General features: G+C 70.2%; 54 protein-coding genes and 2 rRNA genes (1 of these 56 running past the window's edge). 24 read left to right on the top strand and 32 right to left on the bottom strand.

All coding sequences use genetic code 11. The features are described 5' to 3' along the window. Positions 1–65, bottom strand: the 5' end (the start) of a protein-coding gene (gene proC, locus J4H91_RS06640) for a pyrroline-5-carboxylate reductase (protein ID WP_243752723.1). 802 nt of this gene lie to the left of the window's left edge; 65 of the gene's 867 nt are visible here — the first part of the coding sequence; the start codon lies at positions 63–65; its stop codon lies off the left edge, out of view. A gap of 103 nt (positions 66–168) precedes the next feature. On the opposite strand from proC, the gene J4H91_RS06635 reads away from it, so the two are divergent. The 5 genes from J4H91_RS06635 to J4H91_RS06615 all read left to right on the top strand — a co-directional run bounded on the left by J4H91_RS06635 (position 169) and on the right by J4H91_RS06615 (position 4,667). Continuing rightward, entirely contained in the window at positions 169–471 is a 303-nt protein-coding gene (locus J4H91_RS06635; protein ID WP_208045475.1) for a hypothetical protein, read from the top strand. Between the two features lie 224 nt (positions 472–695). Beyond that, the gene (locus J4H91_RS06630) at positions 696–1,829 is read left to right on the top strand and encodes an extracellular solute-binding protein (protein ID WP_208045474.1); all 1,134 of its coding nucleotides are present in this window, start codon (positions 696–698) and stop codon (positions 1,827–1,829) included. 69 nt (positions 1,830–1,898) lie between these two features. Beyond that, positions 1,899–2,744 carry an ABC transporter permease gene (locus J4H91_RS06625; protein WP_208045473.1) on the top strand — a complete coding sequence of 282 codons (846 nt, stop codon included), beginning with the start codon at positions 1,899–1,901 and terminating at the stop codon, positions 2,742–2,744. Beyond that, positions 2,741–3,577, top strand: a complete 837-nt coding sequence (locus tag J4H91_RS06620) for an ABC transporter permease (RefSeq protein ID WP_208045472.1) — start codon at positions 2,741–2,743, stop codon at positions 3,575–3,577. The genes J4H91_RS06625 and J4H91_RS06620 overlap by 4 nt, the downstream gene beginning before the upstream one ends. A gap of 1 nt (position 3,578) precedes the next feature. Next, a complete protein-coding gene (locus J4H91_RS06615) occupies positions 3,579–4,667 on the top strand; it encodes an ATP-binding cassette domain-containing protein (protein ID WP_208045471.1) in 1,089 nt (362 codons plus the stop codon). A gap of 147 nt (positions 4,668–4,814) precedes the next feature. Here the strand turns inward: J4H91_RS06615 and J4H91_RS06610 are convergent, their stop codons facing one another. After that, the gene (locus J4H91_RS06610; protein WP_208045533.1) at positions 4,815–5,249 is read right to left on the bottom strand and encodes a nucleoside deaminase; all 435 of its coding nucleotides are present in this window, start codon (positions 5,247–5,249) and stop codon (positions 4,815–4,817) included. A 56-nt stretch (positions 5,250–5,305) separates the two neighbouring features. Here J4H91_RS06610 and upp point away from each other — a divergent pair, with 56 nt between their 5' ends. From upp to J4H91_RS06595, 3 genes are all read left to right on the top strand, one after another. After that, positions 5,306–5,944 (top strand): uracil phosphoribosyltransferase, encoded by a 639-nt coding sequence (gene upp / locus J4H91_RS06605; protein WP_208045470.1) that lies wholly within the window; start codon positions 5,306–5,308, stop codon positions 5,942–5,944. A 379-nt stretch (positions 5,945–6,323) separates the two neighbouring features. After that, positions 6,324–7,013, top strand: a complete 690-nt coding sequence (locus J4H91_RS06600; protein ID WP_208045469.1) for a winged helix-turn-helix domain-containing protein — start codon at positions 6,324–6,326, stop codon at positions 7,011–7,013. Positions 7,014–7,132: 119 nt separating this feature from the next. Next, positions 7,133–7,735: a DUF4870 domain-containing protein gene (locus J4H91_RS06595; protein WP_208045468.1), complete on the top strand. Its 603-nt coding sequence runs from the start codon at positions 7,133–7,135 to the stop codon at positions 7,733–7,735. A gap of 109 nt (positions 7,736–7,844) precedes the next feature. Here J4H91_RS06595 and J4H91_RS06590 read toward each other — a convergent pair whose 3' ends face one another. From J4H91_RS06590 to J4H91_RS06580, 3 genes are read right to left on the bottom strand one after another with little or no spacing between them, the layout of a single operon-like run. Continuing rightward, positions 7,845–9,362, bottom strand: a complete 1,518-nt coding sequence (locus J4H91_RS06590; RefSeq protein ID WP_208045467.1) for a tripartite tricarboxylate transporter permease — start codon at positions 9,360–9,362, stop codon at positions 7,845–7,847. Position 9,363: 1 nt separating this feature from the next. Further along, positions 9,364–10,005: a tripartite tricarboxylate transporter TctB family protein gene (locus tag J4H91_RS06585; protein ID WP_208045466.1), complete on the bottom strand. Its 642-nt coding sequence runs from the start codon at positions 10,003–10,005 to the stop codon at positions 9,364–9,366. Then, positions 10,002–11,027: a tripartite tricarboxylate transporter substrate binding protein gene (locus tag J4H91_RS06580; protein WP_208045465.1), complete on the bottom strand. Its 1,026-nt coding sequence runs from the start codon at positions 11,025–11,027 to the stop codon at positions 10,002–10,004. The genes J4H91_RS06585 and J4H91_RS06580 overlap by 4 nt, the downstream gene beginning before the upstream one ends. Positions 11,028–11,162: 135 nt before the next feature. Between J4H91_RS06580 and J4H91_RS06575 the strand changes: the two genes are divergently transcribed. Continuing rightward, positions 11,163–12,401, top strand: a complete 1,239-nt coding sequence (locus J4H91_RS06575) for a sensor histidine kinase (protein WP_208045464.1) — start codon at positions 11,163–11,165, stop codon at positions 12,399–12,401. Next, complete coding sequence (locus J4H91_RS06570) at positions 12,398–13,153, top strand: response regulator (protein ID WP_208045463.1); 756 nt, start codon at positions 12,398–12,400, stop codon at positions 13,151–13,153. Before J4H91_RS06575 ends, J4H91_RS06570 begins: the two co-directional genes overlap by 4 nt. Positions 13,154–13,171: 18 nt before the next feature. Here J4H91_RS06570 and lysE read toward each other — a convergent pair whose 3' ends face one another. Then, a complete protein-coding gene (gene lysE, locus J4H91_RS06565) occupies positions 13,172–13,786 on the bottom strand; it encodes an L-lysine exporter (protein WP_208045462.1) in 615 nt (204 codons plus the stop codon). Positions 13,787–13,880: 94 nt separating this feature from the next. Here lysE and J4H91_RS06560 point away from each other — a divergent pair, with 94 nt between their 5' ends. After that, on the top strand, positions 13,881–14,807 hold the full coding sequence (locus J4H91_RS06560; protein WP_208045461.1) for a LysR family transcriptional regulator ArgP: 927 nt from the start codon (positions 13,881–13,883) through the stop codon (positions 14,805–14,807). Positions 14,808–14,823: 16 nt separating this feature from the next. Here the strand turns inward: J4H91_RS06560 and J4H91_RS06555 are convergent, their stop codons facing one another. From J4H91_RS06555 to fae, 3 genes are read right to left on the bottom strand one after another with little or no spacing between them, the layout of a single operon-like run. After that, entirely contained in the window at positions 14,824–16,284 is a 1,461-nt protein-coding gene (locus J4H91_RS06555; protein ID WP_208045460.1) for an NAD-dependent succinate-semialdehyde dehydrogenase, read from the bottom strand. Further along, positions 16,281–17,258, bottom strand: a complete 978-nt coding sequence (locus tag J4H91_RS06550; protein ID WP_208045459.1) for an NAD(P)-dependent oxidoreductase — start codon at positions 17,256–17,258, stop codon at positions 16,281–16,283. The genes J4H91_RS06555 and J4H91_RS06550 overlap by 4 nt, the downstream gene beginning before the upstream one ends. Beyond that, on the bottom strand, positions 17,245–17,778 hold the full coding sequence (gene fae, locus J4H91_RS06545; RefSeq protein ID WP_208045458.1) for a formaldehyde-activating enzyme: 534 nt from the start codon (positions 17,776–17,778) through the stop codon (positions 17,245–17,247). The genes J4H91_RS06550 and fae overlap by 14 nt, the downstream gene beginning before the upstream one ends. 164 nt (positions 17,779–17,942) lie before the next feature. On the opposite strand from fae, the gene J4H91_RS06540 reads away from it, so the two are divergent. The 5 genes from J4H91_RS06540 to J4H91_RS06520 all read left to right on the top strand — a co-directional run bounded on the left by J4H91_RS06540 (position 17,943) and on the right by J4H91_RS06520 (position 23,001). Beyond that, a complete protein-coding gene (locus J4H91_RS06540) occupies positions 17,943–18,842 on the top strand; it encodes an IclR family transcriptional regulator (RefSeq protein WP_208045457.1) in 900 nt (299 codons plus the stop codon). A gap of 109 nt (positions 18,843–18,951) precedes the next feature. Continuing rightward, positions 18,952–19,725 carry a cyclase family protein gene (locus tag J4H91_RS06535; protein WP_208045456.1) on the top strand — a complete coding sequence of 258 codons (774 nt, stop codon included), beginning with the start codon at positions 18,952–18,954 and terminating at the stop codon, positions 19,723–19,725. 4 nt (positions 19,726–19,729) lie between these two features. Next, a complete protein-coding gene (locus tag J4H91_RS06530) occupies positions 19,730–21,418 on the top strand; it encodes a thiamine pyrophosphate-binding protein (protein WP_208045455.1) in 1,689 nt (562 codons plus the stop codon). Positions 21,419–21,427: 9 nt separating this feature from the next. Beyond that, complete coding sequence (locus tag J4H91_RS06525) at positions 21,428–22,345, top strand: AEC family transporter (RefSeq protein ID WP_208045454.1); 918 nt, start codon at positions 21,428–21,430, stop codon at positions 22,343–22,345. Between the two features lie 80 nt (positions 22,346–22,425). After that, the gene (locus J4H91_RS06520; protein WP_208045453.1) at positions 22,426–23,001 is read left to right on the top strand and encodes a nitroreductase family protein; all 576 of its coding nucleotides are present in this window, start codon (positions 22,426–22,428) and stop codon (positions 22,999–23,001) included. Positions 23,002–23,088: 87 nt separating this feature from the next. Here J4H91_RS06520 and J4H91_RS06515 read toward each other — a convergent pair whose 3' ends face one another. The 9 genes from J4H91_RS06515 to J4H91_RS06475 all read right to left on the bottom strand — a co-directional run bounded on the left by J4H91_RS06515 (position 23,089) and on the right by J4H91_RS06475 (position 31,756). After that, complete coding sequence (locus tag J4H91_RS06515; protein WP_208045452.1) at positions 23,089–23,499, bottom strand: hypothetical protein; 411 nt, start codon at positions 23,497–23,499, stop codon at positions 23,089–23,091. Positions 23,500–23,508: 9 nt separating this feature from the next. Next, on the bottom strand, positions 23,509–24,267 hold the full coding sequence (locus tag J4H91_RS06510) for a uroporphyrinogen-III synthase (RefSeq protein WP_341783463.1): 759 nt from the start codon (positions 24,265–24,267) through the stop codon (positions 23,509–23,511). A gap of 206 nt (positions 24,268–24,473) precedes the next feature. After that, positions 24,474–24,734 carry a DUF3618 domain-containing protein gene (locus J4H91_RS06505; RefSeq protein WP_208045450.1) on the bottom strand — a complete coding sequence of 87 codons (261 nt, stop codon included), beginning with the start codon at positions 24,732–24,734 and terminating at the stop codon, positions 24,474–24,476. After that, positions 24,731–25,183: a phage holin family protein gene (locus J4H91_RS06500; RefSeq protein ID WP_208045449.1), complete on the bottom strand. Its 453-nt coding sequence runs from the start codon at positions 25,181–25,183 to the stop codon at positions 24,731–24,733. The genes J4H91_RS06505 and J4H91_RS06500 overlap by 4 nt, the downstream gene beginning before the upstream one ends. Continuing rightward, positions 25,180–25,671 carry a YtxH domain-containing protein gene (locus J4H91_RS15515; protein ID WP_243752722.1) on the bottom strand — a complete coding sequence of 164 codons (492 nt, stop codon included), beginning with the start codon at positions 25,669–25,671 and terminating at the stop codon, positions 25,180–25,182. The genes J4H91_RS06500 and J4H91_RS15515 overlap by 4 nt, the downstream gene beginning before the upstream one ends. 183 nt (positions 25,672–25,854) lie before the next feature. Next, a complete protein-coding gene (locus J4H91_RS06490) occupies positions 25,855–27,270 on the bottom strand; it encodes a hypothetical protein (protein ID WP_208045448.1) in 1,416 nt (471 codons plus the stop codon). Beyond that, positions 27,267–28,766, bottom strand: a complete 1,500-nt coding sequence (locus tag J4H91_RS06485) for a CPBP family intramembrane glutamic endopeptidase (RefSeq protein WP_208045447.1) — start codon at positions 28,764–28,766, stop codon at positions 27,267–27,269. The genes J4H91_RS06490 and J4H91_RS06485 overlap by 4 nt, the downstream gene beginning before the upstream one ends. Positions 28,767–28,946: 180 nt before the next feature. Further along, positions 28,947–30,332 (bottom strand): glycine--tRNA ligase, encoded by a 1,386-nt coding sequence (locus tag J4H91_RS06480; protein WP_208045446.1) that lies wholly within the window; start codon positions 30,330–30,332, stop codon positions 28,947–28,949. 488 nt (positions 30,333–30,820) lie between these two features. Then, entirely contained in the window at positions 30,821–31,756 is a 936-nt protein-coding gene (locus tag J4H91_RS06475; protein WP_208045445.1) for a 2-hydroxyacid dehydrogenase, read from the bottom strand. A gap of 213 nt (positions 31,757–31,969) precedes the next feature. On the opposite strand from J4H91_RS06475, the gene J4H91_RS06470 reads away from it, so the two are divergent. Next, a complete protein-coding gene (locus J4H91_RS06470) occupies positions 31,970–33,247 on the top strand; it encodes an MFS transporter (RefSeq protein ID WP_208045444.1) in 1,278 nt (425 codons plus the stop codon). Between the two features lie 181 nt (positions 33,248–33,428). Here J4H91_RS06470 and J4H91_RS06465 read toward each other — a convergent pair whose 3' ends face one another. From J4H91_RS06465 to J4H91_RS06455, 3 genes are read right to left on the bottom strand one after another with little or no spacing between them, the layout of a single operon-like run. Next, positions 33,429–33,749 carry a DMT family transporter gene (locus tag J4H91_RS06465; RefSeq protein WP_208045443.1) on the bottom strand — a complete coding sequence of 107 codons (321 nt, stop codon included), beginning with the start codon at positions 33,747–33,749 and terminating at the stop codon, positions 33,429–33,431. Continuing rightward, a complete protein-coding gene (locus tag J4H91_RS06460) occupies positions 33,746–34,147 on the bottom strand; it encodes a DMT family transporter (RefSeq protein ID WP_341783462.1) in 402 nt (133 codons plus the stop codon). The genes J4H91_RS06465 and J4H91_RS06460 overlap by 4 nt, the downstream gene beginning before the upstream one ends. After that, entirely contained in the window at positions 34,144–35,592 is a 1,449-nt protein-coding gene (locus tag J4H91_RS06455; protein WP_208045442.1) for an NAD(P)/FAD-dependent oxidoreductase, read from the bottom strand. The genes J4H91_RS06460 and J4H91_RS06455 overlap by 4 nt, the downstream gene beginning before the upstream one ends. Before the next feature lie 266 nt (positions 35,593–35,858). On the opposite strand from J4H91_RS06455, the gene J4H91_RS06450 reads away from it, so the two are divergent. The 5 genes from J4H91_RS06450 (at position 35,859) to lplAB (ending at position 41,686) form a co-directional block, all read left to right on the top strand. Beyond that, positions 35,859–37,322 (top strand): aldehyde dehydrogenase family protein, encoded by a 1,464-nt coding sequence (locus tag J4H91_RS06450; RefSeq protein WP_208045441.1) that lies wholly within the window; start codon positions 35,859–35,861, stop codon positions 37,320–37,322. Between the two features lie 94 nt (positions 37,323–37,416). Beyond that, the gene (locus J4H91_RS06445; RefSeq protein ID WP_208045440.1) at positions 37,417–37,908 is read left to right on the top strand and encodes an Lrp/AsnC family transcriptional regulator; all 492 of its coding nucleotides are present in this window, start codon (positions 37,417–37,419) and stop codon (positions 37,906–37,908) included. Positions 37,909–37,976: 68 nt separating this feature from the next. Continuing rightward, positions 37,977–39,620 (top strand): amidohydrolase, encoded by a 1,644-nt coding sequence (locus tag J4H91_RS06440; protein ID WP_208045439.1) that lies wholly within the window; start codon positions 37,977–37,979, stop codon positions 39,618–39,620. Between the two features lie 57 nt (positions 39,621–39,677). After that, positions 39,678–40,550, top strand: coding sequence for an alpha/beta fold hydrolase (locus tag J4H91_RS06435; RefSeq protein WP_208045438.1), 873 nt, complete (start codon positions 39,678–39,680; stop codon positions 40,548–40,550). A gap of 86 nt (positions 40,551–40,636) precedes the next feature. Beyond that, on the top strand, positions 40,637–41,686 hold the full coding sequence (gene lplAB / locus J4H91_RS06430) for a lipoate-protein ligase LplAB (RefSeq protein WP_208045531.1): 1,050 nt from the start codon (positions 40,637–40,639) through the stop codon (positions 41,684–41,686). A gap of 12 nt (positions 41,687–41,698) precedes the next feature. Here lplAB and J4H91_RS06425 read toward each other — a convergent pair whose 3' ends face one another. From J4H91_RS06425 to J4H91_RS06415, 3 genes are all read right to left on the bottom strand, one after another. After that, positions 41,699–42,661: a quinone oxidoreductase family protein gene (locus tag J4H91_RS06425; RefSeq protein WP_208045530.1), complete on the bottom strand. Its 963-nt coding sequence runs from the start codon at positions 42,659–42,661 to the stop codon at positions 41,699–41,701. 102 nt (positions 42,662–42,763) lie between these two features. Continuing rightward, positions 42,764–44,767: a YhgE/Pip family protein gene (locus tag J4H91_RS06420; protein ID WP_208045437.1), complete on the bottom strand. Its 2,004-nt coding sequence runs from the start codon at positions 44,765–44,767 to the stop codon at positions 42,764–42,766. Further along, a complete protein-coding gene (locus tag J4H91_RS06415) occupies positions 44,764–47,577 on the bottom strand; it encodes an MMPL family transporter (RefSeq protein WP_208045436.1) in 2,814 nt (937 codons plus the stop codon). Before J4H91_RS06415 ends, J4H91_RS06420 begins: the two co-directional genes overlap by 4 nt. Before the next feature lie 110 nt (positions 47,578–47,687). Between J4H91_RS06415 and J4H91_RS06410 the strand changes: the two genes are divergently transcribed. Further along, on the top strand, positions 47,688–48,506 hold the full coding sequence (locus tag J4H91_RS06410; RefSeq protein ID WP_208045435.1) for a TetR/AcrR family transcriptional regulator: 819 nt from the start codon (positions 47,688–47,690) through the stop codon (positions 48,504–48,506). 59 nt (positions 48,507–48,565) lie between these two features. Further along, positions 48,566–49,171: a dCTP deaminase gene (dcd, locus tag J4H91_RS06405; RefSeq protein WP_208045434.1), complete on the top strand. Its 606-nt coding sequence runs from the start codon at positions 48,566–48,568 to the stop codon at positions 49,169–49,171. Positions 49,172–49,178: 7 nt separating this feature from the next. On the opposite strand, the gene J4H91_RS06400 is transcribed toward dcd, so the two are convergent. The 8 genes from J4H91_RS06400 to J4H91_RS06365 form a co-directional block, all read right to left on the bottom strand. Further along, positions 49,179–50,405 carry an amidohydrolase gene (locus J4H91_RS06400; RefSeq protein WP_208045433.1) on the bottom strand — a complete coding sequence of 409 codons (1,227 nt, stop codon included), beginning with the start codon at positions 50,403–50,405 and terminating at the stop codon, positions 49,179–49,181. Further along, on the bottom strand, positions 50,405–51,412 hold the full coding sequence (locus J4H91_RS06395; RefSeq protein WP_208045432.1) for an aldo/keto reductase: 1,008 nt from the start codon (positions 51,410–51,412) through the stop codon (positions 50,405–50,407). Before J4H91_RS06395 ends, J4H91_RS06400 begins: the two co-directional genes overlap by 1 nt. Positions 51,413–51,470: 58 nt before the next feature. Further along, entirely contained in the window at positions 51,471–51,845 is a 375-nt protein-coding gene (locus tag J4H91_RS06390; protein WP_208045431.1) for a tautomerase family protein, read from the bottom strand. A gap of 26 nt (positions 51,846–51,871) precedes the next feature. Continuing rightward, on the bottom strand, positions 51,872–52,714 hold the full coding sequence (locus tag J4H91_RS06385) for a MetQ/NlpA family ABC transporter substrate-binding protein (RefSeq protein ID WP_208045430.1): 843 nt from the start codon (positions 52,712–52,714) through the stop codon (positions 51,872–51,874). A gap of 47 nt (positions 52,715–52,761) precedes the next feature. Beyond that, positions 52,762–53,424 (bottom strand): ABC transporter permease subunit, encoded by a 663-nt coding sequence (locus J4H91_RS06380; RefSeq protein ID WP_208045429.1) that lies wholly within the window; start codon positions 53,422–53,424, stop codon positions 52,762–52,764. A gap of 2 nt (positions 53,425–53,426) precedes the next feature. After that, positions 53,427–54,389 carry an ATP-binding cassette domain-containing protein gene (locus tag J4H91_RS06375; protein ID WP_208045428.1) on the bottom strand — a complete coding sequence of 321 codons (963 nt, stop codon included), beginning with the start codon at positions 54,387–54,389 and terminating at the stop codon, positions 53,427–53,429. Between the two features lie 273 nt (positions 54,390–54,662). Next, positions 54,663–54,779, bottom strand: a 5S ribosomal RNA gene (rrf, locus tag J4H91_RS06370). 149 nt (positions 54,780–54,928) lie between these two features. Next, positions 54,929–55,136, bottom strand: a 23S ribosomal RNA gene (locus J4H91_RS06365); the annotation flags it as partial.

Raw genomic sequence — 55,136 nt, 5'->3', positions numbered from 1 at the left:
CCGATCATGGCGGTGCTCGGAAGTTCGACCCCGGCCTGCGCCGTCGGCGCCGCGTTCTCGTCCATGCCGACCAGTCTAGAGAACGCGGCGGCCGGGTCATGCGCCTCCTGGAAGGTGGGCGGCATAGAATGTGTCGCGGCGGCATCACTCAGCGAGGAAGGGATCGGCATGACCACGACCAGCGAAGACCGGGCGAGGATCGAGGCGGCTCTGCTCGAGAGCTCGAACATCTCGAAGGTGATCAGCCTGACCATCGGCGAGGCCGACGGAGAATCCCTGATCGCGGCGAAGGTCGATCTCGCCCCGGACCTGACCATGCGGGAGGTGTCGGTGCTGCTGCTGCAGGCGAAGCATCGCGTGCAGTCGGCCGTGCCGTCGGCGGGCAAGATCTACCTCGAGCCGGATGTCTACATCGATCCGAACGCGGCGACCCCTTCGACCAGCTCGATCGTGCTGCTGTCGAGCAACTGACCGATTCGAGCACCCGGTCCCTCGCGCCTCACCGCCCCGATCCCTCGCCGCTGTCGTGCGAGGGATCGGGGCGGTCGCGTTCCGGCCCCGTTCACCCGGACGTTACCGATTCGATTCATTCGGTCCACCCGTCTCTCATACGCTGAGAAGGTAAGGACGAGGCGGAATGCCGGGGCTTCGGGCTCTCGGATCCGCCTCTCATCACGAATGGAAGGGGATCCACTGTGAAGTCACGCGTGATTCTGCGCTCCACCGCCCTCGCGGCGACCGCGCTCGTCATCGGAGGCAGCCTGGCCGCCTGCTCGGGCGGCGACTCGGGAGGAAGCGGCTCCGATGTCGACGCCGCGACCGCGACGAGCGCCGCCGACTTCGGCGGGCTCGACGGCCTGATCGAGGCGGCCCAGGCGGAGGGCGAGCTGAACGTCATCGCACTGCCCGAGGATTGGGCGAACTACGGCGAGATCATCGCCGCGTTCGAGGACGAGTACGGGATCGTCGTGAACTCGGCATCGCCCGACGCGTCGAGCGCCGAGGAGATCCAGGCCGCCGAGAACCTCAAGGGCCAGGACACCGCCCCCGACGTCTTCGACCTCGGCACCGCGGTCGCGCTCGAGAACACCGACAAGTTCGCCCCCTACCAGGTGGAGACCTGGGACGAGATCCCCGATGCCAACAAGGAGGCCACCGGCCTCTGGGTGAACAACTACTCGGGCATCATGTCGCTCGGTTACGACTCCGACAAGCTCGACGAGCCGAAGGAGCTGCAGGATCTGCTCGGCGACGGCTACCGCGGCGCGGTGGCGCTGAACGGCGATCCCACGCAGGCGGGAGCGGCGTTCGCGGCCGTCGGCTGGATCTCGGCGCTGAACGGCGGAGGCGTCGACGACTTCGGCCCGGGCGTCGACTTCGTGGGCGAGCTGCGCCAGGCCGGCAACTTCCTGACGCTCGACCCGACCCCGGCGACGATCGCCTCGGGCGAGACCCCCGCCGTGTTCGACTGGTCGTTCAACAACGTCGCCGCGGCGAAGGACAAGCCGAGCTGGGAGACGACGGTGCTGCCCGGCCCCGCCTACGTCTCCTTCTACAACGAGGCGATCAACAAGGACGCCCCGCACCCCGCCGCCGCCCGCCTGTGGCAGGAGTGGATCTTCTCGGACGAGGCGCAGGCGCTCTTCCTCGAGGCGAACGCCGTTCCCGTGCGCGTCGATGCGCTGAAGGAGTCGGGCGCCGTCGACGAGAAGCTCATCGAGGAGGCGACCTTCGGCACGGACAGCGCCGACTGGATCTCGCCCGACCAGGCGCAGACGGAGGCCGCCAACGCGGTGCTCGCCGAGCGCTGGGCGAACACGATCAAGTAGCGGTCGCGCCGCAGGCCCCGCGAGCCCGGCTCGCGGGGCCTGCGCCTTCCCTTCGTTACTCTCGAAACCATGAAACGTCTTCTCCCGGCACTCGGGCTCGCGCCGTTCGCGGTCTACGTGCTGCTCTTCCTCGCGGTGCCGACGCTGCTCGCGGTCGGCAGCGGCTTCTTCAGCGCCGACGGCTTCACGCTGCAGAACCTGGGCGTGCTGTTCACTCCGGCGACCGGAGAGGCATTCGGCGCGAGCGTGTGGGTCAGCGCGCTCACCGCGGTGTTCGGCGCCCTGATCGGCGCGGTGCTGTGCTGGGCGCTCGCCCCGCTCTCCGAGCGCGGCCCCTTGCGTCGCATCGTCGACTCGGCGAGCTCCGTGCTCGCCCAGTTCGGCGGCGTCATGCTCGCGTTCGCATTCATCGCGACCATCGGCATCCAGGGCATCGTCACCGTGATCCTGCGCGACCGACTCGGCATCGACATCTACTCGGGCGGCGTGTGGCTCTACGAACTGCCCGGCCTCGTGCTGCCCTACCTCTACTTCCAGGTGCCGCTCATGGTGATCACCTTCCTTCCGGCTGTCAGCGCGCTCAAGCCGGGCTGGGCCGAGGCGGTGGCCACGCTCGGCGGTTCGAGCTGGTCGTACTGGACCCGCGTCGGCCTGCCCGTGCTCGCCCCCGCCTTCCTCGGCTCGCTGCTGCTGCTCTTCGCGAACGCGTTCTCGTCGTATGCGACGGCGGCAGCTCTCATCAGCCAGGGATCCCAGATCGTTCCGCTCCAGATCCGTGCGGCGCTCATCGGCGAGACCGGCGGCAGCAACGCCGGCACCGCGGGCGTGCTGGCCCTGGGCATGATCGTCGTGATGACCATCGTCATGCTCGTCTACGGCCGTCTCATGGCCAGGGCCGCGAGGTGGCAGCGATGAGCGCGAGAGTTCCCGGCCGTCCCTCGCGCGCGGTCTCCTACACCGTCATCGCGATCATCGGCGGCGTCTTCCTGATCCCTCTCCTGGCGATGCTCGAGTTCACGCTGCGGCAGACGTCGGGCGGCTACGGCGCCGAGCACTGGGCCGCGCTCTTCGACCCCGAGAACGCGCGCAAGTACCGCGTCCTGTTCAAGGGCATCGGCAACTCGTTCGTGCTCGCGGGCCTCTCGCTCGTCATCGTGCTCGCGCTCTTCTTCCCGACGATCGTGCTCGTGCACCTGCGCTTCCCGAGGCTGCAGCGCGCCCTCGACCTGCTGACGGTGCTGCCGATCGCGATCCCCGCGATCGTGCTGGTGGTCGGCTTCGCGCCGATCTACCGAGTGATCGGGCAGATGTTCGGCTCGGGCGTGTGGTCGCTGAGTCTCGCCTACGGCGTGCTCGTGCTGCCGTTCGCCTACCGGGCGATCGTCGCCGACCTGCACGGCATGGATGCCCGCACCCGGGCCGAGGCCGCGCGCTCGCTCGGCGCGGGGTGGGGCACGGTGCTCGTGCGCGTCATCGCCCCCGGCGTGCGCCGGGGGCTGCTGGCCGCCTCGCTGCTGACCATCGCGATCGTGCTCGGCGAGTTCACAGTCTCGTCGCTGCTCAACCGCACCACCCTGCAGGTCGCTCTGCTGCAGGTCTCGAAATCCGATCCGTTCGTCGCGGTCATCGTCTCGCTGCTGTCGCTCGTCGGCGCCTTCCTCGTGCTGCTCGCGGTGAGCAGCACCGGCGGCCCGCCGAGGCGCCGCGCGCGCCGCCGCACCCGTTCCACCCACTCCGAGGAGTCCTGACGTGCCCACCACCCCCTCATCCGCCGGTTCATCCGTCCGCCTGGAGCAGGTCACGAAGGCCTACGGCTCGACGACGGTGCTGCACGGCGTCGATCTCGCGCTCGAGCCGGGCGAACTCGTCTGCCTGCTCGGGCCCTCCGGCTGCGGCAAGACGACCGCGCTGCGCTGCATCGCGGGTCTCGAGGCCGTCTCGGGCGGCCGCGTGCTGATCGGCGAGCAGGACGTCACGGATGTGCCCGTGAACCGTCGCGACATCGGCATGGTGTTCCAGCAGTACTCGCTCTTCCCGCACCTCACGGTCGCGCGCAACGTCGAGTTCGGGCTGAGCATGCGGCGCATCGCGAAGGAGGAGCGGGCGAGCCGCAGCGCCGAGATGCTCGAGATCGTCGGCCTGTCGCACCTCGCCGAACGATTCCCGCACGAGCTGTCCGGCGGGCAGCAGCAGCGCGTCGCGCTCGCCCGCGCGCTCGTCACCAGGCCGCGCGCGCTCCTGCTCGACGAACCGCTCTCGGCGCTCGACGCGAAGGTGCGCGTGCGGCTGCGCGAGCAGATCCGTGCGATTCAGACGGAGCTCGGCATCACCACGGTGTTCGTGACCCACGACCAAGAAGAGGCGCTCGCGGTCTCAGACCGTGTCGCGGTCATGGAAGGCGGCCGCATCGCCCAGCTCGGCACGCCGGAGGAGCTCTACCGCCGCCCGAACTCGCCGTTCGTGGCCGACTTCGTGGGGCTCTCGAACCGCATCGAGGGCGAGCTCTCGGGCGATCGGGTGGTGGTGCGCGGTGCCGCGCTCCCGGTGATCGCGGGCGGTGCGGCGGCGGACTCGCGCGTCACGGCCTATCTGCGTCCCGAGCACGTGCGCCTCGCTCCCATCGCGGGCGAGGGATCCGCCGCCGCGGGCACGCCTTCCGCGCTCGAGGCGGTCGTGGTGTCGAGCGGATTCCTCGGGGCGATCCGCCGCACCGTCGTGCAGTTCGACGACGGAGTGACGCTGGCCTCTCAGCACGGCGCCGATGCGGCGTTCGCGGCGGGCGACCGCGTCGCGGTCGCGTTCTCGCCCGAACCGGTCACGGTCGCGCCCGCCGACTGAGCGAGCGCCAGCGAGTCTTCCGCTGCTTGAGCGAGGCGAAGCCGTCACCTTCCGCTGATTGAGCGAGCGGAGCGAGTCGAAATCATAGGGAGCGGCCCCGGGTTTCGACTCGTTGCGCTCGCTCAGCCAGCGGGTAGGGGGCTGCGCTCAGCGGCGCCGCTCGAAGAAATCGCGCAGCAGGGCGGCGCACTCCTCGGCGCGCACGCCTGCCGCGACCTCGGGCACCGGGTGGGGCAGTCTGCCGTCGCGCAACAGGTCGTACACGCTTCCCGCGGCTCCCGCCTTCTCGTCCCACGCCCCGAAGACCACGCGCGGGATGCGCGCGGCGAGGATCGTTCCCGCGCACATCGTGCACGGCTCGAGCGTCACGACGAGGGTGCAGCCGTCGAGCAGGCGTCCGCCGAGCACGAGTGCCGCCTCCCGGATGGCGAGCACCTCGGCGTGCGCGGTGGGATCCCTGTCGAGCTCGCGGGAGTTGCGTCCGGAGCCGATGACTTCTCCGCCGGGGCCGAGTACGACCGCCCCGACCGGGACCTCGCCCTCGGCAGCCGCGATGCGGGCTTCGGCGAGGGCGCGCTCCATCGCGGCGAGTTCCGCGGGCGATGGAGGGATGGTGCGCACCGCAATAGGATAGGCGCATGCGAGTCTTCGTTGCGGACCACCCCCTCATCACCCACAAGCTGACGGTGCTGCGCGACAAGAACACGCCGCAGCCGACCTTCCGGCTGCTCATCGAGGAGCTCATGACGCTGCTCGCCTACGAGGCGACCCGCGAGGTACGCGTCGAGCCGTGCGAGATCGTCACCCCGGTATCGCCGACGACGGGCGTGCGCCTGAGCGAGCCTCTGCCGCTCATCGTGCCCATCCTGCGCGCGGGCCTCGGCATGCTCGAGGGCATGGTGAAGCTCGTGCCCACCGCCGAGGTCGGCTTCCTCGGCATGGTGCGCGACGAGGAGACGCTCGAGCCGACGACCTACGCCGAGCGGCTGCCCGAATCGCTCGCGGGCCGCCAGTGCTTCGTGCTCGACCCCATGCTGGCGACGGGCGGATCCCTCGCGGCCGCGATCGAGTTCCTGTTCGCACGCGGCGCCGACGACGTCACGGCGATCTGCGTGCTCGGCACCCCCGAGGGCGTCGAGGCGATCCGCAAAGCGGCGGGCGACCGCAGGGTGACGCTCGTGCTGGGCGCCCTCGACGACGGCCTCACCGATCAGGCGTTCATCACGCCCGGCCTCGGCGACGCGGGCGACCGCCTCTACGGCACCGTCGACCACTGATCCGGTCGATCCCTCGCCCTTTCAAGGATCGCCGCTTGACACGTCGAGCGAAACTTTGCTTAACTGTGCGTTATGCATGACATCATTCGCACCCAGTCCGCCTTCGAGGTGAACTTTGGGCAGACCGGCATGATGATGGCCGGTCGCGATGTCATGTGCTGTCGAATGCTCATGCGCAACGCGCACTGAACTGCAGAACACTTCATCTGCGCGCGTTGCGTCGAACCCGCAGGTTCGACCTGAGCCACGCGCCCGTTCCGGGCACTCCCCGCGAGTCATCCGCGCCGCATCCCGGCCGCTCGCATCACGCAATCGCTTTGCACCTCTGCCGCAGGCCCGCATCGCCTCGGCACGACAGCACTTCTTCGAGGACATCATCATGAACGCCACCACCATCCGCACCGCCCGCCCCGACCTCACCGCCGAGATCCCCGCCCGCCCCGCGCCCGAGCGCCACGTGCCCGAGGGCACCGAGGTGCGCGGCTTCGCCCTCTACGTCGGCCTCGCCGACGACAAGATCGCCGAGGGCGACCCGAAGCTCGGAGCCATCGTCAGCCGGCTCAAGGAGCTCGTCGCGCAGCTCGCCCCCGCCGCCGAGACCTACGCCGCCGTCGCGCTCGCCCCCGAGGGCACCGGCGGCCGCGACGTCGAGGTCGTGCGCCTCGCCCTCGGCGACCCGGCGGCCCAGGCCCGCCAGAAGCAGGCCGAGGCCGACTCCAAGGACCGAGCCGCGAGCGGCGTGACCCTCGACCTCTCGCGCAAGCGGGTGCTGCTCGACAACGTTCCCGCCGCGCTCACCTTCCGCGAGTTCGAGCTGCTGCAGTACCTCGTGCTGCGCGAGGGGCGCACCATCAGCCGCGAGGAGCTCATCTCGGGCCTCTGGGCCGACGCCCCCGCCGAGGAAGTGCCGAACGAGCGCACCATCGATGTGCACGTGCGCCGACTGCGCGTGAAGCTCGCCCAGTACCAGGACATCGTGCGCACCGTGCGCGGCACCGGCTACCGCTTCGATCGCCACGCGGACGTCACGATCCTGCAGACGGCAGCGCCCAGCCCCGACGTCTTCTGAACCGAGCCGCGGGAACGCGCCGGCGCCCTCGCCCGACGGCGGCGCTTCCTCTTTCAACGCGTGCGTTCCTGCGGTACGGTCGTTGTGATCCGTCAGATACTCCCGGAAGAGGTACCGCCATGACCACACTGCCCCCGGAGGACGGCCAGGCCGGCCCCGAGACCGGTGCGACCGGCCAGCAGCCCGAGCCGCCGCAGCAGCCCCAGCCACCGCAGGCGCAGCCGCAGTACGAGGCCCCGCAGCCGCCGCAGGCTCCCCAGCCGCCGCAGTACCAGCAGGCGCCGCCCGGCGGCTACCAGCAGCCCGCCGGCGGCTACCAGCAGCCTCCCGCCGCCGGATACCAGCAGCCCCCGGCCGGTGGGTACCAGCAGGCTCCCGCCGCAGACCCGGTGAGCAACATCACGCTCAACTACTGGCTCTCCGTGTTCTTCGTCTGGCTGCCGGCCCTGATCTTCTTCCTCATCGAGAAGGACAAGGGCAATCCGCAGGCCTACGCCTACCACCGCGACAACCTCAACTTCTCGCTCGTGCGCACGATCGCATACGTGGGCATCGTGGTGGTCGGATGGATCCCCTACATCGGCTGGCTCATCGCCGTGCTGCTGTGGCTCGCGCAGATCGTGCTCTTCGTGTTCCACATCATCGCCGCGGTGAAGGCCCCCGAGGGCTACCGCAGGGGCGAACAGCCGGGGTTCATCTTCAATATCCCGATGGTCAAGTAGCCTTCGCGGCATGCGAAGAAGGGCGGGCCCGTTTCCGGGCCCGCCCTTCTCGTGTCTCCAGTTCGGTGCTTGAGGCTCGGCTCGGCGCGGCCCCGCGCTCTCGAACGGCTCAGACCTCGGCCAGAGCCCGCTCCCGCTTCCGCGCCACGATGCGGCCGCGCACGGCGTAGGCCACGACGAGCAGCAGCAGGGCGTAGAGCGACAGTGCGATCGGCCCCTGGAACAGCACCCCGAAGTCGCCGTTCGCGCTCATCGCGGCGTCGCGCAGGCTCGTCTCGGCGAGCGGGCCGAGCACCATGCCGATGATGAGCGGTGCGAGCGGGTAGTCGGCGGCCCGCATCACGAAGCCGACGAGGCCGATCGCGAGCAGCAGCAGCAGGTCGAAGGTCTTCCCCGACGTCGCGTAGATGCCGAGCGCGCAGACCACGGTGATGCCCGCGTAGAGCATGGGGCGAGGGATCAGCAGCAGCTTCGCCCACAGCATCGCGAACGGCAGGTTCAGGATGAGCAGCACGACCATCGCGATGAAGAAGCTCGCGAGCAGCGCCCAGACCAGGTCGGAGGAGCGCTCGAAGAGCAGCGGGCCCGGCTGCAGACCGTACTGGCGGAAGGCCGCGAGCATGATGGCGGCCGTCGCCGAGATCGGCAGGCCGAGCGCCAGCAGGGCTCCCATCGCCATGCCCGTCGTCGAGTTGCCCGCCGCCTCGGGAGCCGCGAGGCCGCGGATCGCGCCCTTGCCGAACTTCGGGTTCTTGCGGCGGGCGTCGAGCTTCTTCTCGAGGCCGAAGGCGAGGAAGGTCGGGATCTCCGAGCCGCCGGCCGGCACGACGCCGAACGGGAGGCCGATCGCGGTGCCGCGCAGCCAGGCAGGCAGCGCCTCGCGGAACTCGGCGCCCGAGAGCCACGGCCGCCCCTTCGGGCGGATGAGCCTGCCGCCCGCGATGTGCCGCTGGAGGCACGCGACGTAGATCACCTCGCCGAGCGCCAGGATCGCGACCGTCACGGTGACGAGCGAGATGCCGTCGAACAGGTTCGGGGAGTCGTAGGTGAAGCGCGGTGCGCCCGAGACGCCGTCGACGCCGACCACGGCGATGCCGAGTCCGAGGAAGAGGGAGACCATGCCCTTGAGGGGGCTGTCGGTGACGACGGACGAGGTCGCGACGAAGGCGAACAGCGCCAGCGCGAAGAACTCGGCCGGACCGAACTTGGTCGAGAACTCGGCGAGCAGCGGCGCCGCGAAGACGACGACGATCGAGGCGATGAAGCCGCCGGTGAAGGCGCCGATCGCCGCGGTCGCGAGCGCCTGCGCCGCGCGCCCGTCGAGGGCCATCTTGTGCCCCTCGAATGTGGAGGCGATCGCCGAGGCCTGGCCGGGCATGTTCATGAGGATGCTCATGGTGGAGTCGCCGAAGAGGCCGCCGAAGTAGACGCCCGAGAACATGATGAACGCGGCGGTCGGTTCGAGGGCGAAGGTCATCGGCAGCAGCAGGGCCACCGCCATCGACGATCCGAGGCCGGGCATGACGCCCACGGCGGTGCCGAGCAGGCAGCCGATGACCACCCACATGAGGTTCTGCCAGGTGAGTGCGCCGGCGAAGCCGTCGGCGAGCAGTTGCAGTGCGTCCATGTCAGAACCCCCAGCCCAGAATGCCCGAGGGCAGCGAAAGTCCGAGCAGCATGTCGAAGAGGATGTAGCTGAGCGAGGCCACCGTGAGCCCCACCACGAGGTTGCCCAGCACGCGCTCGGAGCCGAAGCCGCGGGCGACGCACCAGAAGAGCAGCGCCGCGGCGATGATCCAGCCGAGCACCGTGAGCAGCAGGGCGAAGCCGATGAAGGCGCCGACGATCCACGCGAGCGACGGCCAGTGCACCGCGCCCGACGACGAGGCCGGCTCGGCGCCCTCATCGGTGAGGAGCAGGGATCCCTCGAGGCCCTCGGCGTCGGGGTCGTCCGTCGGGCCCTCGACGCCGGCGGGGACGAGCGCGTCGGCACCCGCTCGGTGCTTCCGCACCGCGCCGACGGCCAGCAGGATCGCGAACAGGTAGAGGCCTGCCGTGATGATGCCCGGGAAGAACTTCGGGCCGGGGAACACGGTTCCCTCGGGCACGCGCATGGTGAACAGGCCGATCAGCAGGTAGGTCGCGAAGGCCGCGGTGATCGCGGGCATCGCGAGGTTCTTCAGCAGTTCCCCGGTCGAGCCGGCGGTGCCGGTCTCGAATTCCTCGCCCATCACGGACGACACGGCCGTGGGGTTGTTCGACGGCATCATTGGCCCATCTCCTCGTACAGCAGTTCGATGCGCTTCCGCTCCTCGATGAGGAACTCGGAGAGCTCGTCGCCGGTGATCACGCGCTCGGCCCAGCGGTAGCGGTCGATCGCGTCGCGCCACTCGGGCGTCTCGGTGGTCTCGAGCACGAGCTCGGCGAGCTGCTCGGTCTCCTCATCCGTGATCCCCGCAGGCGCGGCGACCATGCGCCAGTTGGTGAGGGTGACGTCGAAGCCCTGATCGCGCGCGGTCGGGATATCGATGCCCTCGACGGGCTCCTCGGCGACGAGCGCAAGGGCGCGCAGGCGGCCGGACTCGATCTGGTCGACGTTGTCGGAGTAGCCGCCCGTCGCCGCGCCGGCGGTGCCGTTGAGCAGCGCCTGAATGGCTTCGCCACCACCGTCGGACGAGATGTAGGTCGTGTCGACGGGGTCGATCCCCGCGGCGAGCGCGAGATCGGCGACGACGAGCTGATCGAACGATCCGCCTCCGGTCCAGGGGATCGACTTGGGGTCGTCCCGCCAGGCCTCCACGAGGTCGTCGAGGGTCTCGTACGGCGAGTCCGCCGGCACGACGACCACGTCGTACTCCTCGAAGAGCACGGCGAGCGAGGTGACGTCGTCGAGGGTCGCCGCCGAGCCGTACTGGATCGTCGCGGCGAGCAGGCCGGTGCCGCCGACCATGAGGTTGTTCGCCTGCCCTTCGAGCGTCGAGACGTTGCCGAGGGCGATGGTGCCGCCGGCTCCCGGCATGTTGACCACCTGCACGTTGTTGACGAGCGAGTTGGCCTTCTGAGCCTGCTGCATCTCGCGCGCGACCGTGTCCCAGCCGCCGCCGGCCGCTGCCGGGGCGATGATCGTCATCGAGGTGTGGATGTCCTGGCCTGCGGCTGCCGAGCTGATCGACCCGTAGCTCGCGATGCCGATCGCCGCGGCGGCCACCGCGCCGCCGATGATCCGGAACACGGTTCGCCTCGTCTTCGTGCCCGGGGGCGCCGCGCCCTGTTCTTGAACGTCTTCCGTCATGTTCAGCTCCTCCGTGCGGACTCCGTCGTCGCCGCACACCGGCTACTAAGATGACAGCAGTTCGTCGTGCGTGGTACCACACCGAGAATTGTGCTCATAGATACGCACGGAGGGCGGGTGCAGGAGGTGGCTCCCATGTCTCGACAGGGATCGTCGCGCGCCGCCCGCATCGGCGTGCTGCTGCTGCCCTGCCTCATCGTGCTCGTCTGCGTGGGCGTCACCACGGCCATCGCGGTCGCCGTGCAGGAGCGGAGCGTGCGCGAGGCCACGGCCGAGCGCGTGCGGGCGGTCGCCACGAGCCTCGCCGCTCTGGATCAGGTGCGCGGGGCGCTGAGCGATGCCGACGGCGATCTCGCCGCTGCGACGCGGGAGCTGCAGCCCCTCGCCGATGTCGTCGAGCGCGCAGCGGGCGTCGACTACGTCGTCATCACCGACGATCGGGGGCTGCGGATCACGCATCCCTCTCCCGAGGAGCGGGGGCGGCCGGTCTCGACCGATCCGTCGGACGTGCTGGCGGGCGAGGAGTTCCTCGGCACCGAGACCGGCACGCTGGGGCCCACGCTGCGCGCGAAGGTTCCGGTGCGCGGCCCGGGCGGTGCGATCATCGGCACGCTCTCCGTCGGCATCCTCGAGACCCGCATCGCCGAGGACTTCGACGAAGCGCTCGGCCGCCTGCTTCCGTGGGCGTTCGGTTCCCTCCTGGCCGGCACCCTCGCGAGCTCGCTGATCGCCGCAGCCCTGCTGCGCCGCTTCCGCCGCTTCGACGAGGCGGCGCGCGAGCTCGAGGGCGTGCGGCGCACAGCGGCCGCACTCCGCGAGCAGTCCCACGAGTTCCACACGCGGCTGCACGTGATCCACGGCCTCGTCTCGCACGGCGACACCGACGACGCCCTCGCCTACATCGCCGAGGCGGCGCCGGTGCTGACGGAGTCGGCCGACGACGCGACGCACGATCAGCCGCTGCTGCGGGCGACGCTCGAAGCGCTGCGCGCCGAGCTCGGGGCCGTCGGCACCCGGCTGGAGACCGCGATCGACGTCTCCTCCGAGCTCGGAGGAGACGTGACGCTCGTGCTCGCGAACCTCTGCCGCAACGCGGGCGAGGCGGGCTCCTCGCTCGTGCGCTGCGCGCTGGTGGAGCGCGACGGCCGTCTGCACGGCACCGTCGAGGACGACGGTCCGGGGGTCGACCCGAAGGACGTCGAGCGCGTCTTCTCGCGGGGCTTCTCGTCGAAGCCGGATCCCTCGGGTGCCGGGCGGGGGATCGGCCTCGACCTCGTGCGCCGCACGGTCGCTGCGCACCGCGGAACGGTGGAGCTCGGCCGCTCCGCCCTCGGAGGGGCGTGCTTCAGATTCGACATGGGGGTGCGGAGATGACGGCCAACGATATCCGCGTGCTCGTGGTCGACGACGACCCGGGGGCCCGCCGCCTGCACAGCCGCTTCGTCGCGGAGACCCCCGGTTTCGCTCTCGTGGCCGCGGTCGGCACCGGACGGGCGGCCGTGGAGCACGGTGCCCACGGGGGCGTCGACCTCATGCTGCTCGACATGCGCCTTCCCGACATCAGCGGCGTCGAGGTGCTCAACCGTCTCCGCACCCTCGGAGCCGACTCGCCCGATGTGCTGGTGATCAGCTCGTCGCGCGATCAGGTGACGGTGCGGCAGGCGCTCGCGGCGCACGTCGTCGGGTACCTCGTGAAGCCGTTCACCCAGGAGGCCTTGAGGGATCGCCTCGGCGTCTATCGGGCGGAGCGGCGGGAGCGCGAGGCCGGCGACCGCGAGCGGCCGCTCGGTCAGGGCGAGATCGACCGGCTGCTCTCGACCGGGCGCATCAGGGTGCCGGGTGCGGAGCGGGCGCCAAGCCGCTCGGCCGGCGAGGGATCGCCGCCGCTCGAGGAGTTGCCCAAGGGCCTGGCCGAGGTGACGCTGCAGCGGGTGCTGGCGTCGCTCGACCCGGTGGTCCCGGTGACCGCGGCCGAGCTGGCCGAGCGCTGCTCGATCTCGCGGGCGACGGCGCGGCGCTATCTCGACTACCTGGTCGATGCGGGCAGCATCGACCTCTCGCACCGCTACGGGCGCCGCGGCAGGCCCGAGGTGCTCTACCGGCTCGCGCCCGCTCCCGGGCACTGAACGCACGATCGGGGCCGCTCAGACCCCGACGCCCCCGAAGGCGAGGCGCGCCGCGATCGCCAGCATGACCACGGCGACGAGCGCGTCGAGCACCTGCCACGATCGCGGCGTCGCGAAGAAGCGGGTGAGCGCCCGCGCGCCGTAGCCGAGCAGGAAGAACCAGACGATGCTCGCGAGCGCGCCGCCCGCGACGAACCACCACCGCGCGGGATCGCCCTGCGCGTTACCGATGGAGCCCATCAGCACCATCGTGTCGAGGTAGACGTGCGGGTTGAGGTAGGTGATGGCGAGGCAGGCGAGCACCGTCTTCTTGAGAGAGCCCCCCGATCCCTCGCCCGCGACGAGCGCTTCCGGCCGCATGGCGCGCCTCGCCGCCGTCCAGGCGTACCAGAGCAGGAACGCGACTCCGCCCCACCGCACGACCTCGAGCACGACGGGCGCGCGCTGCACGACGAAGCCGATTCCCGCGACGCCGAGGAATTCGAGGAGCGCGTCGGTGAGCCCGCAGATGAGCACGACGGGGAGCACGTGCTCGCGGCGGATGCCCTGGCGCAGCACGAAGGCGTTCTGGGCGCCGATGGCGACGATGAGGGAGAGGCCGCTGCCTGCGCCGACGAGAAGGGGGAGGATCACGGAGACGACGTTACGGGGCGCGAACCGGCTCGCGCTACTTCAGCGTCACTGCATATTCTGAATGTACATAAGCAATACTTCAGAAGGAGGAGCGATGGATCTGCCGGTCGAGCACCTGGGCACCTTCGCGGCGATCGTCGACGAGGGCAGCTTCGAAGGCGCCGCCCGGCACCTGCACATCACCCCCTCCGCCGTGAGTCAGCGGGTGCGCGCCATGGAGCAGCGCGTGGGCACCGTACTGCTGCGGCGCACGCGCCCCGTCGAGGTCACCGAGGCGGGATCCGCGGTGCTGCGCGCAGCGCGGCAGCTCGCCCGGATCGCGGACGACGTCGCCGCCGAACTGGGCGGAGGCCAGTCGGGATCCCTCGTGCCGCTCGTCGTCAACGCGGATTCGCTCGCGACCTGGGTCGTCCCCGCGCTCGCGCGAGCCGCGCGGGAGACGGGAGCGCGCTTCGAAGTGCTGCGAGCCGACGAGACCGTCTCGACCGCGCGGCTGCGCAACGGCGAGGCGATGGCGGCGCTGACCGCGACGGCCGCGGCGGTGCCCGGCTGCACCTCGACGCTGCTCGGCGTCGATCGCTACCACGCGGTCGCGGCACCCGACTTCGCCGCCGAGCACTTCGCCGCGGGCATCACGGCCGATACCCTCGGAGCCGCCCCCATGATGGAGTTCGATCGGCAGGACATGTTCCAGCAGCGCTTCATCTCGTCGGTCACGCGCGCCCGCATCGACCCGCCCCGCCACTACGTGCCGTCCTCTGCGGAGTTCGCCACCGCGATCGAGCTCGGCATGGGATGGGGCATGCTTCCCGAGCGCCAGTGCGCCGAAGGGATCGCCGCCGGCCGCTTCACCGATCTCAGGCCGGGGGCGCCCGTCGAACTCCCCCTCTACTGGCAGCGGTGGAATCTGCGTTCGCCGGTGCTCGATGCGCTCTCCGCGATCATCGCCGACGAGGCCGCCGCGGTGCTCGACCCGACCCCGGCCCGGCGCCTGCAGGGGCAGCCGGGCCGGGGCCGCTGAGAGGGAGCGCCGCTCGTCAGGACGCGAGCGGGTCGGCGATGCCGACGTAGACGGTCTCGAGGAACTCGAAGATGCCCTCGGCACCGCCCTCACGGCCGAGGCCCGACTGCTTCACTCCGCCGAACGGCGCGGCCGGGTTCGAGACGAGTCCGGTGTTGAGACCGAACATGCCGGTCTCGATGCGCTCGGCGAGGCGCAGCGCGCGGTTCAGGTCGCGCGTGTAGGCGAAGGCGACGAGACCGTACTCGCTCGCGTTGGCCAGGCGCACGGCCTCGGCCTCATCCGCGAACGAGACGATCGGCGCCACCGGCCCGAAGATCTCCTCGTTCAGGATGCGGGCATCGGCCGGCACGCCGGTCAGTACGGTGGGCGGATAGAAGAAACCCGGGCCGTCGGGCGCCCGGCCGCCGATCTCCAGGTCGGCCCCGTCTGCGACGGCCTGGTGCACGAGCTCGTCGACCTTCTCCCGGGTGGCCTCGTCGATCAGCGGGCCGATCATCACGCCCTCCTCGAGGCCGGAGCCCTGCACGTACGCCGCCATGCGGGCGCTCAGCTTCGAGCTGAACTCCTCGATGACGCTCTCGTGCACGAGCATGCGATTCGCGGCCACGCAGGCCTCGCCGCCGTTGCGCAGCTTCGCGACGAGCGCGCCCTCGACCGCGGCGTCGACGTCTGCGTCCTCGAAGACGATGAAGGGCGCGTTGCCGCCCAGCTCCATCGACACCTTGAGCACCTGTTCCGCCGAGTCGCGGATGAGGCGCTTGCCCACCTCGGTGGAGCCCGTGAACGACAGCTTGCGCAGGCGCGGGTCGGCGATGATGGGACCGGTGACCCTGCCCGCGGTCGACGTCGGGATGACGTTCACGACGCCGGCGGGCACGCCGGCCTCGGCCAGGATCGCGGCGAAGTAGAGCGCCGTGAGCGGGGTCTGCTGCGCCGGCTTCAGCACCGAGGTGCAGCCCGCTGCGAGCGCGGGTGCGATCTTGCGGGTGGCCATGGCCAGCGGGAAGTTCCACGGCGTGACGAACAGACTCGGGCCGACCGGGCGGTGCAGCACGAGCAGGCGGTTCTTCCCGTCGGGCGACACCGTGTAGCGCCCGTCGATGCGCACGGCCTCCTCCGAGAACCAGCGCAGGAACTCGGCGCCGTAGGCCACCTCTCCGAGCGATTCGGCGAGGGGCTTGCCCATCTCGAGGGTGATGATGCGGGCCAGCTCCTCCTTGCGCGCGATCGTCAGCTCGAAGGCGCGGCGCAGGATCTCCGCGCGCTCGCGGGGCGCGGTGGCGGCCCACTCCTCCTGCGCTGCGACGGCCGCATCGAGTGCGGCTGCGCCGTCGGACTCGGTCGCGCTCGCGATCGTGGCCAGCACCTCGCCTGTTGCCGGGTTCAGCACGTCGAGGGTGGCTCCGCCCTCGGCGTCGCGCCACTCCCCGCCGATGAAGAGGCCGGTCGGGGTGCGCTCGGGAAGCGCGCTCATGCGGCGACCCCCTCGGCGACGGTGGCGGATCCCTCGCCCGATGAGGCGCCCGCGCCGAGGCGCAGCTCGGTGCCGAGCAGATCCTCGTACAGCTTGAAGGGCGTCATCTCGCCCGCCCGGTCGCCGTAGGAGCGCCGCGCCCGGCGGAACACCTGCTCGACGAGCGCCGACAGCTCGCTCGGAACGCCGACGGAGCGGGCCAGATCGCTCGACAGCCCGAGGTCCTTGCAGGCGAGGGCGATCGCGAAGCCCTCGTCGTAGTCGCCGTGCTCCAGGATCGAGAGCACATCGCGCTCGAGGAAGTTGCTGTTGGCGGGGCTCGCGATGAGCGAGCGGCGCAGCACATCGAGGTCGACGCCGGCAGCGGTTCCGATCGCGAGCACCTCGGCGGTGGCGACGAGGTGCGAGAACCACAGCTGATTGATCATGAGCTTCACCGCGTAGCCCGCGCCGTGGCCGCCGACGTTGATGATGCGCTCTGGATCGCCCATGGCCTCGAAGACCGGGAGCAGTTCGGCGAAGACCTCGGGATCGGCTCCCACGAAGATCTGCAGCATGCCGCTCGCGGCGCCCACCGACATGCCGCTCACCGGGGCGTCGACGACGCGGATGCCGCGGGCCTCGGCCTCCTCCCGAACGCCGTCGGCGACCTCGGGCACGGAGGTGGACATGTCGATCCAGGTCTTGCCGGCAGAGAGGCCCGCGAGGATGCCGTTCTCGCCGTGGAGCGCGGCCGAGACGATGCGCGGGGTGGGCAGCATGGTGATGACGACGTCGGATCGGCGGGCGACCTCGGCGGCGGTGTCGGCCCATTCGGCGCCGCCCGCGAGCAGCGACTCGGCGGCTTCGCGCCGCAGGTCCGTGACGACGAGGCGGAAGCCGCTCTCCTGCAGGTTGCGGCTCATGCCGGAGCCCATGTTGCCCAGGCCGATGAAGCCGACGATCGGGCGCTTCGTGAGATCAGCGTGCGACATCTGCGGCGACCTCCTCGCTCGGGGTGTAGAAGGGATTGCGGGGCGCGTTGCGCGCGGCGATGACGGCCTCGGCGCTCGGCGCGTTCGCGGCGCCTGCCTCGAGCGCTCGGCGCGTGGCCTCGCGGTTGTTGCGGTAGATCGCGTCGAGGTCGTCGGTGCCCGGGTTCACCCAGACGGCCGCGATGAGCGCGTGCGTCTCGGTGTACGACTCGGGGATGATCCCCTCCGCGACGGCATCGGCGACGCCGGCTGCGACTCCCGCCTGCGCGGGGCCCCAGATGGCGGTTCCGTGCAGATCGTTCGCGGGCGAGGCCTTCGCGACGAAGAGCGTCATGGGCTTCACCGGCAGCGAGGGCTGCAGCACCGCGACGAAAGGCACGAAGCCCTCGCTCGGGCTGGCGAGCGCGGTGGCCCAGGCGGTGCCCACCGGCCCCTGGCGCTCACCGAGCACGGTGTTGATGTGGGCGGCGTTGACTCCGTCTCCGACGAAGCTCTCGCCGAGTTGAATGCTCTCCGTCATCGGATTCCACTCCCTCGTTCGAACCGCCCTGCGGCGGCGTTGCAACTGACGCCGGAAACGATAGGGAGGTGGGAACTATATACGCAATTGATGTTGCGCATATCGGGCCTAGATCCAGTATTGTCGAGCCGACGTACGCTCCCAGCAGATCGGAGACCTCGCTCATGCCTCACGCCCTCGAGTCCGCTCCCTCGGTCGCCGCCGCCGGTCGCAAGAACTCGGCCGGCCTCGGCCGCGACATCGAGCTGCTGGAGCTGCTCGCAGGCGAGGCCTCCGCGCGGGCGGGCGGGATGGGCGTCACCGAGCTCGCGCGACTCACCGGGCGGAGCAAGACCGTGGTGTCGCGCGCCCTCTCGACCCTCGCCGCCGCAGGGCTCGCCTCGCGCGACCCCGACAGCGGCCGCTACGCCGTAGGCCCCCGCATCTTCGCGCTCGCCGCCCGCACCGCGGAGGCGCAGCTCGTGCGGCTCGGCAGGCCGGTGCTGCGCGGGCTCGTGCGCGCGACGCACGAGACGAGCCACCTCTGCGTGCTCGCCCACGGCAACGTGCTCACCCTCGCGAGCGAGCTGAGCCCGCACGAACTGCGCTCGGCCGGCTGGGAGGGCGTCACGACCGCGGCGTGGCGCACCTCATCGGGGCGCGTGCTGGTGAGCGAGTGGGACGAGGGATCACTGCGCGCCTGGTACGACGAGCACGGTCGCGACGAGACCGTCATCGGCCGCGAGGCCTTCGACCGGGAGTCGAATCCGTTCTTCCTGCTCGAGACGCCCCCGTCCGCCGACGCCCGGGTGCTCGACTACGACTCGCTCTGGGAGGAGGTCGGTCGCATCCGGCGCAACGGATACGCCGTCATCGAGGGCGAGTTCGAGGCCGGTGTCATCGGCGTCTCGTCACCGGTGCACGATCACACGGGGCGCATCGTGGCCGCGCTCAACGTGAGCGGGCCGCAGGAGCGCCTGGGCGAGCGGGTCGACGCGCTCGCGACGATCGTGCGGCAGGCGGGCGCGGCCCTCTCGCGGTCCCTCGGCGCGGGGGCCTCTTCCGCGGCTCCGTCCACCGGTTGAGCGAGGAGCCTGCGACGAGTCGGAACCGTCGGCGGTCCCTCCGCCCCCGTCGCGGTAGCCTGGAACGGCATCCGTCATATCCGCACCCAGGTGCACCGAGGAGGATCCCATGTCCCTCATCCCCGAACTGCTCGGCGCCATCGGATCGGGGTCGCTCCGCGTCGTCGACCTCACCAACAAGCTGCACGCGTCGACGCCGACGCTGCGGCTTCCCGATCCCTTCGCGAACCTCATCGACTTCTCGCTCGAGACCGTGAGCGAGTACGACGAGCCCGGCCCCTTCTGGAAGCACGCGAACATCCACACGGGCGAGCACATCGGCACGCACATCGATGCGCCGGTGCACTGGATCAGCGGACGCGAGGGGCGCGACGTTTCGGAGATCCCGCCCGCCCGCCTCATCGGGCCCGCCGCGGTGCTCGACTTCACGACGAGCGCCTCGGCCGACAACGACTTCCTGCTCGACATCGCTCACATCGAGGCGTGGGAGGCCGAGCACGGCTCGTTCGAGCCGGGCACCTGGCTGCTGCTGCGCACCGGCTGGGACCGCTTCGCCGACTCGCAGGAGGCGTTCCTGAATGCCGACGAGACCGGCTCGCACACGCCGGGGTTCACCGCCGAGTGCGCCGCATGGCTCGCGGGGCGTCCCGAGATCTCGGGCGTCGGCGTCGAGACCGTCGGCATCGACGCGGGCCGCGGCGCCGAACTCGACCCGCCGTTCCCGATGCACTACCACCTGCTCGGCGCCGACAAGTACGGCATCACCTCGCTGCAGAACCTGGCCCTGCTGCCCGCGAAGGGCGCGGCGATCGTGGTGGCTCCGCTGCCGATCGTCGGCGGCACGGGCAGCCCGGCGCGCGTCTACGCGCTCGTCGAGGCGTAACCGCGTGGCCACCGTCGCCGACCTCGTCGGTCGCGCGCTCGCGAGGCTGGGCGCCGGGCACTGCTTCGGCGTCGTCGGCTCCGGCAACTTCGCGGTGACCGCCGCCCTGCGATCGGCGGGTGTGCCGTTCACCGCGACCCGCCACGAGGGCGGTGCTGCGACCATGGCCGACGCCTTCTCGCGCATGTCGGGCACGGTCGGCCTCGTCTCGGTGCACCAGGGTTGCGGCCTCACCAACGCGGCGACGGGGATCGGCGAGGCCGCGAAGAGCCGCACGCCCGTGATCGTGCTCGCCGCGGAGGCCTCCGCAGCCGCCGTCGGCTCCAACTTCTCGATGGACCAGGACGGCCTCGCCCGTTCGGTCACCGCCGACGCGCACCGCGTGCACTCCCCCGAGAGCGCCCTCGCCGACGTCGTGCGCGCCTTCCGCGCAGCGCGCGACGAACGGCGCACCGTCGTGCTGAACCTGCCGATCGACGTGCAGGCGAAGCCCGCGCCTCCCGAGGCCTTTGCAGCGCTCGAAACCCTCACCCCGCCCCTCCCACCAGTGCAGCCGTGCGCCGACGAAGACGCCGTCGCCGCGCTCGCGGCGCTCATCTCGAGCTCGGAACGGCCCGTGTTCGTCGCCGGGCGCGGCGCGCGCCACGCAGGCCACGAACTGCGAGCCCTCGCGTCGGCGAGCGGCGCGCTCCTCGCGACGTCGGCCGTCGCCAAGGGACTCTTCCGCGGCGACCCCTACGACCTCGGGATCTCCGGCGGATTCTCCTCGCCGCTCGCGGCGGAGCTCATCTCGGAGGCCGATCTGATCATCGGTTTCGGCTGCGCGCTCAACATGTGGACCATGCGCCACGGCCGGCTCATCGGCGATGCGACCCGCGTGGTGCAGGTCGACCTCGACCCCGCAGCGCTCGGGGCGCGGCGCCCGATCGACCTCGGAGTGCTGGGCGACTCCGCGAGCACCGCGACGGCGGTGCTCGACGCGCTCACGCGATTCGGCGCGGATCCCTCGCCCCGGTATCGCACGCCCGAGATCGCCGCGCGCATCGCGGCCTCGGCCCGGTGGGCCGATGCGCCGCTCGACCCGCCCGACCTCTCCGGCACGAGCGCCGACGGCGAGCAGCTCATCGACCCGCGCGTGCTCAGCCGCGAGCTGAACGCGATGCTGCCGGCCGAGCGCATCGTCTCGGTCGACTCCGGCAACTTCATGGGCTACCCCTCCGCGTACCTCGACGTGCCCGACGAGCACGGCTTCTGCTTCACCCAGGCCTTCCAGTCGATCGGGCTCGGCCTCGCGACCGCGATCGGCGCCGCCGTCGCGCGCCCCGACCGCCTGCCCGTGCTCGGCACGGGAGACGGCGGCTTCCTCATGGGGGTCGCGGAGCTCGAGACGGCCGTCCGGCTCGGCCTGCCGCTGCTCGTGGTGGTGTACGACGACGACGCCTACGGCGCCGAGGTGCACCACTTCGGCACCGACGAGACCGTCGACCTCGGCACCGTGACATTCCCGCACGCCGACATCGCGAGCATCGCGCGCGGCTTCGGCGCCGAGGGCGTCACCGTGCGGCGCCCCTCCGACCTCGTCGCGGTGCGCGAGTGGCTCGACAGGGATCCCTCGCGCCCGCTCGTGCTCGATGCCCGCATCGCCTCCGACGGCGGAGCGTGGTGGCTCGCCGAAGCCTTTCGCGGGCACTGACGGCCGCGCATGCTGGGAGTGCTGCAGGGCTTCGCCGTGATCCTCGGGATCATCGGCGCCGGCTACCTCGCCGCCGTCTTCCGCGTCGTGGAGGGCGAGCAGCGCCGCGTGCTCAACAGCACGGCCTTCTACGTGGCCACCCCGGCGCTGCTGTTCTCGGTGCTGAGCACGAGCGATCCCTCGGTGATCCTCTCCCCCGTCATCCTGGTCACGAGCCTCGCGGCGCTCATCGTCGCAGCGCTCTTCGTCGTCTCATCCCGGCTCTGGTTCCGCCGCGACCTCGCGAGCACGACGCTCGGAGCGACCTGCGCGGGCTACGTCAACTCGAACAATCTGGGCCTGCCCGTCGCCGTCTACATCCTGGGCGACGCGGCCTACGTGGCACCGCTGCTGCTCGTGCAGCTCGTCGTGTTCGCCCCGGCCGTGCTGTCGATCCTGGAGAGCACGCGCGGCAACTCCCGGGGCTTCCTCGTCGCGCTCGGGCGCGCCACTTCGAACCCGATCATCCTCGGCTCGGTGGCGGGCCTCGTGGTCGCGCTCCTGGGCGCGCAGGTGCCGGAACTCGTGAGCGCACCCGTGGAGATGCTCGGAGCCGCCGCCATCCCGATGGTGCTGCTGAGCTTCGGCGTCTCGCTCCGGGGCCAGCGCGCGCTGCAGCCGGGCACGGGCAGGGCCGCCGTCTTCAGCGCCGCCGGCCTGAAGGTGCTGCTCATGCCGCTCATCGCCTGGCTCCTCGCGAAGGCGCTCGGGCTCGGGCCGCACGAGGTGTTCGTCGCCACCGTGATCGCCGCCCTGCCCACGGCGCAGAACGTCTACAATTACGCCGCGACCTACCGCCGCAGCGAGACGATGGTGCGCGACACGGTCTTCCTCACCACGTTCGCCTCGCTGCCCGTGATCGCGGGGATCGCCTGGCTGCTCGGCTGAGAGGCCGCGCGGGAATAGCCGCGGTCTTACCGCGGTTGCAGAAGTGCGGAACACCCCATCGTCCCGAGGAGACCACCCGCATGACCCCACGCACCGCCCAGACCAGCGCACCCGTGATCGAACCGCTCGCCGAGCGCTGGAGCCCCCGCGCCTTCGACACCGACCACACCTTCCCCGAGGGCGCGCTGCGCGGCATCATGGAGGCTGCGCGCTGGGCGCCGAGCGCGAACAACACGCAGCCGTGGCGGTTCATCATCGCCCGCCGAGGCGGCGAGAGCTTCGCCAAGGTCGAAGACACGCTCATGGGTTTCAACCGCACCTGGGCGGGCGCCGCCGCCGCGCTCATCGTGAACATCGCCGAGACGACCGACGCCGAGGGCAAGGATCGTCCCTGGGCGGAGTACGACCTGGGCCAGGCCGTCGCGCACCTGAGCGTGCAGGCGCACGCCGAGGGGTTCTACACCCACCAGATGGGCGGCTTCGACCGCGAGGCCATCCGCACCGCCTTCGAACTCGACGAGCGTCTCGTGCCGGTCTCGATCACCGCGATCGGCGCGATCGGCGACGCCGAGCAGCTGTCCGAGACGCTGCGCGAGCGCGAGACCGCGCCCCGCACCCGCCTCCCGCTTGAGGACATCGTGCTCGTGCGCGACTGACGATCGCGCACCCGCCGGTCCGGCGTCATCTCCCCCGCTGGTCGAGCGAGCGAGCGCCGTGTCGCGCGAGGAGCGACGGGCGCTCGCTCAGTCCATGACCACTGCCTCGTCGCCTTCGAGCCTCAGCGCGCTGATGAGTTCGGCAGCGTGAGTCGTCGAGACGATCACCCGCGAGAACTCGTCGAATTCACCGATCCAGCCCCGCTCCCCGCGGTGCCCCGGCAGGTCGAGATCGATCACGACGGCGTCGCGGCCCGACCTGGCGAGCACGAAGTCACGGCCTGCGGAATTGCGCCAGGTTCCGGTCGCGAGCCTGCCGGGCACGTGGGTTCCGGGAGCGCGCACGCCGCGGATCCAGACCCACGGATCGTCCGTGATGATGGCGGAGGAGATCGCGGAACGGTCGAGCGAGATGTCTCGTCTGCGGAAGGCCGTCAACTGCTCGGCCGCGGTGAGCCGGATCACCACCCGGTCCTGATGCACCTCGACTCGAGCCATGCGTTCAGCCTAGTCGAGGGTATCGCTCTGGTCGATGACCGACTCGACGGTGTCTACGACGGCCTGCTTCTGCTTGTGAAGGGGGTGGGAGCTGTCGTCGGCTTCCAGAGGCAGGCCCAGCGAAACGGCAGTCTCGTGGGCATTGACGCCGACGCAGGCGAGGATGGTCGTCTCGGGCAGGTTCGGGAACTGCTCCGCCACCTCCATCGCGATCTTCGGCGAGGCGACGAGCAGGGCGTTGATGCGCCCGGACTCGATGTCCTCGCGGATGTGCACCGAGGCCGGAACACCCACGGTACGGAACGCGAGCACGGGCGTGACGTCATGGCCTCGGCTCAGCAGGCCGGTCGTGAGCACGGGGGTGGCGACGTCCGACCGCAGCGTCAGCACGCGCAGCACCTCGCCCGAGTCGATCTCCGGCCACTCTTCGAGCAGCGCGTGCGTCGTATTGTTGTCCTCGTGCGGCGTGCGGGTGATGGGATAACCGGCGTCGCGGAAGGCAACGGCCGTGGCCTCTCCGACCACCGCGACCTTCGTATCGGGGTGGATGACCGCGTTGTGGTGCTGCAGCACATCGGCGACGGTCGAGCTCGTGGCCGTCAACCAGTCGAAGCGCCCCTCCTCGAGCTCCTTGAGCGCCTGGACGAGCTTGTCCTCTTCGCTCGTGTGAGCGAAGTCGACCAGCGGAGCGATCACCGTCTGCGCTCCCTGCTCGCGCAGGGCCTTGGATACCAGGTTGCCCCAGGTCCCGCCACGGGGAACGAGCACACGCAGACCACTGAGCGGTTTCGCCTCAGCCGACATATACCCCACTCACTCGACACATAATCGCTTGGGGCCCTTCCTACGTGCTCGCGCACCGGAAAGGCCCGGGTCCGGGAGCGTTCCCGGCTTTCCCCTATTCTTACCCTGCTTCAGCGAGGACGCAAAACGAGCGCCTCGCGGAACCGGAACGAAACCGAACTGTGACCTGTTCAGCCGAATCGCTTCATCACCGCACTGACGGCGCCCCAGACCGCCAGACCGGCGATGGCAGCGACACCGGCCACCCCCGCGGCGAACACGACGGGACGCTCGCGCTGTTCCGCGGCCAGGCGGACGCGCGCGTCCGCAACCGCCTCGTCGACGCGCCGCGCATAGTTCAAACGGTCCTGGAGCTGGCCGAGCGTCTGGTAGAGCTCGGCGCGAGCACGGGCCGCCTCATCGATTCCGTGCTGCCGGTCGTGCGCGTTCATCGCCAGTTCCCTTCTCCGCCGGGATGCGGCAGATGCGACGATTCTCGTGGCTCGGCGTTGATGCGCACCTCGCCTACGGCTTCGAAGTCCTCTCCGACCCGTTCGAGCGTCTCCTCGGGAACGGGGTTGCCGCGCTTGATCAACGCGATGCCCGCGAGCACGGCCGCGGCGGCGAGCAGCAGCAGCGCGCCCGCAACGGCGAGCGCCGCCGCCCACCACGGCCAGACGAGCGCGAGCGCGGCGATCGCGGCGATGACGAGCGCCTCGAGCATGAAGAACAGGAAGAACAGTGCGACGAGGATCGCACCTGCGCCGATGCCGGCGTTCTTCGCCTTCGCGATCATCTCGCGCTTCGCGTTCTCGTACTCGATCTTCACGAGCGCGACGATCTGCTGCGGCAGGCGGGCCAGCAGCTCGAAGGTGCCGGGCTGATCCTTCCTACGGCTCATGCGGCACCGCCGACGTCGGCGGAGTCACCCGCCGTGGAGCCGCCGGGCTTCGAAGCGCCAGACTTGGCGCGGCTCGGCTTCTTCGCGCTGCTCGACTGCGACGAGTTCGACGACGCACCCGCAGCATCGCCGCCGGACGCCGCGCTTCCCGAGACCTTCCCGCCCGAACGACCGGTGCCCGAGGCAGAGCCGTCGGAGGAGGAGTTCGGAGTACTCTCCGAGACCGAGCGAGCCCCCGCGGCGCTGCCCGCGGAACCACGACCCGAGCCGCTGAGGAGGTTCTTGCCTGCCTGCACAGCGGCGTCTTTCAGACGATCGATCTGTCCCTGGGCGACGCCCTGCACGGCCTCGACGCCGCGCTGCACCGGTGGGGTGTTCCACACCGTCCGGGCACCGCGCTTGATCTGCTCGTAGCGTTCGCGGCCGGCTCGACTTCCGAGCACGTATCCGACTGCCGCACCGAGCACGAATGCGATCTTGCCCTTCATACTGCCTCCCACCGATAGCGATGTTCAGAAACTGCCCTCAAGCCTACTCGCCCCGAGAAAGTCGCGATACATGCCTTGACCGCCATATAGCTCTGGGTTAGGCTACCCCGCCGTTGGCAGAGTCGACGTCTCGGATGGGTGCGGCAGGAGGCCGAGCGATCGAGCGTCCCACCCGGGCGAAGCTCAGTCCGAGATGCCGGTGAGCCTGCGGCGGAGCGCGGTGGCCGACGCGGTCGCATCGGCCACCGCGACCGCGAGGTCATCGCCGTGCAGCTCTCGGCCCACCGCGAGCAGACTCGGGTCGGCCTCGCGTTCGCCGACGAGCCGCGCACGGGCGGCGTCGCGCTCCGCCAACGAGACGTAGGGCGCTGCGCGCCACTCGACGCGAAGAGGGGAGAGCGCGGTGAGCCCCGCGGCCTCGAGCACCGTCCTCGCTTCGCCCGCAGCGCTTGCAGCACCTGTCGCGCATTCCGCGTCTTCCGAGGTGACCGCGGGGCCGGCCAGTCGGGCGACCATACCGCCGTCGTGCTCTCGAACCAGACGCACGGACCAGGCCCCTCCCGACGCCTCGACCGTGCTGAGCGCATCAGCGAGTGCATCTGCGGGCGCATCAGCGGCGTGCGCATCGGCGGACGCCGCCGCGACGGCCTCGACCTGAGCGCCGGTACCCGTGACGGGAACGACGGTGCGCGCACGCCGGTTGGTCGGGCGCAGCACCGCCAGCGCCTCGGCGAGTGCCACCGGGAGCCGCACGCTGGTGTCGACCACAAGAGCCTGGGCCTCGCAGGCCTCGTCTCCGTGGCGCACGGCCCAGGATCCCTGCCCGGTCTCGACCTCGAAGCCGGTGCCGGTGATGCCGTCCACGAGGTCAGCAGCGGCGTCGAGTTCGAAGAGCTCGACACCGTAGAGGGCGAGCCGGTCCATGAGCGCCGCCCGCAGCGCGGGCCAGCCGCCCGCGGGCGCGACCCGAGTTTCACGTGCAACATGCCGTTCGGAGTATGCGAGCACCGCTCCCGAGAGGGATCCGGCCAGCGTGAGCGCCTCGTTCAGGCCGGGTGCCGCGACCGCGACCTCGACATCCGCGACTCCGAAGCGCTCGCGCACCAGTGGTGCGACGAGACGGTCGAACACGGCCTCACCCATGCGCAGGTGCACGAGACGCCCGAGTTCGTGCGTCTTGCCGATCGTGAGCAGGGGTTTCACCCTGTCGAGATAGGCGCGCACCGCGGCACCGCCGCGGAGGAACGCGAGCGACTCCGAGGATGCGGGCACAGCCGGGATGCCGAAGACCGAGGGTTGCGGCACCGGCGACCATCCGCCACGGGCATCGGCCATGAGCACGCGCCCCGGGGCCTCGGCCGTCGGAAGCGCTGCGGGAACGGCCGGGCCGCCCCCGGAGATCGGTGCGGCGATGCGATCGAGGAGCGCCGTGAGCGCGTGGTCGGGATCCGGCTCCCCGGTCTCCGGCCACACGCCTGCGCCGGGCAGCAGCACTCGCACGCGCAGGCCGACCTCGGCGAGCTCGAGTGCCGCGGCGAAGGCGGGCAGGCTGTCGCCGACCACGCATGCGTCGAGCGACGCGATCCTCTCGGCGGTCATCGATTCTCTCCTCGCGCCGCTTCCGCGTCGGAAGAACCGCTGTCAGCGGCCCCGCCGTGCTCCACGGCTCCGTCATGCTTCGCGGCCCCGCCGTGCTCCTTGGCTCCGTCATCCTCCACGGCCCCGCCCGGCTGCATCCGCCCTCCGTCGGAATCGGGCGCGGCCGATTCTCCAGGCGCGCGAACCGTGTCGAGCGTTTCGATTGCCACGGGTGCCTGCGGTGCGAAGCCAGGCACGCCCTGCGCCGATTCCGCCGGGGGCGCCTCCCAGCCCGTTTCCACGGGCACCTCGACCAGGTCGATTCGAGTGCGGCCGTAGCGGCCGGCGCGGAAGACGACCGCGACGATCCACGCGTAGAGCAGCAGCCCGAGCAACTGCCCGATCGCCGAGCCCGGCCCGCCTCCCGCGTCCGCGGTCTGCGCCGTCTCGCCCCCGATCGCCGCCGCCATGAATCCGAAGGCCACCAGGTTGTTCATGACGTGGATCGCGATGGCGGCTTCGAGCCCGCCGGTGCGCCAGGTGGTCCACGCCGCCACGAGCCCCATGAGACCGACGGCCAGCATGCCCCAGAAGGTGTAGATGTGCATGAGCGCGAAGAGGAGCGAGGGCACGAAGATCGGCAGGAACGGCGAGCCCGTGAGACGGCCCGCGACGAGGGCGAGCGCCGCGAAGACCGCCGAGACGATCGCGAAGCTCGTGAAACCCTCCCCACCGGAGAAGAAGAACACCGCACCGGCGAGCAGGGCGTACCCCGCGCTCACCGAGATGTAGAGCCCCGGGTTCTTCGTCCAGGCGCCCACCACCTGGGCGAGCATGCCACGGAACATCAACTCTTCGGCGGTCGCCTGCAACGGCATGAGCAGCACCACGAAGAGCATGGAGAGCAGTGCGGCCCCGAAGTCGAACGCGGGCGCCTGCGTCTCCGCGGAGCCCGACCCGGCCCCCGGCTGCTCGAGCAGTGACGGGTCGAAGGCGAGTTCGAGTGCGATGCCGAGCAGGTTCATCAGGAACACCGCGCCCACCGCGAGCCCGATGCACGCGAACAGCAGCTTCCAACGGATCTTCAGCGCCACCGACCAGACGCGGCCGCGCGGCCGTACGCCCATCACGAGCATGGTGAGCCACACCGAAGGGATCATCACGATGACCGAGAGCAGGCCCATGAGGATCGAGAGCGGCTTCTGCGTGTCGAGGGCCAACTCGGCGGTGAGCGCGTCGGCGAACACCAGCGGGTCGCCTCCGAGCAGATCGGGATTCTGCACCAGGATCAGCGCCACCCAGATCGCGGAGACCACGAGCGTGGCGAGCAGGTAGAAGGTGGCGGCGAGCAGCGCCACCACCAGCGGCTTCCACCACCGATAGCTCGTGACACCGCGGTACAGCCGGTGATACTCGAGCGGCTCGGTCTCGACCACCCGGGTCGGCCGCGCCTGCTGCGCCCACGCCCAGTTCGCGGGCGCGGCGGGGGCCGGCGCTTCTGGGCCGGTGCTGGTCATCTCGATCCCTTTCGGTGGAGAAAAGCGTAGGGCAGGATCCCTCGCTGAAGATCCTGCCCTACGCCTCTGACATTCTCGCGAGAACCGCGGCCGGCGCTACGCGCCGCGCAGTCGCTCCCGCCCCTCGCTCCGCTCCGTGGGCTGCCGCCGTGTGCGGCACCGGAGCGGCTGCTTCCGGCGCTACGCGCCGCGCAGTCGCTCCGCCAGGTAGGCGTGCAGACCGGAGAGCGGCACGCGCTCCTGCTGCATCGTGTCGCGCTCGCGCACGGTCACCGCGTTGTCGTCGAGCGAGTCGAAGTCGACCGTCACGCAGAACGGCGTGCCGATCTCGTCCTGACGGCGGTAACGGCGACCGATCGCGCCGGCGTCGTCGAAGTCGATGTTCCAGTCCTCGCGCAGATCGGCCGCGACCTCGCGGGCGAGGGGCGAGAGCCGCTCGTTGCGGCTGAGCGGCAGCACCGCGGCCTTGATAGGCGCGAGGCGGGGGTCGAGGCCGAGCACCGTGCGCTTGTCGGTGCCGCCCTTCGCGTTCGGCACCTCCTCCTCGCGGTAGGCGTCGACGAGGAACGCCATGAGCGAGCGGGTGAGGCCGGCTGCGGGCTCGATGACGTAGGGCGTCCACCGCTCGTTCTTCGGCTGGTCGAAGTAGCTGAGATCCTTGCCCGAGTGCTTCGAGTGCGTCGAGAGGTCGAAGTCGGTGCGGTTCGCGATGCCCTCGAGCTCGCCCCACTCGCTGCCGGTGAAACCGAAGCGGTACTCGATGTCGGCGGTGCGCTTGGAGTAGTGGGAGAGCTTCTCCTTGGGGTGCTCGTAGAAGCGCAGGTTCTCGGGGTCGATGCCGAGGCCGACGTACCACGCCATGCGCTCGTTCATCCAGTACTCCTGCCACTCCTCGTCGGTGCCCGGCTCGACGAAGAACTCCATCTCCATCTGCTCGAACTCGCGGGTGCGGAAGATGAAGTTGCCCGGCGTGATCTCGTTGCGGAAGCTCTTGCCGATCTGGCCGATGCCGAACGGGGGCTTCATGCGCGCCGCCTGCAGCACGTTCGCGAAGTTCACGAAGATGCCCTGCGCGGTCTCGGGGCGCAGGTAGTGCATGCCGGCCTCGTCGTCGACGGGGCCGAGGTAGGTCTTGAGCAGGCCGGAGAAGGCGCGGGGCTCGGTCCACTGGCCGCGGGTTCCGCAGTGCACGCAGACGATGTCGGCCATGCCGTTCTCGGGCTCGCGGCCGTGCTTCTCCTCGTAGGCCTCGATGAGGTGGTCCTCGCGCTGGCGCTTGTGGCACTGCAGGCACTCGACGAGCGGGTCGCTGAAGACCTCGACGTGGCCCGAGGCCTCCCACACCTGCTTCGGCAGGATCACCGAGGAGTCGATGCCGACCACGTCATCGCGCTTCTGCACCATGGACTTCCACCACTGGCGCTTGATGTTCTCCTTGAGTGCGGTGCCGAGGGGGCCGTAGTCCCAGGCCGAGCGCGAGCCGCCGTAGATCTCACCCGCCTGGAAGACGAAGCCGCGGTGGCGGGCGAGGGCGATGACCTTGTCGAGGCGGGACTGCTCAGCCATGTTCTGTTTCACTCCAAGGGGCAAGCGGGGATCTTGGGAATCGGGCGCGGATTTCGCAAGGGATCCTGACGCGCCGATCCCCCAGTCTACCTGCGATGCCGCCGAGCGGAGACGCGGTCCGGTGCGGCCCGAAACGTCGGAGCGCGCTCACACCGATTCGACGTTCGCCGCGAGCACGGCCGCGATCTCCTCGAGTTCGAGCCGCGACTGCGCGACCGCGAGCACCAGGTCGAAGGCCTCGTCGTTGGTGAGTGTCGGGCGCAGCCCGTTGATCTTCAGAAAGGCGAAGGTCGGGATCAGCGAGAGGCGCGGCAGTCGCGCTCTCGATCCCCCGCGGCACCTGCGGGCCGCGGCACACCAAGACCGTGGGGCGCACTATTCCTCGCGGGGCGCGTTGCGTTCGAAGGCAACGCGCCCCACGGCGAATAACCTGCCCCACCGCACACTGGCGCGCCCGAGCGATCGCCGCGGCCGGGCGCTTCGCCGCCTCAGCCGCCGAGCACGAGGTTCTCGGGTGCCTCGCCGGCCCGCATCCGGTCGATCTGCCTGCGGATCAGCGCGACCATGCGCGGCAGCATCGCCGAGGAGTCTCCCCCGACGTGCGGGGTCACGAGCACGCCGGGGCAGTCCCAGAGCGGGTGATCCTCCGGTAGAGGCTCGGGGTCCGTGACGTCGAGCGCGGCCCGCAGACGCCCGCTGCGCAGTTCGGCGACGAGCGCGTCCGTGTCGACGACGGGGCCGCGCGCGACGTTGACGAGCAGCGCCCCATCGGGCATCGCGGCGAGCGCATCACCGTCGATGAGGTGCTGAGTCTCGGGGGTCAGCGGCACCGCGAGGATCACGACCTCCGCGCCGACGAGACAGTCGCGCAGCTCGGAGAAGGCGTGCACCGACACGGTCTCGCCCGCGAGGTTGCGCTCCTCGCGGGCGCTGCGGGCCACGCGGGTGACCTCGACCTCGAACCCGGAGAGCCGCGCCTCGATCGCCTTGCCGACGCCGCCGTAGCCGACGAGCAGCACCCGCCGATCCGCGAGGCTGGGGAAGGATCGCAGCTGCCACCTGTGCTCGTCGCCCGCGCGCACGAACTCGGGCAGCCCGCGCTGCGCGGCGAGCGTCAGCGCGAGCGCGAGCTCGGCCGTCGAGGTCTCGTGCACGGTCGCGGCGTTCGCGAAGGGGAGCCCCTCGGGCAGGTGCCGGTCGACGCCGTTGTACCCGATCGACTGCCACTGCACGAGCCCCACCTCGACCTCGCCGAGCCGCGAGAGGCGTCTGGCGCCGCCCCAGTAGGGCGGCACGGCGATGTCGATCCGGTCGACGGGGGCGGGCCCATCGAGATCCCAGGTGACGAATTCGACGCCCGGAGCCCCCTCCAGGGATTCGCGCAGGCCGGGGTCCGTGGGCAGAGAGACGACGAGATCAGGCATGGCCCGAGTGTACCGAGCCGCGCTCAACAAGGGAGGAGAGCAGGGTTTCGCTGAGGAAACAAGACCGATCCCCATTCTTCTAGCAATTCAGCAAGAACAGGTGTAGATTTCTGCTCATACAGCTAATCAGATGCGATTGAGTTGTTGACACGGATTCAGATCCCTGGCCGCCCCAGCGGTTTCTCGACGTTGAGAACAGAAAGTGACGCGCACATGCAGACCACGAGCCCCGCGACCAAATGGGTGATGCTGGCCCTCTCCTACCTGGTGCTGATCGCCTGCTTCATCCCATACATCGGCTGGAGCGTCAGCCTCCTCGACATCCTCGACCAGTTCGAGCTCAGCAGCGCCCAGGCGGGCCTGCTCGGCTCGATCACCGCCCTCGTCGGCGGCCTGGTGCTGCCCTTCGCCGGCGTGATCGGCGACCGCATCGGCATCAAGAAGATCATCCTCATCGGCATCGTCGCCGCGCTCATCGGGCAGCTCATGTTCGCGTGGGCGCCCGACTACCTCGTGCTCATGCTCGGCCGCGCCATCAGCGGACTCGGCGTCGGCCTGCTCTTCGTCGGCCCTTACACGATGGCGATCAACTGGTTCGAGCGCGAGCGCAGGAGCGGCATCGCCCTGGGCATCATGTTCACCTCCGACGGCATCGGCTCCTACCTCTCCCTCTACGCGTTCGCGATCGTGCTCACCGCATTCGGCTGGCAGACCGGCTCCGCCATCGGCGGCGTCTTCCTCGCCGTCGTCTTCGTCATCGCCGCGATCTTCCTGAAGGACGCCCCGCGCGACGACGCCGGCGAGGCCGCGGCCGTCGCCGACGCCGACGCCGACGGCCGCTCCACGATCAGCTGGCTCCTCAGCCGCAACGTGCTCGTCGCCGCCCTCTTCTTCATCGGCGAGTGGGGCATCTTCGCGATCGTCGCCGTGTGGATGCCGACCATCCTCATCGAGGAGGCCGGGTGGGATCCCACTCTCGCCGGCCTGCTCGCATCCCTGTACGTGATCTTCGGCATCATCCCGTCGATCCTGTTCGGCCTGATCTCCGACCGCATGAACCGCCGCAAGCCGCTCATCGTCGCGGCCGGCGCGGTGATGACGCTCTCGATGGCGCTGCTGACCATCAGCCTCGCGTCGGGCAACTACGCACTCGTGGCGATCCTGCTGCCGGTCGTCGGCCTGGGCGTCTACACCGGCATGCCCGTCGCGCTCGCGCTCGCCGCCGACTCCGTACCGACCGGCAAGATCGGCGCGGTCAACGGGTTCGTGCTCGGCATCGGCTTCATCGTCGGCGGCTTCGTCTACCCCTACGTCATGGGTGCGGTGAAAGACGCGACGGGCGAGTACACGGCCGGCTTCGTCGCGATGATCGTCGCGACGCTGCTGCTGAACCTCGTGGCGGCGCTCTTCGCGAAGGACGTGCGCCGCGCGCCGCAGCCCGCAGCGGCAACCGCTGCCGACCGAGCGAGCGAAGCCGATACCGCCGGTTGAGCGAGCGTCAGCGAGTCGAAGCCGTGGAAGGCCCTCGATTTCGACTCGCTGCGCTCGCTCAACCGGCGAGGATCGCTGCGCTCGCTCGACCAGCGGGGGCTGCGCTCGCTCAACCGGCGGGCGGAAGCGCTGCGCTCGCTCGACCAGCGGGGTCGCTTACTCGCTCGATCAGCGCGGAGGATCATCCGAGCTCGACGAGCACGACCCCGCAGATCATGAGCGCGATCCCTATTCCCATGAGCGGGGTGAGCGGCTCCTTGAAGAGCTTGCGCGCGAGGATCGCGGTGAGCGCGACGCCGCAGGCGGCCCAGATCCCGTAGGCGATGCCGAGCGGCATCCCGTGGGCGAGCGAGACGTAGAGCAGACCGTACGAGATCGCGTAGCCGAGCAGCACGGGCGCGATCCAGCGCCGGCGGCGGAATCCGTCGGAGTGGCGCAGCGCGAGCGTGGCGCTCACCTCGACGCCGATGGCGCCGGCGAGCGCGAGGTATGCGGCGATCATGCGGGATCCCTCCCCTCGATCGCATCTGCGGCAGCGGCCCGGTCGCGGCCGGCACGACGCCGGTGCAGTTCGGACCCGACCTCCACGACCACCACACCGCAGGCGATGAGCGCGAAGCCGATCGCCATGAGGGGGCTGATCGCCTCGCCGAAGAGCCACCACGAGGCGACCGCCGTGAGCACCACGCCGCTCGCGCCCCAGATGCCGTAGGCGACGCCGATGCCCTTGCCGTTCCGCAGCGTGAGCGCGAGGAACACGAAGGAGGCGCCGTAGCCGATGACGACGACGACCACGAGCCACGGCGCCCGCATCAGCGCCTTCAGACTGAGGGTGGCGGTCACCTCGGAGACGATCGCGCAGAGGAGGAACGCATCGGCCCTGAGCCCGCGAGGGATCACGAGTCGAAGCCCATCCTGAGCTTCTCGAGCAGCCACAGCCACGGTCCGCGCTTGCCGCCGCGGCGGTCGGCGCGCGCCATCTGCGCCGAGGTGAAGCGGATGGCGGGCCAGACGAACGGCTCGGGAGGGAACGGCATCGGCCGCTTGCGCACGAGCCGCGAGCGGGTGCGCTCGTTGTCCACACGGTTGAGCAGATCGAGCATGACGTCGCCGGCGAAGCGAGTCGAGGCGACGCCGAGGCCGGTGAAGCCGCTCGCCGACACGACCTGACCGTGATGCGCCCGGGTGAAGAAGGAGAAGAACCGGCTGCAGGTGTCGATCATGCCGCCCCACGCGTGCGTGAACCGGATGCCCTCCAGCTGCGGGAACAGCACGCCGAGGTGCACGGCGAGACGTCTGAAGGTGGGCTCGCTGACGTCGTACTCGGGCCTGACCCGCCGCCCGTAGTGGTAGATCGCGTCGTAACCGCCGAGCAGCAGACGGTCGCGCCCCGCGGCGTCGGTGAGGAGCCGCATGTAGTGGAAGCGGCTGTTCATGTCGGTCACCCCCTGTTCGAGCTGCCAGCCCAGGCTCTCGCGCTGCTCCGCGGTGAGCGGCTCGGTGACGACGGCGTAGTCGTAGACGGGCACGGTGCGCAGGCGGTTGCGGCGCAGCAGCGAGCGGAAGCCGTTGGTGGCGAGTGCGACGTGGCGGGCGGTGATGCGGGCGCGGGGCGTGGAGACGATCACCCCTTCGCCCCGGCCGATCTCCCGGAGTCGGGTCGCGCGGGTGTGCTCGTGGATGCGCACGCCGAGCTTCGCGCACGCCTCGGCGAGCCCGCGGGCGAGCTTGGCGGGGTTCAGCAGCACGCCGTCGGCCGTCGCCCAGCCGCCGACACGCGCCGCTGCCGTGCGCACCTGCTGCTGCAGTGCGTCTCCCTCGAGCAGGCGAACGGTGGGGTCGGCCTCGGCGAGGGATCGGAGCGCCTGCTCCTGATGCGGTTCGGTGGCGAGCTTGATGACGCCGTGCGGCTTGACGTCGCAGTCGATCCCGTAGCGGTCGATCGTCTTGAGCAGTTCCTCGAGGTTCTGCTCGCCGAGGCGTTCCAACAGCTCGATCTCCCGCGGCAGGTGGATCCTGGCGTTGGAGCGGCCGTGGGTGAGGCTCGGCTCGCAGAAGCCGCCGTTGCGGCCCGACGCCGCCCAGGCGATCCGCTCCGACTCGATGAGCACGACGTCGCGCTCGGGGTAGCGCTCCTTCGAGCGCAGCGCGGTCCACAGCCCGCAGAAGCCGCCGCCGACCACCAGGAGGTCGGTCTCGGTGTCGCGCTCGAGCGCGGGGGCCTCCGTCACGGCGCCGAGGTCGTCGAGCCAGAACGGTACGCGTTCGGCTGCTGCGACGGCTGCTGCGGCAGCGCCGAAGTCTGCGCGCTGTTCGGCTGTTTCGAAAAGCGTCGGGCGTTCCATGCCGGTCTCCTTCGACTGGGGCGGTTGTCAGCTCGCCCCGGACGAGGCATCCGCATTCGCCCCGTATCGACAGGGATCGCGATCCCTATCGATAGGGATCGCGAATCGAGCAAATGCCTTGTCCAGTGAACTGCTGAATCAACCAATTATTCGTCAAAAGATTATTACATGCGCTAACTCAAGGCCAAATACCTTGTGAAATCAGCACCATCAGGGTTATGGTGGCTGAAGAACTACACAGGTCAACGACGACAGGAGATGTGCGGATGTCTGCACCACACTCGATCCCCACCCCGACGACTCAGCTGTTCATCGACGGCGCCTACACCGACGGCACCGGCGGCGAGCGCTTCGACATCGTCAGCCCGGCGACCGGAGAGCACATCGCCTCGCTTCCGGTCCCCACGACCGACGACCTCGACCGCGCCGTCGCCGCGGCGAATCGCGCGCAGCGCGAATGGCGCCGCATCGGCGTCGCCAAGCGCGCCGAGATCTGCCACCGCATCGGCGACAAGCTCGGCGAGCACATCGAGGAGCTCGCGCTGCTGCAGACCCTCGAGCAGGGCAAGCCCCTCGCCGAGTCGCGCGCCGACATCACCGAGGCCGCGCAGCTCTTCCACCTCCACTCCGAAGACGCCCTGCGTCTGAACGGCGAGACCATCCCCTCGACCGACCCGCAGAAGCGCATGTTCACCCGCCGCGAGGCCGTCGGCACCTGGGGCATCATCACGCCCTGGAACTTCCCGCTCCTCATGTTCACCGAGTTCGCGGCGCCCGGGCTCGCCACGGGCAACGCCCTCGTCGTGAAGCCGCCGACGCACACCTCCCTCACCGTGCTGAAGGCGATGGAATACCTCGCCGAGGCCGGGCTGCCCGAGGGCCTCGTCAACATCCTCCCCGGCGAGGGCGACTTCGGCTCCAAGCTCGTCTCGCACCCGGGCATCCACGCGATCGGCTTCATCGGCTCCTCGGCGACCGGCGCGAAGATCCAGGCCACGGCCGGTCTCAAGCGCTCGGTCATGGAGTGCTCGGGCAACGGCCCCGTCGTCGTGCTCGACGACGCCAACATGACCCGGGCGGCGAAGGCCGCGGTCGACTCCGCGTTCTACTGCGCCGGCCAGGTGTGCTGCGCCACGGAGCGCGTCATCGTGCACCGAGACGCCCACGATGCCTTCCTCGAGGCCGCACTCGAGTACGCCAAGACCGTGAAGATCGGCGACCCCTTCGACGAGTCGGTCAACCTCGGCCCCCTGAACAACGAGGGCGTCGCCGCCAAGATGGACCGCCACATGGCCGAGGCTCGCGCGCTCGGCTTCGACGTGCTGCTCGGCGGCGGTCGCGCCTCGGGTTTCGCCACCGACCTCTACTACGACTTCACCATCGTCGACGGCGTGACCGAGGAGTCGCTGCTGTCGCGCGAGGAGTCGTTCGGCCCCGTACTGCCGATCCTCACCGCGCAGGATGACGACGACGCGCTGCGCATCGCCAACGCCGACGCGCTCGGCCTGCAGTCGGCGGTCTTCACGCGCGATCTCGACCGCGGCTTCCGCTTCCTCGACGAGCTCGAGACCGGCCAGGTGCTGCTCAACGAGTCGAACGGATGGTGGGACATCAACATGCCGTTCGGCGGCGCAGGCGGCAAGGGCACCGGCTGGGGACGCATCGGCGGCATCCACACCCTGTACGACATGACCGATCTGCGCACCAGCGTGATCCACCTCGGCGACTGAGCGCGTTTCGCACTGAGAGAACCGGCGGCCCCGCAGCATCTGCGGGGCCGCCGATCTATACAATGAAGGCCCGATGGAGAGCGAAGGAGATCCCATGACCGAGCGCGAGCCTGCGGTGCCCCACCACCTCGACCTCGATGACCTGGACCGCAAACTCATCGCGGCGCTGCAGGTCGACGGGCGCACCCCTTTCAGCATCCTCGCGCAGCAGCTCGACGTCTCGGCCTCATCGGTGCGCTACCGCGTACAGCGCCTGCAAGACAGCGGACTCTTCCAGATCGTCGGCATCGCGAACCCCCTCAACATCGGCTTCGACCGCCTCGCCCTCATCGGCATCAGCTGCGAGGCCGGCACGGCCCCGGAGGTCTGCGAGGCTCTGGCCGAGCTGCACGAGACGAGCTACGTGGTGCTCACGAGCGGCAGCTTCGATGTCATGGTCGAGGTCGTCTGCCGCGACATCGACCACTACACCGATCTCATGTTCGGCACGCTGCAGAAGATCCCCGGCGTGGTCCACACCGAGTCGTTCTTCGTGCTGAAGGCGCACAAACTCGCCTACGGCTGGGGCGTGGGCGCCCCCTCCTGACCCGGGCTACCATCGGCACAGGACGCCGAAGACACGACGCCCCCACTCAGACGAAAGCGAGTCCTCCCATGACCTCAGACGTCACGATCTACCGCAACGCGCACGTCTTCACGGGCGAGGCGCGCACCGCCCCCGTCGAGAGTCTCGCGGTGCGCGGCGGTCTCGTCCTCGCGGCGGGCTCGCTCGAGGCCGTGCGTCTCGCGGCGGGCGAGGGATCCGAGGAGATCGACCTCGGCGGCGCGCTCGTCACCCCGGGCGTCACCGAGGGGCACGTGCACATGCTGATGCTCGGCGAGGCACTCGGCAAGGTGCAGCTGCGCGACGCCGAGACGGTCGCCGAGGTGCAGGAACGCCTCGCCGCGGCACGCGCCGCGAACCCCGACGCGCAGCGGATCACCGGCACGAGCTGGCGTTTCGACATCTTCCCGGAGGGCGAGCGACCGACCCGAGAGATGCTCGACGCCGTGGTCCCCGACATCCCCGTGCTGCTCGACGCGAACGACCTCCACTCCTCCTGGGTCAACACGGCCGCCCTCGATGCGATGGGGATCACTCGGGAGACGCCGGACCCGGTCGGCGGCGAGATCGTGCGCGACGAGCACGGCGACGCCACGGGCTTCCTGCTCGAGACGGCCGCGATGCAGTACGCCTGGGGCTACCTGGAGCAGGTGACGACCGACGCCGATCGCGACCGCTTTCTCGACACCGCCTGCGATGCCTACCTCGCGACGGGGGTGACCGGCGCCACCGAGATGTCCTTCGGCGAGGCCGACCTCGAGACCTACCGGCGGCGGCTCGATCGTGACGGACGCCTCCCCTTCCCCGTCGACGCCAACTGGCTCCTCACCGCGACGGGCGATCTCGACGCCGATCTCGCCCAGGTCGCCGAGGTCGCCCGCCACCGCGACGAGCTCGCGGCGCGCTACGGCGACCGCTGGCTGCGCATCACCGGTGTGAAGTTCATCCTCGACGGCGTCATCGACGCCTGCACGGCGGCCATGCGCGCGCCGTACGCGAACGGCGCCATGCCCGGCCCCATCTGGGAGCGCGAGTTCGCCCTTCCCGTCGCGGTCGCGGCCGACGCGGTCGGCCTGCAGCTCGCCCTGCACGCGATCGGCGATGAGGCGAGCACGATCGCACTGGACATGGTGCAGGAGTGCATCAGGGTGAACGGTCCGCGCGCGGATCGCCGCCCCCGCGTCGAGCACCTGGAGTCGGTGGCCGACGACACGATCGCCCGCATGGCCGCGCTCGGCGTGACCGCGTCGATGCAGCCCGTGCACTGCGATCCGGCGGTGCTCGACAACTGGCAGGCCGTGCTGGGCGACGAGCGGGCGCGCACTGGCTTCCCGTGGCACAAGTTCCGAGAGGCGGGCGTGACGCTCGCGCTCGGCACGGACGCCCCGACGGCCCCTCACGAGGCACCGGACAACCTCTTCATCGCACTCACCGCGAGATCGGTGCTCGACCGGAGCCGCGATCCCTACGAGCCGCAGCGCGTCTTCGCACCGGCCGATGCGCTCGAGGCCATGACCCTCGGCACCGCCTACGCGACGAAGCGCGACCACGAGGCCGGCCGCATCGCCACGGGATACCGCGCGCACATCGTGGCGTGGTCGGCGAACGCGTTCTCCGACGCGCCCGAAGCGCTGCTCGGCACGGGTGCGTCGTTCACGCTCGTCGACGGCGAGACCGCATTCCGCGCGCGGTAGCGGAGGGCGCTGCGCCCGGCCCTGGCGATGCTCAGCCGCAACCACCAGAATGAACCCATGACCAATGAGGCGAGCGGGCGCACCGAGTTCGACTACACCGACGCCGAGGGCGTCGAGATCGCTGCATACGAGTGGGCGGCGGCCGAGCCCGTGGGCGTCGTGCAGATCGCGCACGGGCTCGGCGAGCACGCGAAGCGCTACGAAGCCTTCGCACGGGCGCTCGTGGCGGCCGGCTTCACCGTCTACGCCGATGACCACCGCGGGCACGGCGAGACCGGGCGGCGGCAGCACGGAGGCGATCTCTCCCAGCTCGGGCGCCTCGGGCCCGGCGGGTTGAAGGCGACGGAGGCCGCGATCCTCCGGCTGACGGACATCGCGAGGGATCGCCACCCCGGCCTCCCCGTGATCATGTTCGGCCACTCGTGGGGTTCGCTCATGACGCAGCGGCTGCTGAACGAGCACCCGCGCGCGTGGGATGCCGTGGTGCTGTCCGGCAGCGCGTTCCGCACCTTCAAGCACCTCGAGAGCGGCCCGCTCAACGCGAAGTGGGCCGGCGAGGGCGCGAACGGCTACGAGTGGCTGAGCCGCGATCCCGCGGTGGCCGAGGCCTTCCTGGCCGACCCGCTGTGCTTCTACGCCGACGTGCTGAAGCTGTTCGGCGTGGCCGACGGTCTTCGGCTCTACGGCAAGCCCGCGCCGGGCCTCGCACCCGACGTGCCGATCCTCATCGTGTCGGGCTCCGAAGATCCCCTCAGCCGCGGCGACGAGGGTCTGCGGCTGCTCGCCGAGGCCTACCGCAAACGGGGCGTGCGCGACGTGACGGTCAAGATCTTCCCCGAGGGGAGGCACGAGCTGCTCAACGAGACGAACCGCGACGAGGTATTCGCGGCGCTCGCGACCTGGATGCTCGAGCGGATCGGGCAGGAGTAGGGATCCCTCGCCGCGCCCCGGCGCCCTCGAACCGCGCGCTGCCGCTCCCCCTCCCGGGTGCTTGGGCGTAATCTGTGACTATGAGCATGCACGGTGAGTACAAGGTCCCCGGCGGCAAACTGGTCGTCGTCGATTTCGAACTCGTCGACGGTCGGATCAGCGACTTCCGACTCTCGGGCGATTTCTTCCTGGAACCCGACGAGGCGCTCGGCTGCATCGACGCCGCCGTCGAGGGCATGACGCCCAGCAGCACGATCGAGGAGTTCGGCACCGCGATCCAGCACGCGCTCCCGAGCGAGGTGCACCTGCTCGGCTTCACGCCCGACTCGGTCGGCGTCGCCATCCGCCGAGCCGTCACGGGCGCCGCGCACTGGCGCGACTACGACTGGCAGATCATCCACGAGCCGCCGATCGCTCCGCGCCTGAACGCCGCGCTCGACGAGGTGCTGACCGCCGCCGTCGGCGAGGGGCTGCGCGGGCCGACCCTGCGCATCTGGGAGTGGACCGAACCCGCCGTGTTCATCGGCAGCTTCCAGTCGGTGAAGAACGAGGTCGACGAGGAGCAGCTGCGCGCGCACGACGCACAGATCGTGCGCCGCATCTCGGGCGGCGGCGCGATGTACATGGAGCCGCAGGGCTGCATCACCTACGCCCTCTACGTGCCGGGCGAACTCGTGCGCGGCATGAGCTTCGCCGACTCCTACGCCTACCTCGACGAGTGGGTGCTCGAGGCGCTGCAGGCGCTCGGCATCGACGCGCACTACAAGCCGCTCAACGACATCACGAGCCCGCATGGCAAGATCGGCGGGGCCGCGCAGAAGCGCCTCGGCTCGGGCGCAGTGCTGCACCACGTGACGATGGCCTACGACATGGACACCGCGGTGATGGCGCAGGTGCTGCGCATCGGCCGCGAGAAGCTCTCGGACAAGGGCACGGCCAGCGCGCAGAAGCGGGTCGACCCGCTGCGCACGCAAACGGGCCTCGCACGGGAGGAGATCATCGAGAAGATGGTCGACGTGTTCAGGCAGCGCCACGGCGGTCAGATGGGCCGCGTCACCGATGGCGAATGGGATGCGGCCGAGCGGCTCGTCGAGCAGAAGTTCGCGACCGAGGAGTGGATCTACCGCGTGCCGTAGGCGGGCCGGCAGCTACGGGACGAGCAGCACCTTGCCCGTCGTCTTGCGTCCCTCGAGCGCCCGGTGCGCATCCGCGGCCTCGACGAGCGGGAACCGCGCGCCGACCCTGACGTCGAGCGACCCCGCCGCGATCGCCTCGAACAGCTCGCGGTAGCGCCAGGCGCGCTCCTCCGGGGTCAACAGGAAGTGGCCGAGCGAGGGCCGCGTGATCGACAGGGATCCGCCCGCGTTCAGACGCTGCAGATCGAAGGGCGGCACCTGGCCGCTCGCCCCGCCGAAGAGCACCATCTCGCCGCGCACGCGGAGGGCGCGCAGCGAGTCGTCAAAGGTGTCCTTGCCGACTCCGTCGTAGACCACGGCGACGCCCGTACCGTCGGTGAGATCCCTCGCCCGCTCCGCGAAGCCGTCGTACTCGAGCACATGGGCCGCGCCCGCGGCATGGCTGAGATCGCGCTTCTGGGGCGTCGAGGCCGTCGTGATGACGCGCACGCCGCGCGAGACGAGCAGCTGCGTGAGCAGCAGGCCGACGCCGCCGGCGCCGGCGTGCACGAGCACCGTGTCGCCCTCCTGCGGGTGCGCGGCGGAGGTCGCGAGGTAGTGCGCGGTGAGTCCCTGCAGGGGCAACGCTGCTGCGGTTTCCGCCGAGACGCCCTGCGGCACCTTCACGGCGCGCGCGGCCTCGACGACGAAGCGGTCGGCGTAGGTGCCCCGCCCCTCGGCGGTCGTCACGAGATCGCCCTCGGCGAAGCCGTCGACGCCCTCGCCGACGGCGAGCACCGTGCCGCTCGCCTCCGCCCCCGGCACGAAGGGGAGGTCCATTTCGTAGACGCCCGAGCGCTGATACGTCTCGATGAAGTTCACGCCGATGGCTCGGGTCTCGACGAGCAGTTCGCCCGCCGCGGCCCTCGGATCCCTCCCCTCTGCGATCTCGAGCCGCTCCGGTCCGCCTGTCTCTGTCACCGTGATCGCGCGCATGTTCATGATCCGAGGCTAGCTCGCGAACGTGGGTGCCCGCGGTGAATCGGCGAGGGATCGGCGCTGTCGCTTCGTCCGCGCAGCGCCCCCTGAACCGCGGTGTCAGTGCGCGCGACGTGCCCGGGCGACGGCGAGCGCGGTGAGCGCGAGGCCGCCCAGCCCCCACAGCACGAGCAGCAGGGCGGCGCCGCCCGCCGCGCCGCCCGTCGCGATCGACTGGAATCCGCCGAGCGCGGCACCGAGCGGGCTCGCATCGCTCACCGCGGCGAGCACCCCGGGCGTCGTGGACACGATGCCCGCCGCGAATGCGACGACCAGCAGCGCGAACGCGATGAACCGCCCGAGTCCGCCGAGCAGCGCCGAGAGCCCCTGCACTACGAGCGAGAACGCGACTCCCGCCAGCACGGCGATGCCGAAGAACCGCGCGGCCGTGCCGAAGTCATAGCCGAGGGCGATCGGCAGGATCACACCGGCGAGCACCCCCTGCACGGCGCCGAGCAGCACCGCGGGAACCGCGCTGCGCAGCGTGATCGCGCCGACCCCGCGCGCGGCGTCGCGGGCGCGGCTCCACAGCGGGGCGAGCAGCAGGAATGCGGCGAGCGCGCCAGCCCAGAGCGCGATCCCCGCGAACAGCGGCACGCCCGACGAGTTGAAGAGCTCGTCGCTCGCGCCCTTCGCATCGACGGGGGCGAGCGCGGTCTCCGCGATGCGGTCGCGCTGCGCCTTGTTGTAGTCGGGGATCTCGGCGGCGGCCTCGTCGAGACCGGTCGCGAGATCGCCCGCGCCCGTCGCCGACTGCGATGCGCCGTCGGCGAGCTGAGACGCTCCCTCCGCGAGCTGCGGCGTGCCCGCGGCGAGCTCGGATGTTCCCGCGGCGAGCCGGGAGGCGCCCTCCGACAGCGCCGCGCCCTGCGCCGCGAAGTCGTTCAGCCCGGCGCCGAAGGCTCCGAGTCCGGCTATGAGCTGGTCGAGCTGGGCGGTGGGGTCCGAAGACGGGCCGCTCGGCGCGTTCGGATCGGCGATCGTCGCCTGGAACGTCTGCTGCGCCGCCTGCAGTCCGGCCGCTCCGGCTCCCGCCTGCTGCGCGCCTCCGCCGACGGTCCGCGCGAAACCGCCGACCTCGGCAAGCATCGTGTCGCAGAACGTCTGCGTCGCGCCCGAGGCGAGGCATTCGCCGTAGAGCGTTCCGAGCCTGCCCGGGTTCTGGGCGGTCCCATCGCCCGCGAACGCCGGCACCGCGGCCCCCACGGTCTGCAGGCCTTCGGCGAGCTGCCCCTGAGGCGCCGCCGAGTCGGCCTGCAACTGCCCCAGCGCACCGATCATCGTCTTCAGCTGGGTCACGGCCGCGGTCGCCCCGGCGCCGAGCGGCGCGTAGGAGTCCGCGAGGGTCTTCGCGCCTCCGACGTACGCCGAGGCGCCGGTCGCCAGTTCCGAGGCGCCTCCCGCCAACTGCTGGGTGCCCGAGGCGAGCTGGGCTGTTCCGTCGGCGAGGGATCCGGCGCCTTCCGCGAGCCGGGCCCCGCCGTCCGCGAGCTGCGATGCGCCGTCCGCGGCCTCCGAGATGCCGCCGTGGAGCTCGCTCATGCCGACGAAGACGCCGCCGACGAACTGCTCGCCCAGCTGTCTGTTGAGCACGCTCGTCGCCGTGCTCGTGACGATGTTCGAGAGCGCGGTGTCGATGAGGCGCCCTCGGTCGCTCTCCGAGATATCGATGGTGGCCCGCTCGGCCTCCTCGGGATCGCCGGAGAGCGATGTCGCAGCGGCCGAGAAGTTCTCGGGGATGGTGACGACGGTGGCGTAGCGGCCGTCGTCGAGGCCCGCAGACGCGTCCTCCTCATCGGTGAGCACCCACGTGAAGTTCTGCTCGGCGTCGCCCGCGATCAACTCCCCCGCGAGCACGCGGCCGAGCGGCACGGTCTGCCCGTCGAGCTCGACGGGCTCGTCGAGGTTCACGACCGCCGCCGTGACCGATTCGAGGCGATCCTGCGGGTTCCAGAGCCCCCACAGCAGCACGCCGGCGACCGTGAGCGGCACGAGGATCAGGCCGAGCACACGGCTCCATCCGACCCGGCGGCCGCTGCGCAGCGACGTCATCTCGAGGCTCATCGCACTCCTTCTTCGATCCGGTCGGCCAATAGGTTCGCGTCGGCCCCGACGAGCGCGGTGCCGCTGGGCAGCACGCGCGCCGCGAGCTCGCGGTCGCCGAGCACGATCACGGCGCGGGTGGCCGCCCCGCCGCGTTCGCCCGCCACCCGCCACGCGGCGAGCGTCGAGCGCATCGCATCGACGCGCTCGAGCGGCAGCGGCCCATCGGACGCGGACCGCAGATCGAGCAGCAGCAGGGCCGGGCGATCCCTCACCGCATCGCGCAGCGAGTCGGGAGCCGCCCAGGCCGACCGCGACCGCAGAGAGGCAGCGCGCTCGGGCAGCAGCAGCCCATCGACCTTCAGGGTGCCCGCGACGAGCGCTCCTCTGCCCGTGAGTGCCTGGGCCAGCGGCAGGGATGAGGGATCCCTCGCGTCGAGCGACAGCGCCTCGCCCCGCGCGACCCTCAGCCGGCGCACCCGGTGCCCGCCCGGCAGCAGCAGCTCGTCGGCCGCGATCGCAGCGTCGGGCAGGTCGCCCGGCCAGTCAGCGTGCTCGAGCTCGCGGGCGAGCCCCTCGCCCTCGACGTCGAATGCGGGCAGCGCCTTCGCGAGCCACCTGGGCATCCACCAGGCGCGGTCGCCGAGCAGCGCCATCACGGCGGGCACCAGGGTCATGCGCACGATGAAGGCGTCGACGAACACGCCCACGGCGAGGCCGAGCGCGATCACCTTGATCGAGGGATCGCCCTCCGGCACGAACGCCGCGAACACGGCGAACATGATGAGCGCGGCGGCCGTCACGACCTTCGCGCTGCCGACGAAGCCCCGCTGGATCGCGTCGCGCGCGCTCGCACCGTGCACGTACTCCTCGCGGATGCGCGAGACGAGGAACACCTCGTAGTCCATCGCGAGCCCGAAGAGCACGCCCATCAGGATGATCGGCATGAAGCTCAGCACGGGCCCCGTCGAGGTCACGTGCAGCGCGTCGGCGAGCCAGCCCCACTGGAACACGGCGACGACGGCGCCGAAGGCGACGCCGACCGACAGCAGGTAGCCGAGCGTCGCCTTGATCGGCACCCATACCGAGCGGAACACCATCGCGAGCAGCACGAGCGACAGACCGACGACGAGGATGCCGAAGGGCAGCAGTGCCTGCATGAGCATGGCCGAGACGTCGATGCCGACGGCGGTGAAACCGGTCACGGCGAGACTCACGCCGTACTCGCGCTCCCACTCGTCGTGCATGTCGCGGAGCGCGTGCACGAGGTCGGTGGTGCTCTGCGCGTGCGGCCCCTCATCGGGAACCACCTGGATGATGCCGGTGTCGGCGCCCCGGTTCGGGGTCGCGAGGGGCACATCGGCGACGCCGGGCACCCGCTCGACCTCGCGCTTCAGCTCGTCCATGAGGCCCAACGGGTCGTCACTGCCGATGATCGAGCCCGTCAGCAGCAGCGGTCCGTTGTACCCCTCGCCGAAATGCTCGCCCGTGAGCTCGTAGGTGACGCGCGCCGGGTCGTCTGCGGCGAGCGACGTGGCGTTGGGGAGGGCGAGGCGCAGGTCGAGCGCGGGGACGGCGGCGAAGCCGAGGGCCACGAGCACCGCGACGATCGTGAGCAGCGGGCGGCGGGTGACACCGCGCACCCAGCCCGCGAAGAAGCGGTCGGCGCGCGTCGCGGTCGGGTCCTCCCCGTTCCCGTTCCCGTTCCCGTTCCCGTTCCCGTTCCCGTTCCCTGAGCTTGTCGAAGGGAACGCAGTCGCCCCTTCGACAGGCTCAGGGGTCGGCTGCGCTACCGCCCGCCGCTGCTTCTTCGGCAGGATGCGCGGGCCGATCATCGCCATGACGGCCGGCGTGAGCGTGATCGCGATGAGCACGGCGACCGCGACGGCGGCGGCAGCGGCGACACCGAGCGCGGTGAGGAAGGGGATGCCCGCGACCGAGAGCCCGACGAGCGCGATGATCACGGTGAGGCCTGCGAAGACGACGGCGGAACCGCTCGTCGCGGTGGCTCTGGCGATCGATTCGTCGACGCCGGCGCCCGCTCGCAGCTGCTCCTGGTGCCGGCTCACGATGAAGAGCGTGTAGTCGATGCCGACGGCGAGGCCGAGCATCAGGGCGAGCATGGGCGTCGTCGAGGTGAGGTCGACGAAGGCCGTGACGAAGAAGAGGCCGGCGATCGAGACGCCCACGCCGAGCAGGGCGATGAGCAGCGGCATGCCCGCTGCGATGAGGGATCCGAGCGTGAGCACCAGGACGATGAATGCGATGATCACGCCGACCGCCTCGGTGGGGCTGACGCCGGGCACCGATGCGGAGAACATCTCACCGCCGTACGAGGCCTTCGCCCCGTCGGGCAGCGCCTCGGCGATATCCTCGGTTGCGCGCTCGATGCCCTCGACGGTTTCGTCTGGCACGCTCGACATCTCGCCTTCGACCTGCACGGTGATGAGCGCGGCGCTGCCGTCGTCGGAGAGGCCTCCGCTCGCGAGCTCCGCGAACGGCGTCTGCACCGCCGTGACGCCGGCGATGTTCTCGAGCCGGTCTGCCGCGTCGGCGATGATGCCCTCGTAGGGCGCCTCGTCGACGCGTTCGCCGTCGGCCGCGACCACGATGATCGTGGCGCTCGTCCCGCTCACCTCTGGGAAGGTGCGCCCGAGCTCGGTGATCGCGTCCTGCGATTCGGTGCCCGGAATGGTGATGGGGGCGTTCGCGCCCTGACCGAGGAAGACGGCTCCTGCGCCGAGCAGCGCCAGCACTGCGATCCAGAGCGCCAGCACGAGGAACTTCGCGCGCGTCGCCCATCGGCCGAGCGCGTAGAGCAGCGTGGACATTCGGTCCTTTCGGGATGGGCGACCGTTTCGATACATGAGTGTATCGGTTTCGATACACCAATGTATCCGGCTGTGCCTCCGAACGGGCTGAGCATGCGATGATGATGGTCATGGCCTCCGACTCCCCGCTCCCCCGCCCTGAAAGCGGCAGCCCCAGCGCGCGCCGCCTGGAGACCCGCGCGCGGCTGCTCGACGCCGCGATCGAGGTCTTCGCCGAGGACGGGCTGCAGGGCGCGGCCGTCGAGACGATCTGCGCCAGGGCCGGCTTCACGCGCGGCGCGTTCTACTCGAACTTCTCGAGCAAGGAGCAGCTGTTCCTCGCGCTGCTCGAGCGGGAGTTCGACCGCCGCGCCGAAGATCTGGCGGCGAAGGCCCGCCAGCTCGAGCCCACCCTGCGCGAGCAGCGCGGCTGCGTCTCGCCATCGGACGCAGCGCGCTACATCGTCGACTTCTTCGCACCGTCGAGCGATGCCACCGCTTGGTTCGTGCTGGAGGCCGAGTTCCTGCTGCTCGCCATGCGCGATCCCTCCATCGCCCCGGGCCACCACGAGTTCATGGACCGCTTCTACGCGAGCATCTCCGGCGCGGTCGAGCAGGTCATCGCCGCCGCCGGCCGCCGCTTCGTGCTGCCCGTCGAGCGCGCGATGCCCGTGCTGAGCGGCGTCTACGAGCAGGCCCTGCGCGCAGCCGCTCTCGGCGGCGACGAGGCGCAGTCGGGCTTCGAGGGCCTCGGCGATCGGCTGGCCGAGCTGCTCTTCGCGCTCACGGAGAGCGTGGACGCCGAGGGCGCAGGCCTCGAGCGCTCAGCCGAGGTCGATGCCCCCGCCGGGGCGGGCGGTGCCACGGGTGAGGGATCCCTCGCGGAGGGCGCAGCCCCGCGCGCGCCAGGGCCGGGCTTCCGCCCGCCCGCGAGGCTGCGCCTCTTCTAGTGCCCGGGGCACCCCTCGGACGGCGCGAGTCCCGGATGGGCCTCGTCTAGACTGAGTCTGTGCTGCTCTCAGACCGCGACATCAACGCAGAACTCGCCTCCGGCCGCATCGGGCTGACGCCCAGCGAACCGTCGATGGTGCAGCCGTCGAGCGTCGACGTGCGCCTCGACCGCTATTTCCGCCTCTTCGACAACCACAAGTATCCGGTGATCGACCCGGCGGAGGAGCAGCCCGAGCTGACGAGGCTCATCGAGGTCGACCCCGAGGAGGGGTTCATCCTGCACCCGGGCGAGTTCGTGCTCGGCTCGACCTTCGAACAGGTGAGCCTGCCCGACGACATCGCGGCCCGGCTCGAGGGCAAGAGCTCGCTCGGCCGTCTCGGTCTGCTCACCCACTCGACCGCCGGCTTCATCGATCCCGGCTTCGAGGGGCACGTCACTCTCGAACTCTCGAACGTTGCGACGCTGCCCATTCGGCTGTGGCCCGGCATGAAGATCGGGCAGCTGTGCTTCTTCCGACTGTCGTCGCCCGCCGAGCGGCCCTACGGCGCGGGCGCGACCTTCTCACGCTACCTCGGGCAGCGCGGGCCCACGGCGTCGCGCTCGTTCCAGAACTTCCACCGCGCCGACGTCACCGCGACCGACGCGGGCGCTCCGGGAGCCTGAACCAGCTCTAGCCTTCCGTCGGCTCGGCGAGGAAGCGTTCGAGCACGGCGAGGCCCGCCCGGGCTCCCGTGTCGACCGCCTCCTCGGCGTCCGGGCCGAAGTGCGGGCTGTGGTTCGCGGGCATCGACTCGCGGCCCGGCCGGTAGGCGCCGAACATCCAGAACACCAGCGGCACGCCGATCGCGTCGGCGAGCGCGCCGACGTCCTCGCTGCCGGTGGCGCGAAGGGATCGGTCCACCGACGCCGCCCCGAACTCCGCGTCGAGCGCGGCCGCCGCGATCTCCGCCCGCTGCGGGTCGTTGTAGCAGCGGGGGAAGCGGCTGATGCGCTCGAACACGGGCGCGGGGGCACCGCCCGCAGCGGCCTCGGCGTCGACGATGCGGCGCACCGCGGCGACCACGCGCTCCCGCACCGCGGCGTCGGGCGTGCGCACGTTGAGTGCGATCACCGCTTCATCGGGGATGACGTTCTCCTTCGTGCCCGCGTGCACCTGGCCGACGGTCACGACAGCCGGATGCGAGGGATCCACCTCGCGCGAGACGACCGTCTGCAGTCGCACGATCGTGTGAGCCGCGATCACGATGGGGTCGATCGACTCCTGCGGCTTCGCGCCGTGAGCGCCGCGGCCGCGGATCGTGACCCGCCAGGAGTCACCGAGATTCATGATGTCGCCGAAGCCGATGCTGACCCGCCCGGCGGGGATCGCGGTGATGTGCTGGCCGAGCACCGCGATCGGCCGGGGCACCAGGTCCCACAGCCCCGCCGCGACCATGTCGGCGGCGCCCGCGGCCGTCTCCTCGGCCGGCTGGAAGATCCACACGACGGTGCCCGACCAGGTCTCGCGCTTCGCGGAGAGGAGACCCGCGAGCGCGAGCGCGACCGCGATGTGCGCGTCGTGCCCGCAGGCGTGCATGACGGGCACCTCGGCACCGTCGAGCTCCGCGGTCTCGGTGCTCGCGTAGGACAGCCCTGTCTCCTCCTGCACGGGCAGGCCGTCGGTGTCGGCGCGGTAGGCGACCACGGGTCCGTCGCCGTTGCGCAGCACGCCGACGACGCCGTGCCTGCCGACCTCGTGCACCTCGAGCCCGAGCCCGGTCAGGCGTTCCCGGATCTTCTCTGCGGTGCGGCGCTCCCGGCCCGAGAGCTCGGGGCTCCGGTGGAAGCCGACGTAGTCGTCGACCGCGGCCCCGAGGCGTTCAGGCGTCCAGGCATCGCGAAGCGCGGTCGCCGGCATCAGGCGGACCGGGTATCCGCGTCGAAGGCGTCGGCAAGGGCGTCGAGCCGCTCGACGGTGCCCCCGGGCAGTTCGAGCTCGGCGCCCGCGACCGCGTCGGCGACGTGCGAGGGCTTGCGGATGCCCGCGATGACGTTCACGCGATCGGAGACGGCGAGCAGATACGCGATCGAGAGCGCCGGCACCGTCGCGCCGAGCTCGTCGGCCACGGCTCGCAGCTCATCGACGAATGCGAGGGATCGCCGGAAGTGCTCGCCGAACAGCGGATCGGCGTCGCGCGATCCGGTCGGCTCGACCTCGCTCGTCGCGCTGAAGCGCCCGCTCAGCAACCCGTTGCCGAGCGGTGAATACGCGTGCAGCGAGAGCTGCTGCTCTTCGAGGAACGGCAGCAGCTCCGTGCGCACGCCGCGGTCGAGCAGGCTGAACTTGCGCTGCACGATCTGGATCGCATCGCGCGCCAGATACTCCTCCACGTCGGAGCGCGGACAGTTCGACGCGCCGATCTCGAGGATCTTGCCCTGATCCCGCAGCTCCAGCAGCACCTCGATCGTGTCCTCGATGGGGGTCACGAAGGGCGGCATCGCCGGGTTGTGCGTGTAGTAGACATCGATATGGTCGGTGCCGAGCCTGCGCAAGCTCTCCTCCACCTCGATGCGGATGGTCCGCGGACTGAGGTTGCGCTTCACCTCGTGCCCGTCCCAGGTGAAGCGGTACGATCCCTCGTCGTCTCCCCACCACAGACCGCACTTCGTCGAGATCACCACATCGTCGCGGCGGCCGGCGAGCGCGCGGCCGAGCACCTCCTCGCTGTGACCGAAGCCGTAGACGGGGGCACTGTCGAAGGTCGTGATGCCTGCGTCGAGGGCCGCGTGCACGGCTGCGATCGACACCTCATCGTCGGCGTCGGGGTAGCGGAACCCTCCCCCGATGCCCATTGCACCGAACGTGACCGCCGATGCCTGCTTTCCGCTGTGCCCGATCTCCCGGTACCGCATGGTTCCCCTCATTCCTCCTCGAAGCGGGCGGCGGGGCGCCCGCCGCCCGCGCTCCCTCACCGGATGCGCGCTATGCGCTCGACTGGTTGAGCGCGTCCCAGCGCAGCACGCCGTTGACGCCGACGTTCTCCGGGTCGTGCTCCTTGATGATGACGACCACCTTGGCCTCGGCTCCCCAGTCGTAGGCTTGCACGACGTCGTTCAGACCGACGATCGCCGCACGCTTCTGGTCGATCGTCTTCCCCGGCGCGCTGTAGAGCACCAGGGTGATCTCGTAGCCCTCCTTCGCAGTCGTGTACTCCTTCGCGAGCGGCACGAGATAGACGCTGCGGAGCTCGGGCGGCAGGCCCAGACCGATGCGTGCGGCGTCACCGATGCGCTCGACGAACTCCGGGATATCGACCCGCTCCAGCGGGAGATCTGTGGTTGCGACAACGGAGACCATTGCGGATTCCTCTCGTTCTGTGCAGGTCAGGATGCCTGCGGGGTCTTCTTGATGCCCTGGTAGTGCTCTTCGAGCCAGTCCTTGTAATCGTCTGACTGCATGAACTCGATCGCGGAGTCGAGCCAGGGCAGATCCTCGGTGCCGTCGGGGACGACCCAGAGCACGCCGCCGTATGTCTCGTAGACCTCGGGGGTCTCCTCGGCGAGCACGTTCACCGACGGATCCTCCATCAGGTAGACGGTGATCGAGGGGGCGGTCATGGCATCGAGGTCGGGAAAGGCGCCCACGCGGCTGCGGGGATCGACCTCGACCCACTTGATGTTCTTCGGGTTGTCGGTGATATCGAGCGTGGACGGGCTCTCGACGCCCTCCCTGAGCTCGATCAGGCCGTTGTCCGCGAGCAGCTGCAACTCGCGCGCACGGTTGGCCTGATCGTTGGCGATGCCGATCGAGGCACCATCGGGCAAGTCGTCGATCGAGTCGACCTTGCTCGACACGAACTGCACCGCGGTGGTCTGCAGCCAGTCGCCGTAGGGCTGGAGGTTCTGACCGGTGCTCTCGTTCTGCGCGTCGAGGTAGGTCTGGTTCTGGAAGAAGTTCGCGTCGAGACTGCCCTCGGCGGTCGCGCGGTTGAGCGCGATGTTGTCGTCGAAGATCTGGAACTCGAGCGTGACGCCCTGCTGCTTCAGGTGCTCGGCGACGAATTCGATCTCGGGCTGCTCGCGCGCGAGGATGCCCACCTTGACGGAGGTCTTCTCCTCGCCATCCGACGCCAAGTCGTCCTTCCCGCTCGAGGAGCAGGCCGCGAGCGAGGCGGAGAGGCCGACTACCGCCGCGATGGCGGCGAGGGTGCGTAGGGTCTTCTTCATGACGTGGTCCTTCTGCTGTCTGCGCTCGGAACCGAGCGAGGTCCTGGTTACTTGATCTTGCGGTAGAGGGCGTTGCCCGCGAGCTGGATGATCACCACGATGATCACGAGCAGCAATGCGGTGCCGTACATCACCTGGTCGTTGAAGTTCTGATAGCCGTAGGTGAGCGCGACGGCGCCGAGGCCGCCCGCGCCGATGGTGCCGGCGACCGTCGTGAAGCCGAGCAGCGTGATGACGCCGAGCGTCATCTGCGACACCATCGCGGGCACCGCTTCGGGCACGATGACTCGGAAGGTGATCTGCCAGTCGCTCGCCCCGAGGGATCGCGCCGCCTCGATCAGGCTCGGGTTGACCTCCTTGAACGCCGACTCGAGCAGGCGTGCGATGAACGGACTGCCCGCGAAGGTGATCGCGAAAACCGCCGCCCAGACACCGATGGAGGTACCCACCACGAGGCGGGTGAGCGGAATGATCGAGATCGCGAGGATGATGAAGGGGAGGGACCACAGCAGTCCGACGATGGTGCTCGTCGTCTCGTAGACGGCGCGGTTCGGGCGCAGGCCGCGGGGGTCGGTGGTGACGAGCACGAGCGCGACGACGAAGCCGACGAGCCCGCAGGTGATGGCGGACCCGAGCAGCATGATGAGCGTGTCGATGAGGCCGGGAACGATGATCTGATCCCACAGATCCCAGAAGGAGTAGTCGTACACGCTCAGACCTCCCGCCACTGCGCGCCCAGCGCGTCGAGCTCCGCCGTGACCTCGCCGAGGCGCCCACGCGGCGCCTTGAGCACGAAGGATCCGGCCACCGACTCGCCATAGCGGTCGAAGCCGCCCCACGAGATCTCGAAGCGCACCCCTGTGCGGATCGCGAGATCCGAGATGAGCGACGCGTCGCCGCCTTCTCGAAGCACGACGCGCAGCAGCGCCTCGTCGGGCGCCGCGTCCGGCAGCCAGCCTGCGTCGCGGGTGAACTCGGTGAGCAGCTCCGGGTGCTCGAGGAAGAACTCCTCGGAGGTGCCGAGCGCCTGCAGCCGGCCGTGGTTCAGCAGCCCCATCCGGGTGCACGCTGCCTTCATCACCGACACCTCATGGGTCACGACCACGATCGTGAGGCCGAGCTCCCGGTTGATCCTGCGCAGCAGGCCCAGAACACTCTCGGTGATATTCGGATCGAGGGCGGAGGTGGCCTCGTCGCTGAGCAGGATGGAGGGCTCGCTGACGAGCGCGCGGGCGATCGCCACGCGCTGCTTCTGTCCCCCGCTGAGCTCGCGGGGCAGCGCCTTCATCTTGTCGCCGAGACCGACGAGTTCGAGCATGTCCTTGATGCGACCATCGACCTTCGAACGCTTCGCGCCCGAGCACTTCAGCGGGAAGTAGACGTTGTCGTAGACGTTCTTCCGCTCGAGCAGCGAGAACTGCTGGAAGACCATGCCGATGCCGCGCCTGAACTCCAGCAGTTCCGCTTTGCCCAGCGAGCCGATGTCCACGCCGTCGACGATGATCTCGCCGGAGTCGAGGCTCTCGAGACGGTTGATGCAGCGCAGCAGTGTGGACTTGCCCGCGCCGCTGACGCCGATCAGGCCGAAGACATCGCCGCGGTCGATCGAGAGATCGATGCCGTCGAGCACCACATGGTCCCCGAACGACTTCCGGGCGTTCCGTATCTCGATCACGTCGGCCGCGCGCTCCTCTCCCGCCGCACGGGTCGCGCGGCCGACGATCGGCGCGGGCAGAACCCGAAGTATAGGCTCAATAAATATATGAGATAAGCGCGAAGCATGTTTGGTCGTGCGTCACACGCCGTCACATTGCGACGTCGTCTGCTGGCACGGGAAGGCACAGCCGGGTCGAACCATCGGAGGCCGAGACCCCCAGGAGGATAACGTTCCCGGGAAATGCGGAAGGCCCTCACCAGTAACCCGGTGAGGGCCTTCTCTTCAAAGAAAGTTCGGCGGTGTCTTACTCTCCCACGAGGTCCCCCTCGCAGTACCATCAGCGCTGTCAGCCTTAGCTTCCGGGTTCGGAATGTGACCGGGCGTTTCCCTGACGCTATAACCACCGAAACACTATTGACATACCCAACCCCACACGAGTGGTGGGGGGTTGTGGCCGTACGTCAAGAACCACAAAGCAGACGCGAACATCGTTACTTACGCTTATGCCAAACCTCATCCACATGACCGTTTGAAGTCGATCATCAATGGGTTTGTATGAAGTCAAGTCGTTGGTTTATTAGTACCAGTCAGCTCCACACGTTACCGCGCTTCCACATCTGGCCTATCAACCCAGTCATCTACTGGGAACCTACAACACCCGAGGGTGTACGGAGATCTCATCTCGAGGCCGGCTTCCCGCTTAGATGCTTTCAGCGGTTATCCATCCCGAACGTAGCCAACCAGCCATGCCCTTGGCAGAACAAC

It is taken from the genome of Leucobacter ruminantium (genome assembly GCF_017565705.1).
GTDB lineage: Bacteria > Actinomycetota > Actinomycetes > Actinomycetales > Microbacteriaceae > Leucobacter > Leucobacter ruminantium.
Note: the sequence above shows the minus strand (reverse complement) of the source record. Positions and strands in the feature narration are given on the sequence as shown.

What these genes read in the sequence shown, in the direction of transcription:
- J4H91_RS06635 (WP_208045475.1), top strand. Translation starts at nt 169, where the DNA reads ATGACCACGACCAGCGAAGACCGGGCGAGGATCGAGGCGGCTCTGCTC.
- J4H91_RS06625 (WP_208045473.1), top strand. Translation starts at nt 1,899, where the DNA reads ATGAAACGTCTTCTCCCGGCACTCGGGCTCGCGCCGTTCGCGGTCTAC.
- J4H91_RS06620 (WP_208045472.1), top strand. Translation starts at nt 2,741, where the DNA reads ATGAGCGCGAGAGTTCCCGGCCGTCCCTCGCGCGCGGTCTCCTACACC.
- J4H91_RS06610 (WP_208045533.1), bottom strand. Translation starts at nt 5,249, where the DNA reads ATGGAGCGCGCCCTCGCCGAAGCCCGCATCGCGGCTGCCGAGGGCGAG.
- upp (WP_208045470.1), top strand. Translation starts at nt 5,306, where the DNA reads ATGCGAGTCTTCGTTGCGGACCACCCCCTCATCACCCACAAGCTGACG.
- J4H91_RS06600 (WP_208045469.1), top strand. Translation starts at nt 6,324, where the DNA reads ATGAACGCCACCACCATCCGCACCGCCCGCCCCGACCTCACCGCCGAG.
- J4H91_RS06595 (WP_208045468.1), top strand. Translation starts at nt 7,133, where the DNA reads ATGACCACACTGCCCCCGGAGGACGGCCAGGCCGGCCCCGAGACCGGT.
- J4H91_RS06590 (WP_208045467.1), bottom strand. Translation starts at nt 9,362, where the DNA reads ATGGACGCACTGCAACTGCTCGCCGACGGCTTCGCCGGCGCACTCACC.
- J4H91_RS06585 (WP_208045466.1), bottom strand. Translation starts at nt 10,005, where the DNA reads ATGATGCCGTCGAACAACCCCACGGCCGTGTCGTCCGTGATGGGCGAG.
- J4H91_RS06580 (WP_208045465.1), bottom strand. Translation starts at nt 11,027, where the DNA reads ATGACGGAAGACGTTCAAGAACAGGGCGCGGCGCCCCCGGGCACGAAG.
- J4H91_RS06575 (WP_208045464.1), top strand. Translation starts at nt 11,163, where the DNA reads ATGTCTCGACAGGGATCGTCGCGCGCCGCCCGCATCGGCGTGCTGCTG.
- J4H91_RS06570 (WP_208045463.1), top strand. Translation starts at nt 12,398, where the DNA reads ATGACGGCCAACGATATCCGCGTGCTCGTGGTCGACGACGACCCGGGG.
- J4H91_RS06560 (WP_208045461.1), top strand. Translation starts at nt 13,881, where the DNA reads ATGGATCTGCCGGTCGAGCACCTGGGCACCTTCGCGGCGATCGTCGAC.
- J4H91_RS06555 (WP_208045460.1), bottom strand. Translation starts at nt 16,284, where the DNA reads ATGAGCGCGCTTCCCGAGCGCACCCCGACCGGCCTCTTCATCGGCGGG.
- J4H91_RS06550 (WP_208045459.1), bottom strand. Translation starts at nt 17,258, where the DNA reads ATGTCGCACGCTGATCTCACGAAGCGCCCGATCGTCGGCTTCATCGGC.
- fae (WP_208045458.1), bottom strand. Translation starts at nt 17,778, where the DNA reads ATGACGGAGAGCATTCAACTCGGCGAGAGCTTCGTCGGAGACGGAGTC.
- J4H91_RS06540 (WP_208045457.1), top strand. Translation starts at nt 17,943, where the DNA reads ATGCCTCACGCCCTCGAGTCCGCTCCCTCGGTCGCCGCCGCCGGTCGC.
- J4H91_RS06535 (WP_208045456.1), top strand. Translation starts at nt 18,952, where the DNA reads ATGTCCCTCATCCCCGAACTGCTCGGCGCCATCGGATCGGGGTCGCTC.
- J4H91_RS06525 (WP_208045454.1), top strand. Translation starts at nt 21,428, where the DNA reads ATGCTGGGAGTGCTGCAGGGCTTCGCCGTGATCCTCGGGATCATCGGC.
- J4H91_RS06520 (WP_208045453.1), top strand. Translation starts at nt 22,426, where the DNA reads ATGACCCCACGCACCGCCCAGACCAGCGCACCCGTGATCGAACCGCTC.
- J4H91_RS06515 (WP_208045452.1), bottom strand. Translation starts at nt 23,499, where the DNA reads ATGGCTCGAGTCGAGGTGCATCAGGACCGGGTGGTGATCCGGCTCACC.
- J4H91_RS06505 (WP_208045450.1), bottom strand. Translation starts at nt 24,734, where the DNA reads ATGAACGCGCACGACCGGCAGCACGGAATCGATGAGGCGGCCCGTGCT.
- J4H91_RS06500 (WP_208045449.1), bottom strand. Translation starts at nt 25,183, where the DNA reads ATGAGCCGTAGGAAGGATCAGCCCGGCACCTTCGAGCTGCTGGCCCGC.
- J4H91_RS15515 (WP_243752722.1), bottom strand. Translation starts at nt 25,671, where the DNA reads ATGAAGGGCAAGATCGCATTCGTGCTCGGTGCGGCAGTCGGATACGTG.
- J4H91_RS06490 (WP_208045448.1), bottom strand. Translation starts at nt 27,270, where the DNA reads ATGACCGCCGAGAGGATCGCGTCGCTCGACGCATGCGTGGTCGGCGAC.
- J4H91_RS06485 (WP_208045447.1), bottom strand. Translation starts at nt 28,766, where the DNA reads ATGACCAGCACCGGCCCAGAAGCGCCGGCCCCCGCCGCGCCCGCGAAC.
- J4H91_RS06480 (WP_208045446.1), bottom strand. Translation starts at nt 30,332, where the DNA reads ATGGCTGAGCAGTCCCGCCTCGACAAGGTCATCGCCCTCGCCCGCCAC.
- J4H91_RS06475 (WP_208045445.1), bottom strand. Translation starts at nt 31,756, where the DNA reads ATGCCTGATCTCGTCGTCTCTCTGCCCACGGACCCCGGCCTGCGCGAA.
- J4H91_RS06470 (WP_208045444.1), top strand. Translation starts at nt 31,970, where the DNA reads ATGCAGACCACGAGCCCCGCGACCAAATGGGTGATGCTGGCCCTCTCC.
- J4H91_RS06465 (WP_208045443.1), bottom strand. Translation starts at nt 33,749, where the DNA reads ATGATCGCCGCATACCTCGCGCTCGCCGGCGCCATCGGCGTCGAGGTG.
- J4H91_RS06455 (WP_208045442.1), bottom strand. Translation starts at nt 35,592, where the DNA reads ATGGAACGCCCGACGCTTTTCGAAACAGCCGAACAGCGCGCAGACTTC.
- J4H91_RS06450 (WP_208045441.1), top strand. Translation starts at nt 35,859, where the DNA reads ATGTCTGCACCACACTCGATCCCCACCCCGACGACTCAGCTGTTCATC.
- J4H91_RS06445 (WP_208045440.1), top strand. Translation starts at nt 37,417, where the DNA reads ATGACCGAGCGCGAGCCTGCGGTGCCCCACCACCTCGACCTCGATGAC.
- J4H91_RS06440 (WP_208045439.1), top strand. Translation starts at nt 37,977, where the DNA reads ATGACCTCAGACGTCACGATCTACCGCAACGCGCACGTCTTCACGGGC.
- J4H91_RS06435 (WP_208045438.1), top strand. Translation starts at nt 39,678, where the DNA reads ATGACCAATGAGGCGAGCGGGCGCACCGAGTTCGACTACACCGACGCC.
- lplAB (WP_208045531.1), top strand. Translation starts at nt 40,637, where the DNA reads ATGCACGGTGAGTACAAGGTCCCCGGCGGCAAACTGGTCGTCGTCGAT.
- J4H91_RS06425 (WP_208045530.1), bottom strand. Translation starts at nt 42,661, where the DNA reads ATGCGCGCGATCACGGTGACAGAGACAGGCGGACCGGAGCGGCTCGAG.
- J4H91_RS06420 (WP_208045437.1), bottom strand. Translation starts at nt 44,767, where the DNA reads ATGAGCCTCGAGATGACGTCGCTGCGCAGCGGCCGCCGGGTCGGATGG.
- J4H91_RS06415 (WP_208045436.1), bottom strand. Translation starts at nt 47,577, where the DNA reads ATGTCCACGCTGCTCTACGCGCTCGGCCGATGGGCGACGCGCGCGAAG.
- J4H91_RS06410 (WP_208045435.1), top strand. Translation starts at nt 47,688, where the DNA reads ATGGCCTCCGACTCCCCGCTCCCCCGCCCTGAAAGCGGCAGCCCCAGC.
- J4H91_RS06400 (WP_208045433.1), bottom strand. Translation starts at nt 50,405, where the DNA reads ATGCCGGCGACCGCGCTTCGCGATGCCTGGACGCCTGAACGCCTCGGG.
- J4H91_RS06395 (WP_208045432.1), bottom strand. Translation starts at nt 51,412, where the DNA reads ATGAGGGGAACCATGCGGTACCGGGAGATCGGGCACAGCGGAAAGCAG.
- J4H91_RS06390 (WP_208045431.1), bottom strand. Translation starts at nt 51,845, where the DNA reads ATGGTCTCCGTTGTCGCAACCACAGATCTCCCGCTGGAGCGGGTCGAT.
- J4H91_RS06385 (WP_208045430.1), bottom strand. Translation starts at nt 52,714, where the DNA reads ATGAAGAAGACCCTACGCACCCTCGCCGCCATCGCGGCGGTAGTCGGC.